We start from the raw sequence: 54,780 nt of genomic DNA, 5'->3' as shown, positions 1-54,780 counted from the left end.
GCGCGGGGCGTCGGATAGCGTCGGTCCGAGCCGAGCCGAGCCGACGGTGCCGGACGCGATCCGAAAGGACACCCATGCCCCTCGAAGGTGAGTACGAGCCCAGCCCGACGCAGTGGGTCCGGGAACAGGTCGAGCTCTACGAGTCGTCCGGGGGCACGCAGGGCACGACCATGCGCGGCATGCCGGTGGTGCTGGTGACGACCCGCGGCGCGAAGAGCGGCAAGCTCCGCAAGACCCCGCTGATGCGGGTGGAGCACGACGGGGCGTACGCGCTCGTCGCGTCGAACGGCGGCGCCGTGGAGCACCCCGTCTGGTACCACAACGTCGTCGCCTCGCCGCTGATCGAGCTGCGGGACGGCACCGAGGCGTGGGACATGAGGGCCCGGATCGTCACCGGCGAGGAGCGCCGCGCGTGGTGGGACCGGGCCGTCGCCGCCTTCCCCGACTACGCGGACTACCAGGTCAGGACCGACCGGGAGATCCCCGTCTTCGTGGCGGAGCGGGTCGGCTAGTAGTGCTTCCTTACGTCGGGTGCTCTTGTCTGGTGGTGGGCGTCTTCTTGTCGTGAGGCGTGGGGAGGTGGAACGGCTCCGGCCGGGTTGGCGGAGTTCGTCGCCGGCGTGTTCGCCTCGCTTCCGCGACGGGATCAGCGGCGGTGGGGCGGGTGTCGTCTGCGCGGCCTGATGCCGGACGGTCGGCGCGAGTCGGTCCATCCGGTGGACGAGCGGCTGCCGGACGGGAACACCCAGGGCCCTGCAACAGTTCGTGGACCAGTCGCCGTGGGATCCGCTGCCGGTGCGGCGGCGGATCGCCGAGCGGCTCCGCGAGGCGGTCCGTCCGAAGGTGTGGGTGATCGCCGACGTGTCGTTTCCCACGTGCGGCACCGCTTCGGCCGGGGTGGCCCGGCAGTACCGCTGAGCACCCGGGAAACGGGCGCACTGCCAGGTCGCGGTCAGTGTCCATGCCGCCACCGACACCGCCTCGTGCCCGCTGGAGTGGCAGTTGCATCTGCCGCGAGGACGGACGGACGAGCCGGACCGCTGCCGCAGGGCAAGGGGGCCGACGGATGTCGCCCACCGGGAAAACGGCGTCTGGCGCTCGGCCCGCCGGACACGCTCACCGGCTGGGAGCCGAAGGCACCGGTGGCGGCCGCCGATGCCGACTACGGCGTCAGCACCCCGTTCCGGACCGGCCCGGAGAAACGCGCACTGTCCTGCGTGCCCGCGCTGACCGGCGGGGAAGCCGCCCACGTCGAAGGGGCCGAGCCGCACCGGCCCCAAAACCCACACGCCGGCCTGACCCCCTACCAGGTCCTCGACACCCTTCAGGACCCGGTCGATGGCGGCGTGCCCGGCCGTGGAGGAGTGGACGAGGTAGACAGCTACCTGGAAGTTCTCGGTCCGGCCCGCAGTTCCGGTGTACTGGCACCGGACTCCAACGCTGTGGGTGCCCTTCTTGAGGTCGCCTGTCTCGTCCACGACGAGCACGGCATCCTCCCCCCGGAGGTGATCGACGACGAAGGCCCTTGTGTCGCCGCGTACTTGGTCCGCGCCCCGGGACGCGCGACTGAGCAGGCGCTGCATGCCGGCCGGACTCTCGTCCCCGGCGTGCTCGGTGATCGTCCAGCAGTCCTTCCTCGCTGTGGCCCACGGCCACTGGCCGATCTTCGTTTGTCCGCACAACCGACCATGATCAACGGTGGCCGTCTCCGCCCGTGGACCGGCCGCACCCAGTGACTGAGCGCTTCGGTTGGGCAGTTGAGCGTTGACCGGGCAGGTATGCCGTATCCCGTACGAGCGTCGTCCCCGTTCTACTCCACCGGCTCGCGCCAGGCGGCGACGAGATCGTGGAAGTGCGAGAACCGGGCGCCAGGAACAGTCTCGCCACTGAACGTCTCGCCGTTGAGCCAGCAGATGTCAAAGATGTCGGTCTCGGTGTCGAGCAGGCAGCACACACCACCGGTGGTGGCGGTGAGGTGGGTGAACACCTTCCTTACGCTCGCGGACCGCGCGAACATCCGGCTCATGCTCGAGGTAGCGGCCGTGAACTGCAGTGACGCGAAGTTTGGGCGCCATGCGGGGGAGAACCTGACAGTCAGGTAGACGTACCCGACCGGCACTCGTCCCCGCTCGTCGATCCTGCCGGAATCGCGGAGGAAGAACTCGCGCATCGCGTCGTCGACGTCGATGACGATCGAGGTGTCCAGTTCGAGCGTGCCGCCTGCTGAACAGTCGACCGGTTCGCTCTTGAAGTTCGAGGTGAACGGCAGGATCAACTGCTCTCCGCCCGGCAGGGTCACCCGAAGCGGCGGCACATCGCGGCCTTGGGGGGGGAGAGCGCGGCCAGTCGGGTCAGTGCCCTCCCCACGTTCCGAGGGGGCATGAAGATCTCGTAGCTGTAGTCCAGTCCCATGCCGCCCCGCTTCCCCTGCCCTGGAACAGGCGTCCTTCCATGATCTGGATCGGTCGCCCAGTTGATTCACACCGGGCGGGATCAGGATCTACAGCTGGAGCATCAGGAACAGACCAAGATCACTCCGCGGACCCATCGGACAGGTTCCGGCCGCTGTACGGCGGATCCGGCGGAGCCATCTCCTGAGCAGCCTCGACGCGCCCGTGTCCCGGGGGTGTGCCGGGGCAGGGCCTTCGGCCGGGAGGGAAGAGGGACAGCGGCTCGCATGAGGGCTGTGGCCCGGTGCGGGGCCTCCCCTCCGGCGATCACGCGTTCGTGTCCAAGCGCGTGCTTCGCGGGCAGCCGGTCGTGCGCGTGCACCTCGACGAGGACGAGGACTGGCAGGCGTTCTCGGGTGCCGAGCCCCGCTGGTCCGGACGCCCGCGGCTGATTCACGCGGCTCATCCGCCGGAACGCGATCCGTCGTCGGCCGGCCTGCCGGCCCTGGCGCTGGGCCACCTCGCGACGCGATGAGTCTTCCGGCCCGACCCGGCGAATCTTCCAGGGATGACGGCCGGGAACGGAGCCGAAGCCGGGCCACGGCCCAGGTGCCGTGGGAGACGCGGGCCAGGCCCTCTTGTCGTAGCGGGTGGTGGCGACCCGGGAGTTCTCGAGCCGGTCGGTCTCCGCTCGGCCTCGTTGCGGCGCTTGTGGATCTCGTCGTCGGAACCGGTGGGGCGGCGGCCGTTGCCGCCGCGCCGTTCGCGGTCGGCCCGCCGCTCCTTCGGCTCGGGAACGGGGTCCTCGATCCGCCGTCTTCGCGGGCGGCGGCGGTTGCGGCGTGAGCCGTGTGCCTTGTCGCCGCCGAGGCCCTGAAGCGCGTCCGTCCCCGTGCGGGCGGGGAACGCGGACGCGCTTCAGGGCCTCGGCCGTCTGCGGTGCGCCGCCCCGCCCGCGCCTCACCCTCCAGGGCCACTGGTGGCGACACCCGACTGTCGGGCGAACAGCTCCGGCATCACCCGATCAAGTCCAGTAGCCACCGCAACAGCCGCTTGATCATCTCCTGAAAGCGACAACAATCCCGCTTCGCACCCACTACCAGAACATCAACACCACCATCCCACTGACGCCTGCCCACTGCCATCCCACCACCCACTCACAGCCCACGGACAACGATTTAACGAGTGGCTTAATTTACGCTGGACGGACGCCCCGATCGAGGGAAAATAGAGATGTCCCCCGCAGGCGGCACGGCACACACTCCTTCCCCTCCCGCCGAACGCGGCGTTTTCACTGCGCAGACCAGAAAAACCAAGCGATGATTCAGTGAACTTCACGGACCTGTCGACTGCATGCACTATTGCCGTGTGCGCCGTCGAGAAAAGGAGTATTCGCGTGAAGCATCCGGGCGGCGAGTCCGCACCCCCATTTTACGCTTCCCGTCTGCTCGCCGGCCTCCGACTGCCCGCCGCACGGCTGGATCCGTACCCCCTACTGGAGCAGATGTCCGCGCCCGGCCCCGTCCTCGTCGGCGACGACAAGGTGGTCCTGATCACGGGCTACCGCGCTTGCGCCGAGGTCCTGAAGAGTCCGGAATGGGGTGTCATAGACGCGGCCTGGTCGGACACGGTTATTCCGAACTGGCGCGAGCACGGAAGCCGGATCGCTCTCATGAACACCGCTCTCGGCACCAACGGCGCGGAACACCAACGGCATCGAAAGTGCATGATCCCCGCCCTTTCCCGCCGGTCCCTTGAAAAGCAGCATACGGCTTTGCGGGAACTCACCGCCACCGAAATCCTAAATTTCCGTGACGGTTTCCCGGACGCCGATTTCGCTCCCACTGCCGACCGCATAACCATCCTGGCCACCTGTCGTGTCCTCGGCATGGTCCCCCACGACTTCGACACGCTGAGGAACCTTGTCGCGGATATCGCCGCCTGTCATGAGATATCCCCGGCCCCGGCTGTTCTGCAGCGCGCCGACGAGGCCGTCGACGCGCTGCGTTCGTACCTGCGGGTCGCCCGGGCCGTTCCCGGGGGCCTGCTCTCGGAATTGCGCGAAGCCGAGGCCCGTCACGGTGACGATCTCGGTTTCGCGATCCCGCTGGTGCTCCTCATCGCGGGATGGGAGACCACGTCGTTCCTCCTGCTCAACCTGCTGCTCCTGCTCCATCGGCATCCCGAGCAGGAAGCGCTGCTGCGCCAGGAACGCGCGCTCATCCCGAACGCCGTCGAAGAGGCCCTCCGGTTCGAGCCGCCCACGCTGCTGGACACCCGCGTGGCACTGCGCGACACGGTTGTGGAAGGCCGCTCCATCCCCGCCGGCCGACTGGCCTACGTCTTCCACGCCGCCGCCAACCGTGATCCCGCCGCATTCGCGGAACCGAACCGTTTCGACGTGCGGCGCGACACCGCCGGCCACCTCGCCTTCGGCCACGGGTCCCACCTCTGTGTCGGCGCGCAACTCGCCCGTGTCGAGGCCGCCCTGCTCCTGGCAGAAGTTCTCGACCTTTTTCCCGACGGCCTGGAAGTGACCGGTGTGGAGCATCGCCCCGGCCTCGGTTTCCGCGGCTTCCGAAGCCTGCGGGTCGCGCGGCCCTGAGCGACCGCGCGGGATTCCACCCGAGCCCTGGAAGGAGCATGATGCCCTCCGCGCCCTCCACTCCCCCCGCGGCCGAGCGACAGGCCCTGCTGAAGCTGTTGCACACGCTGGTGTCCAGCGAAGGCCGCAGCAACCCCTTGCCCGTCTATGAGGAGTTCCGCGGGCGGGGGGCGGCCGTCAAAGTTCCCTGGGGGGCCTTCGTCGTCACCTCCCACGCCCTGTGCCAGGAGGTGCTGGCCGGTCAGGACTGGCTGAGCCTCGATGCGCACTGGCGCAGCCAGCACCTGCGGGAGCCGAGCCGGCCGGTCTTCGAGTTCCTGGAGAACACCGTCCTGGCCGTCAACGCCCCCGAGCACCGGGCGGTACGCAAGAGCTTCAACGCGTTCTTGCCGGCGTCCGGTGTCCGGGCCGCCCGGCCCCTGGTCGCCGGACTCGTCGATCGCTGCCTGGACACCCTCGACACCCGCCTGCGCGCCGACGGCGTGGCCGACTTCGCCGGGACCGTCAGCTCGTGGCTGCCCATGGCTGTCGTCTCCGCCCTCTTGGGGCTGCCGTCGGCGGACAACGATCTTCTGCGGCAGATCAGTCACGACGTCGCCTACGCGCTGGACCTCACCCCGTCGGCGCGCAACCTTCGCCGCGCCGATCGCGCGGCCGTTTCGTGGGCGGCTTACTGGGCTCACCTGTGTGCCGAGCCCGCCACCCGCCTGGACGGGACCGCACCCCTGGCACAGTGGCTGCGGTCGCCGGACGCGGCCCGGCTGGGTGAGAAGCGGGTCTCGGCCATGGTCGGCGTCACGGTTGTCGGCGGGCACGAGACGACCGCGGGCCTGATCTCGCACGGTCTGACCGCCCTGTTGGAGCGGCCGGAGCAGGCCGCGTGGCTGAGGGCCCACCCCGAGCGCGCCCCGGAGGCGGTGGAGGAGCTGCTCAGGTTCGTCTCCCCGGCTCAGCTCCTGACCCGGTACGCCCCGCGCGACACGGAACTGGCGGGGTTACCGGTCAAGGCCGGTGAACTCGTCCACACCGTGCTCGCCGCCGCCAATCGCGATCCGGCCGTCATCGAGGACGGCGACCGGCTCGACGTGACCCGCCCCCCGATGCGGCATCTCGCGCTGGGGACCGGGGTGCACTACTGCGTCGGTGCGGCTCTGGCCCGCTTGGAGGCCGAGGTGCTGATCCCCGCCGTTCTCGACCGGTTCCCCCGACTCACCACCACGTCCACGGCCGTCGGCAACGACAACCTCGCCTATCGCTACCTGCTGTCGATGCCGGTGCGCGTCGCCGCGCCGTCCGGCCGCCGGTCCGGCACCGTGCGCTCCGACGCGGCAGCCGGGGAGGGGCGTGTCACCGCCGTCACCGACGGAGCCGTCCTCACCGTTGTCCTGGATCGCCCCGGTGCCGGCAACACCCTGGACACCGCGGCACTCTCCGCGCTCCTGGACGTCTTCGCCGGCCTCCCGTCGCGGCCCGGGATCCGGACGGTCGTCCTCGCGGGGGGCGGGGACACTTTCTGTGGCGGTCTCGACATCGACGAGCTGCGGCGACTCGCCGACAGCGGCCAGGACGGCCTCAGGCCCGTCCTGACGCTGGCCGACCGGTTGTGCGCGGCGATCCGCGCCGCGCCGCAGATCACCATCGCCCGGCTGCACGGCCCTGTGGTGGGCGCTGGAGTCGGCCTGGCCGTCTGCTGCGACCTGCGGATCTGTGCCGAGGACGCCACGTTCAGGCTGCCGGAGGCGACGTTCGGCCTCCCCTTGGCGTGGGGAGGGGTCCTGGCGCGGCTGGTGGCCGAGACAGGCGCCGCCCTGGTGCGGGAGATGGTCCTCACCGGCGACCGTATCGACGCCGCCACCGCACGCGGCCGCGGCCTCGTCCACCGGACGGTGCCCGCCGCCCGCCTGGCCGACGCCTCGTCCGGCTGGGCGCGGCGCCTGGCCCGCAAGGACCCTGCGGCGATCTCCACGACCAAGCGGCTCCTGGACGCCCTTACGCCTTCCCACACAGGCGTCGACGCGGACGTCCTCGCCGCCGCCCTGCTGCGTACTCGCTCCCCGCACGCGCACGGAGCCCCGATCCGCCCGCCCGTACCGGGCTGATCTCCGGCCGGCCGCACCGCATCCCGCCCCTCTGACGGAAGAAGGCGCCATGGCGACCCGCATCGACGATCAGAAGCAGCCGGTCACCGGCAAGCACGTCACCGTGGACGGCGTCCGCGTGCACTACTACGAAAGCGGCAGCGGCGACCCGGTCGTCTTCCTCCACGGCATCGGAGGCAGCGCTGACAACTGGTGGCGCGCTGTGGCGAAGGTGGGCCGCACCCACCACGCCATCGCCATCGACCTGCCCGGGTACGGCAGGTCCGACCCCTTGCCCGACGACGTCGGCGCGGAGCGGACGGCGGCCTTCCTGTGGCGAACGGTCGAGGAGATCGGGCTGTCGCACCCGGTCCTGGTGGGCCACTCGTTCGGGGGCCTGCTCTCGCTGATGATCTCCCTGGACCATCCCGGAGCCGTGCGCGGGATGGTCCTGATCAGCTCCGGAGGGCTCGGGCGGACCGGAAGTCCGAGTTCCCTCGCCCTGGCCTTCACCCCGCTGGGAATGGTCTACCCGTGGCTGGCGCGGCTGCCCTTCGGCCCGGAGGCGCTCGTGGCCTCACTGGCCGTGTCCGGTGCGTGCCGGCCCTGGCGGCTGCCACACCTGTGGTGGCGGACCGAGCGGAAGGCGGCCTCCTCCTACACCGCGCTGCGGACCACCGTGCGGGACCTGCGCAAGATGTCCGTGCCCTGGGGTCAGAAGTACGTCCTGCTGGACCGGCTGCGGGAACTGCCCATGCCCTGTCTGACGCTGTGGGGCACGCACGACCAGATGACCCCGTTCTGGCACGCGATCGCCGCGGACCGGCGGCTGCGCCACGGGACGCTGCGGTTCTTGCCCTTCACCGGCCATCTGCTGCCCAGCGAGGCCGAGGGCCGCTTCCTGCGTCACCTGCTCGACTTCCTCGGTGAGCTCCCGGCAGCACCGGCCCCCTCCGCCTAGCCCCGCGCACGGCAGGGCGACCGACGCAGCCGCACTCGCACCCTGACAGACCCGTCTGTCCCTCCGTGAAGGGAACCGTCCGTGCTCACCATCCCCGACCAACTGCGCACGCTCCTCACTTCCAGGTTCGACATGCTCGAGTCCCAGTTGGAGGACGACCGGCGCCTGGCCGAGCTCGACTTCGACTCGCTGGCGCTGCTCGAACTTTCCGTCGCCTGTTACGAGGACCTCGGCATCGAAGTCGGCGACACCGAGCTGAACGGGAACATGCGGCTCAGCGAGTTGAGCTCGCTCGTCTCCGCGCGGCTGGAGGCCCGTTGACGCCCCGGCCCGGCGGTCCGGTCGCCGTCACCGGGCTGGGACTGGTGAGCGCGGCCGGCACGGACGTCGACAGCAACTGGAAGACGGTTCTCGCAGGCGTCTCCACCGCCGCCGAGGACCCGCGCCTGGCGGACCTCCCCCACCGGGTGACCTGCCGTGTGCCGGAGATGGACCTGACGGGTTTGCTCGGCAGGGGCCGGGCCTGGCGTCTGGACCGCTTCGTGCAACTCGCCCTGGTCGCGGCCCGGCAGGCCGTCGCCGACGCCGGGCTCGACGGCGGGGCGTGGGACGGGGCCCGGGTGGCCGTTGTCCTCGGCGCAGCGCTGGGCGGGACGGCCACCTGGGAGGCGCAGCACAGCCGCTTCCACGATCACGGCCCCGCACGGATCTCCCCGCTGGTCCTGCCGATGTGCCTGCCCAACATGGCGTCCGGAGAGGTGGCCATTGATCTGGGCACCCGCGGTCCCAGCCTGTCCGTGAGCACCGCGTGCGCGTCCGGCACCACCGCGGTCGGCCTCGCCCGGGATCTCCTTCTGCAGGACCGCTGCGACGTCGCCCTGGCCGGTGCCACCGAAGCGTGCCTCTCTCCGTTCACGGTCACCGCGTTCGGGCGGATGAACGCGCTCGCCGACCCCGCCCAGCCCGCCGCCAGGGCCTCGCGGCCCTTCGACGCGGACCGCTCGGGCTTCGTGATGGGCGAGGGGGCGGGCGTTCTGGTGCTGGAGCGCCCGGACGATGCGCGCGGCCGGGGCGCCGCCGTGCGGGCACTGGTCACCGGCTTCGGATCCTCGTCCGACGCATACCACTCCACGGCGCCCGACCCGTCGGGGAAGAGCGCGGCCCTCGCCGTCCACGCGGCGCTGGCGGACGCCGGACTGGGCCCCGGGGACGTGCAGCACGTCAACGCCCACGGCACCTCGACCCGCCTCAACGACATCACGGAGGCCGGGCTCATCGCCCGTACCTATGACGCGTCCCCCTCCGTGACCGCCACCAAGGGCGTCACCGGGCACACCTTGTCGGCGGCGGGCGCTCTCGAGGCCGCCTACACGGTGCTCGCCATCCAGCATGGTGTGACGCCACCGGTGGCCAACCTCACCCGCGTGGACGACTGCGCGGGCATCGACCTGATCCACGGCGGCTCCCGCCGCGAAGCGGTACAGGTGGCTGTCAGTCACTCCTTCGGATTCGGCGGGCACAACGCCGTGCTCGTCGTCCAGCGCGCCTAGGCGACAGATGGGACGACAAGTGGATTACGACGACCTCGCCGGCCTCCTGGTCCGCATGTTTGACGTGGATCCGGCCGGCCTCTCCCCCACCGCGACGCTCCAGCAGCTCGACCTCGACTCACTCGCCTCGGTCGAACTCGCCGTCGCCTGCAACGAACGGTTCCACACCACGGTGGAGGAGACGTCCTTCACCCCCGAGCACCGCCTCGCGGACATCGTCGACCTTCTTCGGTCGCACTGACCCTCCCCCACCGGCCAAACCCGCGTGCAGCGGACAGGGGAGGGCGTGAAGTGGAGCAGAGACCGGGAAAGAGAGAGGAGCGGAAGGTGACCGAGTCCGGGCACCGAAGGACCGCGGTCGCGGAGAGCGGCTCACCGGCTACGGGTGCGCGCATCGCGGGCCTGGGAGCGTACCGGCCGCAGACGGTGGTGAGCAACGAGCAAGCCGCCGCGGACGCGGGGGTGGCCCCCGAGTGGATCGCCCAGCGCGTCGGCATCCATGAGCGCCGCCGTGCCACCGGGTCCGAGACCGTCGTCGGTATGGCCGTGGAAGCCGCCCGGGAGGCACTCGACGCCGCCGGGAAGGACGCGAACGATGTCGACGTGGTGATCCTGGCGACCTGCTCACTGCCCACCGCCATGCCCAACGGCGCCGCACGGGTGGCCGCCGGCCTGGGCTGCCGGGCCGCCGCGGGCTTTGACCTGAACGCCGCGTGCGCCGGGTTCAACCACGCTCTGGCCGTGGCCGACGGCCTGGTGAGGTCCGCGGTCGCCCGCAACGTCCTGGTGGTGGGCGCCGAGCGGATGACCGACTGGGTGTCCGCACACGACCGTGACACCGGCCCGATCTTCGCCGACGGTGCGGCAGCCGCCCTCGTGGTGCCCGCCATCCGACCCGGCATCTTTCCGGTCGCCTGGGGCGGGGACGGCGAACGCGCCGACCTGATCCGTATCCGTGCCGACACCGGCCGGATGGAGATGGCCGGCCGCGAGGTGTTCGCCTGGGCCGTCACCGCGCTCACCCCCGTGATCCGCGCCGCCTGTGAGCGGGCGGGCTTCGAACCCGGCGAGCTGAAGGGGTTCGTGCCGCACCAGGCGAACCTGCGCATCGTCAAAGCTCTCGGTGCCGCCGTCGGCGCCGCCGGCTCGGTCACCGCCACCGACGTGACGCACACGGGCAACACATGCGGCGCATCGGTCCCGCTCGCCCTCCACGCCCTGCGGCAAAGGGGAGAGCTGACGGCCGGGGACCCCGTGCTCCTCCTCGGCTTCGGCGCCGGACTCTCCTACGCCGCACAGGTCGTCCTCAGCCCGTGAACACCGTCCGGAGCCAAGGAGCCACCGATGCAACCACCCGACCCTGCCCCCGGACGTCCGCCCGCCGGCACGCCGGCCGACGCCCCCTGGGCACACATCGCCGCAACGCGCGCGCGAGACGTGCTCGCCTCCATGCTGGCGGTACCGCCCGTCGCCCGACCCTCGCCGGGCGCCCCACCGTTTCATGACCGGGCGTGGACGGAGCAGGCGCCGTGGGTACTACTGCGCCGACTGCACAGCGAGGCAGAGCGCACCCTGAAGTCGCTGGGCGACTCGGCCCTGCTGCCCGCCCACCGCAGACCGCTGGCGCAATTCCTCGCCCAGGCAGTCACCGACGCCACCGCCCCGACCAACTTCCTCCTCACCAACCCCGCGGCGATCCGCGCGGCCTGGCACACACGGGGTGCCAGCCTGACGCGCGGCATGCGCCACTTCGCCGAGGACGTACGTACACGGCAGGGCCGGCCCGCCCGGATGCCGCCCGGCTCGTTCCGGATCGGCTCGGACCTGGCGGCGAGCCCCGGCCGCGTCGTCCATCGCAACGAACTGCTCGAACTCCTCCAGTACAGCCCGTGCACCCCACGGGTGCACGAGGTGCCTCTACTACTCATCCCGCCATGGGTGAACAAGTACTACATCTACGATCTCGCACCGCGCCGGAGCCTGGTGGAGTGGGCGGTGCGACAGGGCTTCACGGTGTTCTGCATCAGTACCCGCGACCACAGCTCCAGCACCCTCGACGTGGACCTGGAGCAGTTCTTCACCGACGGGATCCTCCCCGCCCTCGACGTCGTCCTGCGCACCTGCGCGGAACAACGGGTCGGGCTGGTCGGGGCCTGCTCCGGCGGGCTGTTCGCCACCGCCCTCGCCGACTGGCTCACACAGACCGGAACAGCGGAAACGGCCTCCCTGACACTGCTGGCGACCGCGCTCACGCTGCCGGAACCGTTCGACGGGTCCCACACGCTCCACGACGCAGAGGTACGGGCCCTTTCCTGGCTGCTGGCGCGCAACCGCCGCTGCGTCGACGGCCGCAAACTCTCACTCGCCTTCGACCTGATACGCAGCCAGGCACAGCTGTGGGAACCGCTGATCGCAGGCTGGCTGCGCGGCGAACGCCCCCGCGCCTTCGACCTCACCGCCTGGAACGACGACAACCTGGACGTCCCCCGCAAGCTCTTCCTCGACTACTTCCGCGTACTGGCCCGCAGATCCGACGACCACGGGTGGTTGCGGATCGCCGGCCGGGACCTCCACCCGGGCCAGGTCACCGCCGACACCTTCGCCCTGGCCGCGCAGATCGACCACATCGTGCCCTGGGAAACCGCCTACAGCAGCACCCTGCTCCTCGGCGGCGAGAACACCTTCCGGCTCGTCCCCTCAGGCCACATGGGCACCGTGGTCAGCCCGCCGCGGCCGGGCACCCGGCACCTGACCGCGACCGGGATGCCCGCCACCGCCGCACAGTGGCGGGAGGCTGCCATCCCGGTCGCGGGATCGTGGTGGCACGGGTGGACCGACTGGCTCACCGAACGCTCGGGCAGACAGGTACCGGCCCGGCTACCGCAGGCACAGCCAGGACTCGTCCACGACCGCGCCCCCGGACTGTACGCACTCCACGGCTGGCCCGACCGGTTGATCCAACCCCCGGACGACGAAGCCCCGCGGCGGGACGGAAAGTGAACCGCCGCACTCGGGCGCCGACGAACCGGGCCGGCGCGTCCGCTCCGGCGGCGACACGGCGCGCTCCGGCATCCAGGAGCCTGCCGACACGAGTCGAGCGGGGCGGCGCCACTGAATTCGGCACGGCTTCGCCGGAGGTGCCGGGCCGGCACGACACGCTCGCGCAGATCGCCGCCGGCTTCGGCATATCCGCCGGCACCGCCCACGCCTACGCGTGGATCGAGATCCTGTCCCGCGGATCATGACGTCGTAGGCTGCGGCGCACGCACAACACGCTGACCGAGCACGCCCGGTGTCTTTACGGAAATGAGTACCGTCCGACACCGGCGTGCGGTCAGGAGCACCGCGAGCACTACTTCGTCGAGGAGTTGACGTTCGCCGACGCGGACGCGATCCTCTCGATGCTTCGGGAGCTGTGCCCGAACCCGGTCGACGGTCGGCTCCCGGTGTGGATCCGCAACCTCGTCCATCGCCTCGTGCTCCTGCAGAGGCCGGACGAGCCAGCTCTTCTGCGGGAGGCCGCGCGGAACCTGTGGCTGCACGGCCCGGACTGGGACGACATGGCGGCGTAACTTGTGCGGCAGGCCGAAGAACTGAAAGCTCGCTGACGGAATCCGGTCGTGTCGTCATCGGCGGACGGCTCATTGGATCAGGTCGGTGTGTGGATGCCGGGGAGAGGCCGGGCAGACGTAGATCTGCATGTTGTCGGTACTGCCCACTTCCACCCTGGTCGGCTGTGAGACGTCCTGGTGCGCGCAGTCAGAGCCGGCGGCGGCCTGGTCTTCCTGGGGCACCCAGCTGAGGCTTTCGTCGCCGTTCGACTCGAAGGAGGCGATCGTCAGCAGCGGGATCATCCGCGCCTCGCACACCGTGCAGTACCGGGGGGGGTGGGGTCGGTGCGGCCCCACGGGGGCCATCCGCCGACCTTCCAGCCGGGCGCCCGGCCCAGACGATTCATGTAGAACTCGTGCGGATCCTCCGCGTGGGAACCGTCCACGTCGGCACCAGCCGCCTGCCACCTGCTCCGGTCCCCCAGCACCGACTGCAGTTCCGGGCTCAGGTCCAGGAGGTTGGGGTAGTCGGTGATCGCTTCCGGTGCCAGCACGCACGGCTCCGGTACGTAGCCCGGATAGTCCGCCTCGTACGGTTCCGGTGGTGCGGTGAGGACGTCGCCGACCTCCGCGGCCGACCGCCAGAACAGAGCGGTCGCGGGCTTGTAGTGTGGATCGTGCTCGTACGGGCACCAGAGAACCTGAAGCAGATCGGCCTACCCGGGCGGCTGCAACAGGGGTACGTCGCGCAGGAACAACTGGGCCACGGGCAGCATCGGGACCGGGCATTCCGCCGGGCCGGGAGGGCCGGCTTCGAGCCGTTCGGCGAGCCACGCGGCATTGCGCTCCTCGAGCGCCTTCTCTTCGGAGGTGAGCGTGGGAGTCCGGCCCTCGGGGCACCACCGGGACAAACGTCTGCGGAGCCGCACTTCGGTCGGTGACCGGCGGAATCCGGTGTCCACGTGCAGGTGCGCGCCTTCGCAGTGCAACCACGTTTCTTCGGCCGGCCACAGCAACGGCCCGCCGACCGAGCTGTCTCCGACCGACGGCGCCCCCGGACGCGGATGCAGCCGCATCGCGGGGCGTGCCAGCGGAGCCAGCTCGGGGAAGACCGCCGTCACCTCGACAGGCCGCGGCGGAGTGGTTCGTACGAGACTCATGTCGGTGATCCTGCCACCAGCTACTGACAGCCCCCTGCCACCTCCACCCGCGGCCACGCTCGACCGAGGTGACTGCGATCGGATGGTGCCGAAGTCCCTGCGCAGTGACGGTCGTCGCTGCGAGGCACGGGACGACTGGCGGCCGCATCCCGGCCCACGGAATCCGACTGCGGCTGCTGTTGTCCCGTTCGTGGGTGTCGACGGTCGGCAGCGGTTCCCTCGGTGTCCCGCGGGCCGGGCGGTCCCGGGGAGCGGGGTCGGTGCATCCACCGAGTCGGTTCGTCCCGCTCCCGGGATGAGGGCCGGAGGTTCCTGCCCCGTTGCCGCCCGCCCGCGCCCCGGCCGTTCCGGGTCCGGTGGCGCGTCAGCACCAGCGCGTGCGGGGGCAGTTCCATCCCCCGCCGCCGCTGCCTCCGCCGCCCGACGGGCCGCTCGACGAGCCGCCCGACCCGCCCGGCAGGCCGTGCGGGAAGGCGCTGTTGCGGTGCCGGTCGCGGGGGAAGGGGTCGTGGTAGTCGGGGTCGCCGTCGTCGTCCCGGTCCGGCAGGCTCGGCCGGTCGCCGTCCGTCCGGCCGGGTTCGGGGCAGCCGTTGTCCGGGTGGGTCAGTTCGAGCGTCACCCCCGCGTCGGCGGTGACGTTCCCGCCCTTCGCCGGGTCGCTCGCGCACACCCGCCAGTCGTCGTACTCCCCCGTGTCGGGGAGCTGGTCGTTGACGTACGCCGCGGACGCCCTGACGCGGTCGGCCGGGACGGTCCCGAGGGCGGCGACCTCCTTGTGCGCCGTCCTCCACGTCTTCCACACCAGGTCCGGCATGGTCGGCCAGGGGATCGCGCCGCCGTCCTCCCGGGGGCAGGGGGCTCCCTTCTTCACCGCGCCGAAGTCGATCACCTTCGTGCCGGACGAGATCCAGCCGGTGCGCTGGAAACAGACGGTCCAGTTGAGCCGCATCATGATGCTCTTGTCCTCGTCCGACGCGTCGTGTTCGTCCACGCCGAACCCGGCGGCCTCCGCGGCCTCGCGCGCGTCGTCCAGGGACATGCCCCGGTAGTCCTTCGCCGTGGGGCGGGGCCTGGGGGTCGGCGACGGCGAGGGCGAGGGCGGCGTCGTCCGGACCGGGACGCGCACCGCGTCCGCGCCCACCGCGGTCTTCCCGTCCGCCCGCGCCGCGGTGGGCGGCGTTCCGTCCTCGGGCCGGTCCGGGGCGACCGAGCCGAGCAGCGCGAGCGCCACCACGGTGGCGGCCACCTTCACGCCCCTGCTCCAGGAACGGTCCTTCCAGACCAGGACGATCGCGACGACCATCATCACGCATCCCAGGTACGGGCTGATCAGCCCCAGTACGGGGACGGCGAGGAAGAAGCCGACGCGGGCGCGGACGGTCAGCCACCAACGGGGGCCGGGGGCCGCCGGGTCCGGCGACGGAGGGGAGGGAACGGGCGGGCGGCTCATGGGCGGTGTCTTTTCCGGGACTGGGGTGTGACGGCCCGTGAGGTTCCCCGGGACATCTGTCGAGCGACCGCATCGTACTGAACCCGTGAAGGACGTCCTCCCACGGGCCCGGCGCCCGCCGCCCGCCCGTTCGCGCGGGCCACGCCGGGTGCGGGCCCCGGGACGCGGGCGAGCCGGCCCCGGCCCCGCGCGGGGCATCCGGACCGCCGCCGTGACGGAGGCGGTCCGGGTGCGGTCGCCGGTGTCCCCGCCCGGGACGACGGGGCCGGGCGGGGCAGGCGTCAGACCGGGGACAGGACCGTCAGGAGGCGGGCGACCTCCCCGGCCACGGCCGCGCGGGCCGGGGCCAGGTAGTGACGGGGGTCGACCGTGTCGGGGTGGTCCGCGAGATGGGCGCGGACGGCCCCGGTGAACGCCTTGTTGAGGTGCGTGGAGACGTTCACCTTGGTCATGCCGGCCTGGACGGCGGCGGTGAGGTCCGCGTCCGAGACGCCCGAGGAGCCGTGCAGGACCAGCGGGACGTCGACCGTGGCGCGCAGGCGGGCGATGAGGTCGAAGTCGAGGACCGCGTCCCGCGTCAGCATCCGGTGGGAGCTGCCGACGGCGACCGCGAGGGCGTCGGCCCCGGTGGCGGCGACGAAGGCGCGGGCCTCCTCCGGGTCCGTGCGCACGCCCGGGGCGTGGGCGCCGCCCTTGCCGCCGACCTCGCCGAGCTCGGCCTCGACCCGGACGCCGTGGCGGTGGCACTCCTCCACGACCTCGCGGGTCGCGGCGACGTTCTCGTCGTAGGGGAGCTTCGAGGCGTCGAACATGACGGAACTCAGGCCGAGTCCGATCGCCTCGCGGACGAGGTCGGGGTTCTCGGCGTGGTCGAGGTGGACGGCGACCGGGACCTTGGCGGCGCGGGCGACGGCCAGGGAGGCGAGGGCCACCGGTTCCAGGGCGCCGTGGTAGCGGACGGTGTTCTCGCTGATCTGGAGGACGACCGGCCGGTCGGCGCTCTCCGCGCCGGCGACGATGGCCTGGGCGTGTTCGAGCTGGAGGACGTTGAACGCCCCCACTCCGGTGCCCGCCGCGCGGGCGCGGCGGGTGATCTCGTCGGTGGGCGTCAGCGGCATGGTTCCTCTTCTCCCGGGCTGTGGTCGGCGGTGGGGCGGGGCTCAGGCATGGACGCCGGAGAGGACCACGGAGCGGGTCAGGTTGCGGGGGGTGTCCGGGTTCAGGCCCCGTGCCTCGGCGACGGCGACGGCGAGCCGCTGGGCCCGGACGAGGTCCGCGAGCGGGTCGAGGTCGCTCTCGGAGAGGACGCCGCCGACCTTCCGCACGTCGTCCGCGAGCCCGGCGGGAAGGGTGCCGAAGCCCCAGGCGACCCGGCCGGGGCCGGTGATGCTGATCGGGCCGTGGCGGTACTCCATCGCCGGGTACGCCTCCGTCCACGCGCCCGCCGCCTCCCGCATCTTCAGGCCGGCCTCCAGGGCGAGTCCGTAGGTCCAGCCGGAACCGAGGAAGGTGAACTGCTCGGCCGTGCGGACGTTCTCGTCCAGCGGGGAGGCGAGCGCCCGTTCGGCGTCGCGGGCGGCCTCCTCGACGGTGGCCACCCCCTCGGGGAGGGCGTCCTCGGCCTCCAGGTGGGCGCGGAAGAGGGCGAGCGCGGTGGTGGCGAACCGGGTCTGGACGACCGACTCCTCGTCCGCGAAGTCCAGGACGGCGACCTCGTCGGCGAGGTCCATCACCGGGGTGGCGGGGTCCGCCGTGATCGCGCCCGTGGGCACGGTGCCGCGCAGCCGGGAGAGGACGGCGAGCACCTCGCTGGTGGTGCCGGACCGGGTGATCGCCACGACCCGGTCGTAGCGACGGCCGTGGGGGAACTCGGAGGCCGCGAAGGCGTCGGTCTCGCCGTGGCCGCCGGCCTCGCGCAGTTCGGCGTAGGCCAGGGCCATGAACCAGGAAGTGCCGCAGCCGATCACCGCGACCCGTTCGCCCCGCCGGGGAAGGGCGGCGGTGTGCTGGGGCAGGGTGCGGGCCGCCTGTCGCCAGGTCGCCGGCTGGGAGTCGATCTCCAGGGCGGTGCGGGTGGTGCTCATGCCGGTCTCCTTGCAGAAGTGCTGCGAGTTTTTGAAAGAAGATGCGCGAAGCTCTCGTCATTCAAGCAGAAGCGAGCACATTTCTTCCAGAACTTTCACGCCCCGGCGGCTAGAATCGGACGCTCGCACGACCGGGAGGGAGGGACCCATGTCCAAGCACGAGCGGTGGAACGCGCTCCTCGAACTACTGGCGGCCTCGGGGAAGGTCGAGGTGGAGGAGGCCGCGGCCGCCCTCGACGTCTCGGCGGCCACGATCCGCCGGGACCTCGACGAGCTGGCCGGGCAGCGACTCCTGGCACGGACACGGGGCGGCGCGGTCGCGCACGGCGTGTCGTACGAACTTCCCCTGCGGTACAAGTCGGCGCGCCGCGCACCGGAGAAGAAGCGGATCGCGGAGGCGGCGGCCGGCCTGGTCGCCCCCGGCGAGGTGGTCGGACTCAACGGCGGCACGACGACGACGGAGGTGGCGCGGGCGCTGGCACTGCGATTCGCGAGCGGACGCGACGAGGCCCCGGGATCCGCCGGACCGGCCCTGACCGTGGTCACCAACGCGCTCAACATCGCGGGCGAGCTGGCGGTGCGCCCCCAGATCAAGATCGTCGCCACGGGCGGTGTCGCACGCCCGCAGACCTACGAGCTGGTCGGCCCGCTGGCGGCCGGGGTGCTCGACGAGGTCGTGCTCGACGTGGTGGTCCTCGGCGTCGACGGGATCGGTGCCGAACTGGGCGCGATGGCGCACCACGAGGACGAGGCGAGCATCAGCAGGCTCTTCGTGGAGCGGGCCAGCCGGGTCGTCGTGGTCACCGACTCCTCGAAGCTGGGGCGCCGGGCGTTCGCGCGGATCTGCGGTCTGGAGCGGATCGACGTGCTGGTGACGGACACCGACATCGCCCCGGAGGCGGTCTCCCGGCTCGCCGAGGCCGGGGTGAAGGTCCTCACCGCCTGATCCCGCCGCACCCGCCGGCGCGCGGCGGGGCCGGCACCCGACCCGGAACCCCCGGGCTCCGGGGCCCGGCCCGGCCGCCGCCGCACGTCCGCACGTCCGCACCTCCAGGGGGCCCCTCCCCCGCCCCGCCGCTCCGGCGTCCGGACGGCAGCGTCAGCGGCCGGCGTGCGCGGCCCGCCGGATCGTGGCGTCGAGGAGGGCCACGGCGTCGGCGGCCGTACGGCCGGGGGCGCGGTTCCACGGGCCGATGAGGTCCCGCCATCCCCGCGACCGGAGTTCGGTCATGATCCAGGCGGCGGCCTCGTTCATGGTGTCCGCACCGCCGTAGCCGAGGCGGTGGGCGGCGAGGAGGGCCCCGCAGACGCACCGGGCCCCGCGCCTGTTCCGCAGTTTGTACGGGGCGTTCTGCCAGCCCCACTCCGTCAGGACGAGGCGCGCGTAGCCGAGGTGGACCGAGGGGCGCAGCTCGGCCTGGCCGATGCGGCGCCAGGCGTGCAGGCGGTCCGGCAGCACGGCCCCGAGCCGTCCGGGGAGACGGCGCTCGGCGGGGAGGGGTGCGGGCAGCGCGTCGAGCGCGTCGGCCACGAGCCGGTCCACCGGCACGCTGAGCAGGTCCCGCCAGCTCCGCTCCCGCGACGGAGCGGGCGCGGGCGGTTCCCCCGTCGTCCAGTCGGTGACGATCCGCTGCCAGACGGCGGTCTCGTAGAGGGCGGCCGCCTCGTGGTCGAGGGCGTCGGGGCAGGTCAGGGAGGCAGGGCCGAGCGGGGGGGCGGAGGGGGGCATCGGGGCGGCTCCTGGGTCGGGCCTTCCATCCTCCAGGAGAAATGTCCGCTTTGCCAGTTATGGTGGCACGTGTCATGGAATGCAGATAAAGCAGTAATTCGATGAACGAATGCCCCCTCGGGAACTTTCACCCTCTTTACGCCGAACAAGGGAAACACGGCACATATGGGACATAGCCGTTCGGGTGACGCGACTCACTCCCCGGGTCCCACGATCCGCCGCGCCCCTCCCCGGGCCCTTGCCGCACAAGGAAATTCGGCATCCCCGCCATCCGGTCGATCTTGACCGGGACGAATACGGAGATCCTTTACCGAAGAGCGTCGCATTGATCCTCTTGTTATTCGTCGCATTGCTGGCCTACGGTCACCTCCATTCGAGCGGAACGCCTAATCCTGCCGCCGCTCGGGAACCTTCCCTTTTCACCCGACGGCAGGAGCGGGGGACCCACGAATACGCCGGTCCGGAATCCGGAACGGCTCGGGGTGAAGCCGCGTGCTCGCGGCCGGACATCTCCCGTCCGAACCCGACAGCTCACCCCGCAGGCGCCGGAGAGGAATCCGTCATGCCCGCACACGGCAAGCACCGCCGCCCCCGCCGCATCCACATCTCCCGTGGTATGGCCCTGATCGGTACAGGTGGGGCCGCTCTGACCCTGCCGCTGATCGTGCCCGCCACGGCCGGCGCCACGCCCGCCGCCGGAACGCCGGGCATCGCGGCCACGGTGTTCACCGCCCCCGCCGCACCGGCCGCCGCCACCCCGGCCGCCCCGGCCGCCGCGCGCACCTACACCGTCACGAGCGGTGACTCGCTCTCCCTGATCGCCCGCAAGAAGGGAATTCAGGGGGGCTGGAAGAGCCTTTACCGCGCCAACCGGAGCGTTGTGGGTGACAATCCGTCACTCATTCACCCCGGCCTGGAACTGACGATTCATCGGAATTCCGCGAAGATCGCCCCCGGGCAGGCGGAGACCGCGAGCGGGACCGGGACGAAGGCCGCCCCGAAGGCGAAGAATTCCTCTTCGGCCGAACGGGCGAAGCCTTCCGAGCGCCGCACGGCCACCCCGGCCGTCGCCACCGGCACGGGCGCCTCCGGCGCCGCGGCCGCCCCCGCCGTCGCCCGCGCCGTCCCCGCCCAGGTTCAGGCGGCTGCTGCCACCGGCTACGCCGACAACCTCGACGGCTGGATCCGCGAGTCGCTGGACGTCATGGCCCGGCACGGCATCCCCGGCTCCTACGAGGGAATCCACCGCAACGTCATGCGGGAGTCCTCCGGAAACCCGATGGCCATCAACAACTGGGACATCAACGCCGTCAACGGCACCCCCTCGAAGGGCCTCCTCCAGGTCATCGAGCCGACCTTCCTCGCCTACCACGTGCCGGGCACGGCCATGGACCTGTACGACCCGGTCGCCAACATCACCGCCGCCTGCAACTACGCGGCCGACCGCTACGGCTCCATCGACAACGTCAACGGGGCGTACTGACCCCCCGTGCGCGGAAGTGCCCGGTGAACCAGGAGGCGGCGAGCTCCGCCACCTCCTCCAGGGCACCGGGCTCCTCGAAGAGGTGGGTGGCGCCCTCCACGACGGCCAGCCGGTTCTCGCAGCGCAGCAGGGACCGGGCCCGCCGGTTGAGGTCCAGGACCAGCGGGTCCTCGCCGCCCACCACCAGGAGGGTCGGGGCCCGCACCCGGCCCAGGTGGTCGGCGGCGAGGTCCGGCCGGCCGCCGCGCGAGACGACAGCGCCGACGGGCGACGCGGGGGCCGCCGCCGCCCGCAGCGCGGCCGCCGCTCCCGTACTCGCGCCGAAGTAGCCGATCGGGAACTCCGCGCCGAGCCGTCCGGCCAACCAGTCCGTGGCCCCGGTGAGCCGGCCGGCGAGGAGCGCGGTGTCGAAGACCCGCGCCCGGTCGGCCGACTCGTCCTCGGTGAGCAGGTCGAACAGGAGGGTTCCCAGACCGGCCCCGCCGAGCGCCTCGGCGACGGCCCCGTTCCGCGGGCTGTGGCGGCCGCTGCCGCTGCCGTGGGCGAACAGGACGACGCCGACGGTCCCTTCGGGTACGGCGAGACGACCGGCGAGAGCGGTTCCCCCGACCGGTATCCGCACCTCCGCCTCCCCCGGGGCGGGGGCGCGGACCTCCGCACCCCGGATGCCGTGCCCGTGCGCGGTCCGGCTCCGGTCCAGGCAGGCGAGCACCTCGGCGTCCGGCGTCTGCGGGAAGTCCCGGTAGAACTGGCCGACCGCCCGGAACCCCTCCGGCGCGTGGACGCAGACGGTCTCGTCGGCCTCACCGGCGAAGCGGGCCGTCCAGCCGGCCGGTGCGACCGGGACCGCGAGGACGATCCGGGCCGCGCCCCGCGCGCGGACCACCCGGCAGGCGGCCACGGCCGTGGCTCCGGTGGCCAGCCCGTCGTCGACGACCAGCACCGTCCGGCCGTCCAGGAGCACGGACGGACGGCTGCCCCGGTAGCGGCGGACCCGCTGCTCCAGTTCGGCGAGTTCGCGCTCCTCCACGGCGGCGAGGTCGCGGCCGTCCACGCCGGCCTCGCGGAGCACCCGTTCGTTGAGCACCCGTACGCCGCCCTCGCCGAGCGCGCCCATCGCCACCTCGGACCGCCGCGGCACGCCCAGCTTCCGGACGAGACAGATGTCGAGCGGCGCGTCGAGGGCGGCGGCGACCTCGGCCGCCACCGGCACGCCCCCGCGCGGGAGGCCGAGGACCACGACGTCGTCGCCCTCGAAACGGTCCAGCCGGGCGGCGAGCCGCCGTCCCGCGTCGCCGCGATCGACGAAGAACATGGGGCACCGCCCTTCCGCCCGGGCGGAACGGTCCCCACGGGGATCCGGAAGGAATCCGTTCCGCGCCGCTCGCCCGGACCGGGAAGGGACGGCGGTCCCGTCCCCTTCCGCCCTTCCAGGGTAGGACGCGCGACCCGCCGGGGCCGGGGCACCTCCTTTCGCGAGGCGGAGAGGCGGCGCCGTGACGGTGGGGGACCGGGGGTCGGCGCCCGGGGCGAGGACGCCCGGGGCGGAGACGGCGCGGGGTCCCGTCAGACGGCGAGGAAGGTCTCGATGGCCTCGGCGAGGGCCCGCGGGGCCTCCTCGGGGGCGTAGTGGCCCGCGTCCTCGATGACTTCGAGCCGCGCGTTGGGGTACCAGCGCAGCCAGGTGCCCTCCATCGCCTCCGCTCCGAGCGCGGGGTCGTGCGCGCCGACGACGAGGAGGACGGGCACCGGGTTGTCGCGGACGCGTTCGTGGAAGTCGGCGCGGGACCAGGAGTCCAGGTAGGCGCGGAAGGCCGTCGCGGAGGAACGGTCGAGGGAACGGTCCACGATCGCGCTCAGCCAGGCGTCGTCGTGCCGGCCGCCGGTGGTGTGGTCGACGATCGCGCGCCGGTTGGCCGGTTCCCCGGCCGCACCGGCGAAGAGCTCCCAGGACTCCCCGTCGAGCGGGAACCCGGCGGCGGAGACCGGGGAGACGCCGATGAGCGACCGGACGCGGCCGGGAGCGTCGAGGAGCACCAGCTGGGCGGCCTTGCCGCCCATCGAGTGCCCGATGACGGAGAAGGAGTCCCAGCCGAGGTCGTCGGCGACCGCCAGGGCGTCGGCGGCGACCTCCTCCATCGTGTAGGCGCCCTCGTGGCCGACGGCCTCGCCGTAGCCCCGGCAGTCGAGGAAGGCGTAGGTGCCGAGGGCCCCGTCCAGGTGGGCCCGGAGCGGGTCGAAGCCGGTGCGGTCGCCGAACCAGCCGTGGAGCACGAGGGCCCTCCCGGGGCCTTCGCCGTGTACGTCGTACGGAAGAACCCGGCCCGTCATCGTGCCCCCTGCTCGCGAGGTCGTGCCGTCGTACCGGACGGCGGCGTTCGATGGCCGAGTGTGACGGGACGAACGCCCCGGGTCAACATCCCGCCCGGTGCGAAGCCCCGGAGGGCGGGCGTGACCTCGCCCGGTCCGATCGGGTTGCCCACCCCCCTCCTCGCACCGGAGGACGGGTACGCGCCGGGGCGGCGGCCCGGCACGCGAGGGGCGCGGGCGGACGGCCCCTCGTGCGCGGGCACCGCCTGGGGGGTTCGGACGGCGGGCGGCACCTTCTGGAGGCGTCGCCGCTCCCCGGCGGTCCGGTCCCGCCTACGGGGCCGGGAGAACCGTTTCGGTACGACTGGGAGGGAAGGCGTCCGTCACCCGGTCGGGCCAGTGGCGCTGGTCGGCGGGCGTGCCGCCGGGGAGGCTGGGGCTGCCGTGCCGATCAGGCCGGACCAGTCAGGGCGGCAGCCCGAGGAGGACACGTGCAGCAGGACAAGCAGCCCGAGTACGGCCCCGTGGTCTTCCGCGACCGCTCGGCCGGGTACGCGTTTCTCACCCGTTCCACCGCGACCAGCGACCGGACCATCGAGTGGGACGACGGCAACACGTATCCCGTGATCGACGTCGAGATCTCCTCCGAGAGCCACCCGTTCTACACGGGCAGGGCCCGGACGGTGGACACGGAGGGCAGGATCGCCAGGTTCGAGCGGCGTTTCGGGGAGCGGGGTCCCTCCGGGGACTGAGCCCTCCGGGCGCTCCCGCCGACACGCGCGGCGGGGCGGGGACGCGTGTCCGCGTTCCCGCCCCGGCCGGATGGGCGAGCGGGGGCACGGGGCCCTCCGCTCGGCTCCGGAAGGCGATCAGACCTTCACGACGCCGGATTCGGAGACCTTGATGGTGGCGCTGGTGGCACCGGAACGGGAGCCGAGGCCCTCGATCTTCTTGACCAGGTCCTGGCCCTCGACGACCTCGCCGAAGACGACGTGCTTGCCGTCGAGCCAGTCGGTGACGATCGTGGTGATGAAGAACTGCGAGCCGTTGCTGTTCGGGCCGGCGTTGGCCATCGAGAGCAGGAACGGGCGGTCGTGCTTCAGCTGGAAGTTCTCGTCCGCGAACTTCTCGCCGTAGATGCTCTTGCCGCCGGTGCCGTTGCCCCGGGTGAAGTCGCCGCCCTGGAGCATGAACTGCGGGATGACGCGGTGGAACGGGGAGCCGGCGTAACCGAAGCCGTGCTCACCGGTGGCGAGCTCGCGGAAGTTCCGCGCCGTCTTCGGGACGACGTCGTCGAACAGCTTGAAGACGATGCGTCCCGCGGGCTCGTCGTTGATGGAGATGTCGAAGTACACGTTGTCGCTCATGGGGTCCATCCTGTCATTACTCGCGCGCCGGGCGCGCACGGGCCGCCCCTCCCGTGTCACGGCACGCCGGTGCCCCGCCGCCCGTGGGGCGCGGGGCACCGTTCGCGTCGTCGGACGCCGGGCGGACGGGGCGGGGTCAGAGCAGTCCGCCGGCCTCCGGGGCCGGGAGGGTGCCTTCGGCCCCCTGGACGGTGTCGTGGAGGACGCTCTCGACGCCCCGGTCCTCCTGGAGGAGGCCGGTGGCGCCCCCGAGCGGGCTCTCGACGGCGGCGTTCGCCTGCGGCGGGGGCGTGACGAGGGCGGTGACGACGCCCGCGGCGAGGGAGGCGATGGCGAGCATGCTGCGCTTCTTCATGGCCTGGTCAACTGTGGAGCGGCCGGGAGGGTTACGGGCGTGACCGGATCGGACGCGTGCCGGGGCCGGCCCGGCGCCGTGTCCAGGTGAGCAGCAGCAGGGAGGCCACCGCGGCGAGGGCGCACCAGGTGGAGACGAACTCGGTGGTCCAGAGGAGGGCGCAGACGGCCGCCCCGGCCCCGGTCAGGAGTCCGAGGAGCCGCAGGAGCCGGTCGCGGGCGAGGAGCAGGGCGCCGACGGTGGCGAGGAGGTACGCGGCGAGGACCGGGGGCGCGTACGGCAGGTCGACGGCGTAGCCGAGGGTGTGGCCGCGGATCTCGGCGGTGACGGGGCGGGTGGCGAGCCGGTGGGCGAGGTACCCCGAGGTCGCGAGGCCGAGGACGAGCGGCGCCAGGAGGCGCGACCGGTCGGCGGTGCGGGCCGCGGCCAGGACGCCGGCCGGTACCCAGAGGGGCAGCAGGGGCAGGGCGACGACGGCCCAGGCGAGGGTGGCGGGCCCGGCCCCGCCGCCGCCGTGCCAGACGGCGGCCTCCAGGAGCTGGTGGACGCCGAGGAGCAGGGGCAGGGCGGCGAGCGGCGCGTCCCCGGGACGGCGTACGGAGGCGAGGGAGGCCATGCCCGCGGCGCCGATCCCGAGGCCCGCCCAGAGGTCGGCCGTCGCGCTCCAGCACATGGCGCACTTCTACCGCACGCCGGGCGGCCGCGTACGGCCGCGGCCGGTGCCGCCCGGCGTGCGGTGCGGGGCGCGGCCGGGCCGCGCGGGCGGCCGGGCCGCCGTACCACCGGGGGTCAGCCCTGCTCGGGGCCGTCCTCCAGGTACACGGACGTGCCGGTCGCGCGGGCGCGGTCGACCGCCGCCAGGCGGGTGAATTCCACCGGCTCCATCTCCCGCTCCCACTCGTCGAGGGTGCGCAGGCGGTACTCGCTGTGCTCGTGCGGGTCGAGGACGACGGCGGCGATCTGCTCGTCCGTCAGCTCGCCGCCGTCGAAGACGAAGCCGATGTGGTTGGCGGGCCACTCGTCGCCCCGGTCGGTCGTGAAGTGGGTGACGAGGAGGCGGGGTTCTCCGGTGAAGGCGATCCCGGTCTCCTCGTGGCACTCGCGCACCGCCGTCTCCCAGGGGGTCTCCCCCGGGTCCATGTTGCCGCCGGGCCACTGCCACAGCCCGGCGTGGTAGGTGGAGCGCAGCTGGAAGGGGCGGCCCCGGGTGTCGGTGAAGTAGAGGCAGGCGTACGCCGTCGCTCTCGGCAGGGTCGCGACGTACTCGGCGGGCGGCAGCCAGGTGTGCGTCATGGGCGGCTCTCTCTCGGCGGAGCGGTGGGACGTCCCCATCCAAGCGGCCCGGAGGGGCCCGTCCGGCCGCTCGCGGGCGGATCACCGGATCGTGTGAGCGTGCTCCCGCGCGACCGGGCGGTGCCGGGGCCGGGTCACGCGCCGTTCGGCCGGCGGCGGCGCAGGCGGCGGCCGACGAGGTGTTCGTGGACGAGACGGCCGACGAGGGCGCTCCCGTACACGACGAAGCCGACGCCGACGAGCCAGGACTGGAGGACGAGGACGGTGCCGAACTCGCCGTACGTCACCGTGTTCGAGGCGATGAGGGGGGAGAAGACGATCTGGGAGAAGAGCCGCAGGCCGAGCAGGCCGAGCGCGGTGAGGACGGCCCCGGGGGCGAGCGCGCGCCAGCTGATGCGGCCGCAGAGGAGGAGGCGCTGGGACCACCAGAAGAAGACGAAGGTGCCGGCGAGGTCCCCGAGGGCGACGGCGGCGGTGACGGCGGCGGAGGCGTTCTCGGGGGCGGGGAAGGCGACGAAGAGGAGGAGGGCCGCGACGAGGACGGCGAGCCAGACGACGTGCCGCCACATGGTGTGCCAGCGGGCGGTGGGGAGGTCCCAGACCCGTTCGTACCCGGTCTGCACGGCGGAGCCGAAGGTGACGCCGAAGGCGGCGAGGGCGGCGAGGCCGAAGGCGGTGGTGCGCTGGAGGGCCTGTCCCGGCTGCCCGAAGAGCCGTTCGACCTCTTCCTGGGAGACCTCGGAGACGCCGAGGCCCTGGATGAGCCAGCGGGCGAAGCCCTGGCCGCTGGCGAGGTCGGCCGCCGCGACGACGATGAGGAGGGGGACGAGGGTGAGCAGGCTGAGCGCCGCGAAGCCCATGGCGCGGTGCATGAGCTCCATGGCGCGGCCCCGGTTCCACGCGACGGCGGCGGAGGAGGAGGCGACACGGGCGTGGAGCCGCGGGAACCAGTGGCCGTGTTCGGTGGGGGCACCGTCGTGCGGCGGACCGGGTGTGGGGGGCATGCCACGTGAGGTACCCGGCCGGGCGGCACGGCATCGCGGGATGCGGCCGAACGGGTGGGCGGGGGTGACGGGCGCCCGGGGGGGCGGGGGCGGTCCGGGCCGCCGGGAGGAACGACCCGGCCGGTTGTACGACGGGCGGTCCTTCGAACTAGCGTGGCACCCATGGAACTCTTGGGAGAGATCGCGGCCGACCGCCCCCTGCTGGTCCTCGCCGTCAAGGAGGAGGCGCAGTTCCTCGACACGGAGCTGCCGGTCCTGCTCACCGGCATGGGCAAGGTGAACGCCGCGACCGCCCTGGCGACCGTGCTCGGCCGGGGACCCCGGCCGTCCGGGATCGTGAACCTGGGGACGGCCGGGGCCCTGCGTCCCGGCCTGACCGGGACGCACGTCGTCGGCACCGTGGTGCAGCACGACTTCGACGGCCGGCTGCTCGCGATGCTCACGGGCGAGTCGTACGGGGCGCCGCTGACGCTGCCGGACGGCGGCGACACGGTCCTGGCGACCGGGGACACGTTCATCTCGGACGAGGCCGCCCGTGCCCGGCTCGCGGAGCGTGCGGCCCTCGTCGACATGGAGGGGTACGCCCTCGCGCACGTCGCCGCGACGGCCGGGGTGCCGCTGCGCCTGGTGAAGCACGTCAGCGACGAGGCCGGGGAGGGCGCCGCGCGCACCTGGCGCGATTCGGTCGCCGGGTGCGCGCGGGTGCTGGCCGACTGGGCACGGGCGAACATCCCGTACCGCCCCTGAGGGTCTCCCCGCTCCCGGGGCCCCAAGAGCCCGGCCGGGGGCTTCGCGTACGGACCCGGTGGCGCGGCACGGGGCCCGTCCGTCAGGCCCCGGCCGGCGCCCCGGGCGCGCCCCGGCCGGTGAGCACCGTGTCCCCGCCCGCGCCCGGCCCGGTCCCGGTCACGACTCCTCGCCCTCGACGGCCGGACGGCGGAAAACGGCCGGACCGGCGGGGCGCAGCCCGGCCGGGGTCTCGGGGGAGATCGCGGGACGCCAGGTGGCCGGGTCGATGCGGCCGTTGTAGAGGGGCAGCTCCAGGGGGGTGTCGCCGGGGGCGAAGTGGTCCCAGGGCCAGGAGTCGCCGCCGGTTCCGTGCTTCCTCGCGGCGGGGACGCGGTCGAGGTCGACGACGGCGAGCAGCGTGGTGTCCTCCGTGCCGACGGCGGCGGCCTGGACGTGTCCCTCGGGGTCGACCAGGAGGCTCCGGCCCTCGGCGGTCGGGGCGGCCCCGTTCACGCTGGCCACCCAGATCTGGTTGACGATGGCGTTCGCCCGGTTGACCGGGATCTCCTGCGCGCGGCCGGTCGTGGTGGTCTGCACGAGGTTGAGGACGAGTTCGGCGCCCATCCAGGCGAGGTGCCGGGTGACCTCCGGGTACCAGCTGTCGTAGCAGATCGACAGGCCGATCCTGCCGGTGCCGGGCATGTCGAAGACGACGAACTCCCGGCCCGTGCACATCGGCTCGTAGGGGCGCCAGGTGAAGATCTTCCGGTAGGTCGCGACGAGTTCGCCCCGCGGGTCGTAGACCACGGCCGTGTTGTAGACGTTCCCGTCCTCGTCCCGTTCCAGGACGGTGCCGGGGACGAGCCAGATCCCCAGCTCGCGGGCGAGGCCGGAGAGGGCCTTTCCGCGCGGGCCGTCGAGGGGCTGGGCGTGGGCCGCGTAGTACTCCTCGACGTCCGCGGCGGCTCCCGCCGGGCACAGGTGCAGCTCGGGGTAGACGACCAGCTCCGCCGCGTTGGGCGACTTCATGCGGGCCCGCAGCCCGTCGGCGAACTGGTCGAGGTTCTCCTCGGACGTCTGGACGAGGGCGACACGGAGGTACCTGCTCACGGGGTTCCTGATTCGTCGGGCGGAAGGAAACCGGACCGGAAGAGAGGGATCCGGGTCGGGCGCGGACCACGGAACCCGATGCGAAACACTGTTGTCAATGGTGTTGCCAACTTCTGGTTAACATCCGTTGTAGGGTCGTGGACCGGCGGCACCGGAGCGGCCCCGACCGAGGAGAGCGATGGCGAAGAGGACCGCGACCGGGGACTCCCGGAGCGCCGGGGAGGAAACCGGCGGGCCGCGCCGGCGGCGGGCGCGCAGGAGCCTGCGTCCGGAGGAGGCCGTGGAGGCCGCCTTCCGGGTCGCCGAGCGGGACGGCCCCACCGGCCTCACCATGCGTCGGCTCGCACAGGAGCTCGACGTCGACGTGACCGCGCTCTACCGGCTGTTCCGCGACAAGGACGAACTGCTGATCGCCCTGTGCGAGCGCACCATCGAGCTGGCGCTCGACGAGATCGGCGAGGTGCCCGGGACGGAGTCCTGGCAGGATGCGCTGCGCCGCGTCGCCGAGGTCACGTGGCGGGTCCAGACCCGCTACCCGGCGATCACCACCCTGACCTTCGCCCGTACCACCGGAGGACCCGCCGAGCACCGGATGGTGGAGCTGCTGCTCTCCGGCTTCGCCCGCTCGGGACTCGCTCCCGACCGGGTGGCGCTTTTCTACCGGACCTTCGTCGAGACGGTCCTCGGGCTCTGCGCCGGCTCCGCCGCGCTCCTCACGCTCCCCCCCGAGGACCGCGCCAAGGACGCCGCCACCTGGACCCGGTTCTACACCCGGCTGCCGGCTGCGGACTGTCCGGCGACCCGGGCACACGCCGAAGCGCTGGCCCTGGTCGACGAGAAGGCGGTCTACGACACGGCCGTCGAAGCCGTTCTGACCGCCGCCGAACAGGCGGCCCGCCACCGGGTGGGACCCGGCGGGCACCCGGGGAGCTCCGGGGGCCCGGAGGCGTAGGGCCGGCGGGCCCCGGCCTCCTCGCGGCCGTACGCCGGACCGCCGGACGGGGCCCTCGCCGCCGCCGTGCCCCTCGCGCCCCTCGCCGCCCTCGTCCACGGGCCCCGTCCCCCGGGACCGGGCAGACAGTGCCCGCTCCCCGCCGTGCCGCGGTCCGTTAGACTGGCGGCAGCGAAGGGGAGTAGCCCCGCGAACCGGTCGTCGACACACTGGAACCCCCGGGTTCCCGGTGGCCGGGTCCACGGACGACGTGGACGGGCGAGACCTTCGGCCAGGCATCAACCACGTCCGCGCTTCCGCGGGCGTGGTCCGTCATGCCGGGCCGAGTGGTCCTCCCGTCGCCCGCCGAGGCGTCGTACGGGGCCCGGGGCCCGGACCGAGCAGAGAGCCCCGGTATGCACCTCGACCCCTTGGCGATCCTCACCGCCTTCGGGCTGATCTTCCTCGCCGAACTTCCCGACAAGACGATGTTCGCGTCCCTCGCCATGGGAACGCGCATGCGTCCCCTGTACGTGTGGATCGGCACCTCCACCGCCTTCCTGGCCCACGTCGCCATCGCCGTCGGCGCCGGCAGCCTGCTCGGGCTGCTCCCGGGGTGGATCGTCGAACTCGTCTCGGCGCTGCTGTTCGGCTTCGGCGCCTTCATGCTGCTGCGCGGCGGGGACGACGACGAGGACGACGACACCGGCGGCCGGACGGTCACCGGCTTCTGGCCCGTCTTCTCGACCGCGTTCACCGCCGTCTTCATCAGCGAGTGGGGCGACCTGACCCAGATCACCACCGCCAACCTGGCCGCCACCAACGGCACCTGGTCCACGGCGCTCGGTTCGCTCGCCGCCCTGATGAGCGTCTCCGCCCTCGCCCTGGTCGCGGGGCGCTTCATCGCGAAGCGCGTCCCCCTCAAGACCGTCCAGCGCGTCGGCGGCGTGTGCATGGCGGGGCTCGCGATCTGGTCCCTGGTCGAGGTCTTCACCGGCTGACGCCTTCCGCCCGGAACGGGCCCGTACGGACTCCGGCCGGGGTCCGTACGGGCCCGTTCGGCGTCCCGGGACCGGGAGGGGGGCGGGGCCCGGCCCCCGGGGAATCCGCCTGCCGCCCGGCCGGGCACGTCCCGCCGGGCGCGCCGGGTCCGGCGGACGCACCCGGCGGCGAGCGCTCCGGAAACGGCGCCGTCCGGACCCTTGAGGAAGAACTGAATCACTGCTTCACTCCTTCCGTGCCCTACCGACGCACCCCCGCCGTCCAGGCCCGGCTCGACGCCCAGCGCGCCTCCGTCGTGGAGGCGGCGCTCGGACTGCTCGCCGAGCGGGGATACGCGGTCTGCACCGTGGCGGCCGTCGCCGCCCGGGCCGGGATCGCCACCGGCAGCGTGTACCGCCACTTCGACGGCAAGGCCGAACTCGCCGTCGAACTCTTCAGGACCGTGGTCCGCCGGGAGGTCGCGGCCGTCTCCGAGGCGGCCGGGCACCCCGCGCACCGCACGGCGGCCGAGCGGGTGGTCGCCGTGGTCGAGACCTTCGCCCGGCGCGCCCTGAAATCGCCGCGCCTCGCCTACGCGCTGCTCGCCGAGCCCGTCGACCCGGCCGTGGACGCGGAACGGCTCGTCTTCCGGCGCGCCTTCCGGGACGTGTTCGCCGCCCGGATCGCGGAGGGCGTCCGCGCGGGTGAGCTGCCGTCCCAGGACCCCGTCCTGACGGCCTCGGCGCTGGTCGGAGCGGGGGCCGAGGCGCTCGTCGGTCCGCTGGCGGAGGGGTCCGTCGGCCCCGGCACCGTACCCGCACTCGTCACCTTCACCCTGCGAGCACTGGGAGCCCCCGATGCCGACCACGCATGAGGTCACCAACCAGGTCCCCCCGCTGACCGGCCACGACGTCTCCGCCGACCCCGCGCTCCTGGAGTCGCTGCGCCGGGAAGGCGCCGGCTGGGCCGAGGCGGAGGTCCGCGCGCTGGGGGCGCGGGCCGGCGGCGCGGAGGCCCAGGAGTGGGGGCGACTCGCCGAGCGCCACTCCCCCGTCCTCCACACCCACGACCGGTACGGCCACCGGATCGACGAGGTCGAGTTCCACCCGTACTGGCACTCCCTGATGGACGTGGCCGTACGGCACGGCCTGGGCGCCGCGCCCTGGCGCGACGAGCGGCCCGGCGCCCACGTGGCGCGCGCGGCCAAGGTGTTCGTGTGGGGGCAGGCCGACGCCGGTCACCTGTGCCCGGTCTCGATGACGTACGCCGCCGTGCCCGCGCTGCGCGTCCAGCCGGACCTCGCCGAGGTGTACGAGCCGCTGCTCACCTCCCCGTCGTACGACTTCGGGCTGCGGGTGCCGACGGAGAAGCGCGGGATCGTCGCCGGGATGTCGATGACCGAGAAGCAGGGCGGCTCGGACGTCCGGGCGAACACGACCCGGGCCGTTCCGGCGGGCGAGCCCGGTCTGTACGCGCTGACCGGCCACAAGTGGTTCACCTCGGCCCCCATGTCCGACGTCTTCCTCACCCTCGCACAGGCGCCCGGCGGTCTCTCCTGCTTCCTGGTGCCGCGCGTCCTGCCGGACGGCACCCGCAACGCGATCCGCCTCCAGCGCCTCAAGGACAAGCTGGGGAACCGGTCGAACGCCTCGTCCGAGGTCGAGTACGAGGGCGCCCTCGGCCGGCTGGTCGGCGAGGAGGGGCGCGGTGTGGCCACCATCATCCGGATGGTCAACATGACGCGGCTCGACTGCGCGATCAGCTCGGCCTCCGGGATGCGCCTCGGGCTCGTGCACGCGGTCCACCACGCCACGCACCGCCGGGCGTTCGGGGCCCGGCTCGTCGACCAGCCGCTGATGCGGAACGTCCTGGCCGACCTGGCCGTGGAGGCGGAGGCGGCCACGCTCGCGGCGCTGCGGCTCGCCGGGGCGGTGGACCGGGCGGCGCGCGGCGACGCGGAGGAGGAGCAGCTGCGGCGGCTCGGCCTCGCGGCCACCAAGTACTGGGTGTGCAAGCGGGCGCCCGCGCACGCGGCCGAGGCCCTGGAGTGCCTGGGTGGCAACGGCTACGTCGAGGACTCCGGACTGCCGAGGCTCTACCGGGAGTCGCCGCTGCCCTCCGTCTGGGAGGGGTCGGGGAACGTGGCCGCGCTCGACGTGCTGAGGGCGATGACCCGTCAGCCGCAGGCGGTGGAGGCGTTCTTCGCGGAGGTCGACCGGGGCGCGGGCGCCGACCGGCGCCTGGACGCGGCGGTCGCCGGGCTCCGCAAGGAGCTCGCGGCGCTCGGCGACCCCGACGCGGCGGCGTACGGCGCGCGACGGCTCGTGGAGCGTCTCGCCCTCGTGTTCCAGGGTTCGCTGCTCGTGCGGCACGGGAACCCGGCGGTGGCGGACGCGTTCTGCGCCTCGCGGCTCGACGGCGACCGGGGCCTGGCCTTCGGCACGCTTCCGGCGGGCCCGGACACGGCGGCGATCATCGCGCGGAGCGGCCCGGGGGCGGACGCCTGAGGAACCGCCCCGTGGGGGGCGGCGCCCGGCGTGCGTCACTCCTGCCGTCGCGGCGGGCGGGCGCACCGTCGCGCCGGTGGCCGACAGCGCCTTCGGACCGCGCGGCGGACGCGTCGGGTACCCCTTCGGGAGCATCCGGCGGGTGGGGAGTCACGCCGAGGGCGCTCCCCGGATCGGGCGGCCCCGGCCCGGGGCCGCCCCGGGGTCCCGACTTGCGTCCCCCTCGTCGCGCGGGAGGCTGGGAACACCCGCCCGCGCCCCGCAGGGAGAGACACGATGCCGGACCTCGCCGCCCTCGCCGACGAACACCTGACCGCGGCCCACGCCGCGCCGCACGGGCGGAGCGCCCATCTGGTGGTGCACGACGGGGTGCTCCGCCAGACCGTCATCGCCCTGACGGCGGGCACGTCCCTGGACGAGCACAACGCGCCGCCCGCCGCGAGCCTCCAGGTGCTGCGGGGCCGGGTGAACCTCACGGCGGCCGGGCGGGCGGAGGAGATGAGGGCGGGAGGGCTCCGCATGATCCCCAAGGAACGGCACGGACTGACCGCCCTGGAGGACGCGGTGGTCCTCCTGACCGCCGTCAACGACTGACGCGCGCCTCCCGTACCGGCCCTCCCCACCGCCCGGAGGACCGGACGCCCTCCCCGTCCCGCGCGTCGCGGGACCGGGAGCGGCCTGCGGGTACCCACCGCCCCGGGTCACCCGGACGGACCAGCGGGCCCGGAGGCGGCGAGGGTCAGCGGGGCGGTTCCGGAAGCTCCTCGCCGGTCTCCAGGAGCGACTTGAGGCTGGAGACCAGCGCGGGCCATCCCTCGGCGACCAGGCGTCCGACGGTCCCGCCGGGTTCCAGGTCGCCGTGGGTGACCGTCAGCCGGACCGTGTCTCCGGACGGTTCGATCGCGAAGGCCACCCGGGACCGGCGCTCCCGGGCGAGGCGTTCGTACGCGTCGGGCCCGAGGCCGACGGCCTCCGCCCAGGCCGGGGTGAAGGCGTGCCAGGTGTACGAGAGGCGGCGGCCGGGCTCGGCCTCCAGGACCACCTGGCCGGGGTCGGCGGTCCTGCGGCCGCCCTCGTCCCAGACCATGGGCGCCCCGGGGGTCCACTCCGCCTCGAAGGCCACGCCCCAGTAGCGGCGGGTCAGATCCGGTTCGGTGAGCGCCTTCCAGAGCTCGTCGGGGGTGGTCCGGATGTAGGTGGTGTAGACGAACGTGTCGTTGTCCATCGCGCTGCCCTCGGATCTGCTCCCCCACGGCTGCCCCCTCCAGCCTAGGCAGGGGCCGGACGGACGTGCCAGTGAAGGGCCCGTCCGGCCCGCGGGACCTTCGCCGGTCCGATGATCCTTCTTCCGTTGAATAGGTGCGGAGGAAACTATTCAACGGACTGCTAGCGTGTCCGGATGTCCCTCAAGCACGCCGTCCTCGCCGCCCTCCTGGAGGGCGAGGCATCCGGATACGACCTGGCCAAGATCTTCGACGTGTCCGTCGCCAACTTCTGGGCCGCCACCCCGCAGCAGCTCTACCGCGAGCTGGAACGGCTCGCCGGGGCCGGTCTGATCACGGCCCGGATGGTGGAGCAGGAACGGCGCCCCAACAAGAGGATGTTCAGCCTGACGGAGTCCGGCAGGCGGGACCTGGCCCTCTACACGTCGGCGCCCCCGCGCCTGAGCGCCGTCCGCGACGAACTGATGGTCCAGGTCCAGGCGTGCGACGGGGGAGACACCGGGGCCGTCCGCGAGTCCGTGGCCCGGCGGATGGAGGTGGCCCGGGAGAAGCTGGGCCGCTACGACCGGCTGCGGGAGCGGATGCTCGACGGCCGGGACGAGGAGGCGTACCTGGGCGGGGCGGAGCGGATCGGGCCGTACCTCACGCTGATGCGCGGGCGGGCCTTCGAGGAGGAGAACCTGCGCTGGTGCGCCCGCGTCCTCGCCGTGCTGGACCGGCGCGCCGCCGCGGGAACCGGAACGGCGGGCAAGGCGGCGACCGGGGACGCGCGGCGGTCCCCCGAGAAGGCGACCGCCGCCCTTACCCTGCGGTAACGTCGCCGACCGGTCACCGGAGGCACCGGTGACGCATCGGGACGGATCGGGGACGGACCTCCATGAACGTCGGTGACCTCGTCGAGGACTTCAGCCTTCCGGACGAGACGGGCACCCCGCGCTCCCTGAGGGGACTGCTGGCCGAGGGCCCCGTCGTCCTCTTCTTCTACCCGGCGGCGCTCACCCCCGGCTGCACCGCCGAGGCATGCCACTTCCGCGACCTGGCGGCCGAGTTCCGGGCCGCCGGCGCGCTGCCCGTCGGCATCAGCTCCGACGGGGTGGAGCGGCAGCGGGAGTTCGCCGGGCGCCACTCCCTCGGCTACCCCCTGCTGTCCGATCCGGACGGCGCCGTACGGGAACGGTTCGGCGTCCGGCGCGGGTTCTCGCTCGCGCCGACCAAGCGGGTCACGTTCGTGATCGGGCAGGACCGGCGGGTGCGGGAGGTCGTACGCAGCGAGCTGCGGACGAGCGCGCACGCGGACCGCGCCCTGGCCGCCCTGCGTCGCGACTGAACCTTGCCCCCCTAATGCGTACATGAAATACCACTTTGATACGGTCGGGCCGTGAGGCTGACGAAGTTCACCGACCTGGCGCTCCGTGCCGTGATGCGCCTGGCGGTCACCCCCGGGGAGGAGTCCGTCACCACCCGCGAGGTGGCGGAGTCGATGGACGTGCCGCACGCCCACATGGCCAAGGTGGTCACCCGGCTCCAGCACCTCGGCGTGATCGAGGCGCGTCGCGGGCGCGGAGGCGGGCTCGTCCTGACGGAGCTGGGCCGGCGCTCGTCGGTCGGGTGGCTGGCCCGGACCCTGGAGGGCGAGGAGGAGGTCGTCGCCTGCGAGGGCGATCCGCCGTGCCCGCTCCGGACCGCGTGCCGGCTGCGGGGGAAGCTCCGCGAGGCCCAGGAGGCGTTCTACCGCGTGCTCGACCCGCTGACCGTGGCGGAACTCGTGTCCTCGCCGACCGGTCCGCTGCTCCTCTCCCTCACCCCGCGCCCCCCTTCCTGATCGCACCCCTCGGGGACGCCCTCCCCTCCACCCTTAAACAGGTAGATGATCTACCAGATTGCGAGTTCTCATGCTGTCCGAGCAGGCCGTGCCGGTCGTCCGCGCCACCCTTCCCGCCGTCGGCGGCGCCCTGGACGAGATCACCGAGCGTTTCTACGGGCGCCTCTTCGCCGCCCACCCCGAGCTCCTGCGCGACCTGTTCAACCGGGGCAACCAGGCGAACGGCGAGCAGCGCAAGGCGCTCGCCGGCTCCATAGCCGCCTTCGCCGTCGCCCTGCTCGAGCACCCGGACCGGCGGCCCGACGCGATGCTGTCCCGGATCGCCCACAAGCACGCCTCGCTCGGGGTCACCTCCGAGCAGTACAAGATCGTGCACGAGCACCTCTTCGCCGCGATCGTGGAGGTCCTCGGCGCCGCGGTGACGCCCGACGTCGCCCGCGCCTGGGACGAGGTGTACTGGCTGATGGCCAACGCGCTCGTCGCCGTGGAGGCCCGGCTGTACCAGGAGTCCGGTGTCGCCGAGGGCCGGGTCTGGCGGACGATGGAGATCGCCGAGCGGCGGGAGGAGACGGCCGACACCGTCTCGTTCACGCTGCGCCACGCCGACGGGAGCCCCGCGACCGCGTTCCGGCCGGGCCAGTACGTGAGCGTCCGGGTCGCCCTGCCCGACGGCGCCCGGCAGATCCGCCAGTACAGCCTCTCCTCCGCCCCCGGGCGTCCGCAGTGGCGGATCACCGTGAAGCGGGCCGACGGCGACCCGGCGGGCGAGGTCTCGTCCTGGCTGCACGCCCACGCGCGCGCGGGGGACGCCGTGGAGGTCTCGGCACCGTTCGGCGACCTGGTCCTGCCCGGGGGCGACGGCCCGCTGCTGCTCGCCTCCGCCGGAATCGGCAGCACCCCGATGCTGGCGATGCTCGACCACCTCGTGAGCACCGGGTCGACCCGCCCCGTCACGGTCGTGCACGCCGACCGCGCCCCCGGGCACCACGCGCACGCCGCCGAACTGCGACGCCTCGTGGACGCCCTGCCGCAGGGGACGCTGCACCTCTGGTACGAGGAGCCGGGCGACTCCGGGGCCCGGCCGGGGCGCGCGGACGTCACGACGCTCGACCTGCCGGAGGGCGTGACCGCCTACCTCTGCGGGCCGCTGCCCTTCCTCCGCGCGGTGCGCGGCGATCTCCTCGGCCTGGGCGTCCCCGCCGCCGACGTCCACTACGAGGTGTTCGGGCCCGACCTGTGGCTGGATGCCGAGGGCTGATCCGCACCGGCGGCTTCCCTTCGATCCAAAGAAGCATGGCGCTGTTGTTGCGGATACTGCATAGTGATGTGCCATGTCGGCCTCGCATTCAGCGGGTCCGCGACGAGCAGACGGAAGCGACGGAGACGATGGGTGCGTTCGGGTCAGCAGGGGGCGTCCGGGGTGCCGGGCAGCCGGTGCGCGGAATCGCGCTCGACATCGGCAGCTCCCGGACCCGTGCCTGGACACCCGGAGCCGGGGTCTACGCGGACGTGCCGAGCGGGCCGGTGCGGCGCGGTCGCGTGACCGACACGGATTCGCAGCTCCACCTGCTGCGGCGCCTGACGGCCGCGGCCCCGGGCCACGGGCACGACACCGTGGTGATGCTGACCCACCCGGTGCTCGTCGGCCGGGAGGAGCGGGAGGCCGTGAAGCGGGTGGTGGACGGTCTCGGCGCGGTCCGGGTCTTCGCCGTGGACAGCGCCCGCGCCGCGGCGGCCTACGCGGCCCCGGCCGGCGAGGGGCCGCTGCTGGTGGTCGATCTCGGCGCGCAGCTGACCGAGGTCACGCTCGTGGTGGACGGCCTCGTCCAGGACGCGCGGCTCGCCGAGACAGGCGTCGACGACCTCCCGGAGACGGGAAGCGCCCCGGACGCGGTCGCCGGAACGGCCACCGACATGGTGAGCGACCTGTGGCGGCACGACCGCACCGGTGCCGTCCGCGGGGCGTTGCGCCGGGGGGTCCTGGTGACCGGCGGCGGAGCCTTCCGCCTCGACGTGACCGCCCGGCTGGCCCACCTCCTGCGGGCCCGCCTCCGTCTGGCGAACGATCCGTCGACCAGCGTCGTCCGGGGGGCGGGGCTGATGCTCGCCTCCGCCCTCCGCCACCCGACCGCCGCTCCCGCCCGGGTCTGACGCCGGGCGGGTCCGACGCCGGGCGAAAAACGGGCCGGGAACGACAGAGCCCCGGTTGGACGGGGGGTTCCAACCGGGGCCGTTCGCCGTGACGGACGAAGGGCGGTCGCCTCCGGCGGGGGGACCTGGGGGACCGGGCCCCTTCGCCGTCACACAGAGGACAACGACGGGTCCCTCCCGAATGTTCCGAGAGTTCCCCCGTGGGGCATGTGAGGCACCTCACCCGTTTTCGGCGGACCTTGTCAGTCCTTCTCGGGACGGTAGACGGTGCCCGGCTCGGCCTTCCCCGGAGCGAGGAGTTCCGGCACCGTCACGAAGGTGAAGCCCCGCCGCTTGAGCTCGTCGACGATCGGGGGGACCGCCGGGACCGTGCCGTCGTAGATGTCGTGGAGCAGGATGATCCCGTCGCCGTGCGCCTGTTCGAGCACGCGCTTCTCTATGAGGGCCGAGTCGGTGGTGGAGTAGTCCTTGGCCGTGATGCTCCACAGGATCTGGGCGAGGCCGAGTTCCCGGCTGACGTCGGACACCGTGTCGTCGGTGCGGCCCTGGGGCGGGCGCATCAGGGTGGGCTTCCGGCCGGTGATCTTCTCGACGGCGTCCTGGGTGCGCGACAGCTCCTCGCGGACCTCGGCGGCGTCGAGGTCCGTCAGGATCCGGTGCGTCCAGGTGTGGTTGGCGACCTCGTGGCCCTCGTCGGCGATGCGCTTGACCACCTGGGGGTAGCGGTCGACGTGCTTGCTGCCGAGCAGGAAGAAGGTGGCGGGAACCCCCTTCTCCTTGAGGACGTCGAGGAGCCTGGGGGTGTCCTTGCCCGGCCCCGCGTCGAAGGTCAGCGCGATGCACTTGGCCCTGGCGCAGTCGGTGCGGCGGGCCGGGCCGCCCGCCTTGCCGTCCGTTCCGGCCTCCTCCCGCGCCTCCTGCGGGGTGAGGGGATCGACTCCGCAGCCGCTCAGCGTCACCATCAGTGACGCGGCGGCGAGCAGGGCGACGACCGCTCCCCCACGTCGGCGCGGCCTGGATCGGAACATGCTGGAACCCGCTTTCCCCGGTGACGTCTTCGACAGGGCCGCCATCGCCTGGTCAGAGCGGGACGCGCGGCCGAACACGCACTCTACACAGGGTGTATAGCGGGACGGGGCGCGGGGTCACCGGCCGCGCGCGGGCGCGCGGGCGCGCGGGCGCACTCCGAGCGGTTACGAGAACGGTCGGAAGGGGTGCGGGAGCACTTCGAGGGGCCGCGGGAGCGGTTCGAAGGGCTGCGGGAGCACTTCGAGGGGCCGCGGGGTTCGAGGGGCCACCGGCCGGGGGCCGCTCGCCGGGTGCGGGCACGCGAGGGCCCGGGGCGTCCGGCCGCGCCCCCGGGCGGCCCCGGCATCCGCCCGCCGGCCTCAGCGGGAGGCGAGCAGCAGGCGCGCCTCGGTCTCCTGGTCGCCGGAGACGGCGCGCAGGGACCGGACCTCGAAACCTGTGGCCAGCGTCTTCTCCACCTCGCCGACGGCGCGGTAGCCGCCGGTGAGCGTGACGCCGACCGGGGCGGACAGACGGGCGGGGCGCACGTCCCGGTGCGGCCCTCCGGCCGTGTCGAAGGTGGCCGTCCAGACCGTGGGGGCCGGGGCCGTCTCCGCCGACGAGTCCGGTGCCGCCATGTCCTCCAGCCGGTAGACCCCGTCGAGGACCCCGAAGACGGCCCGGGCATCCTCCCGGTCGCAGTCGCTCAGCTGGACGGTGACGTCGGTGTCGATGTGCAGGTCGTACACGTCGCTCATCTCCTCGTGGTCCGCCGGTCACGCGTGGCGCCGCCCGCTCCTCGCGCCGGGCACCCGTGACGCCACTCCTCCAGCATCCCTCCCGGGGCGCCGCACCGCGAGGGCCGCCGCCACGTCCTCGGTGGCGGCCGGTCGCCCCTCCTCTCCGGCCCCGCCGTCCTCGCACGCCGGTGGCCCGGCGCCCCGTCCCGCAGGGGAACGGGACCGCTCTCAGGGCCACTCCGCCGGACGCCTCCGCCGCCGGGTGCGTGCCGCGCGCCCCGGCCTCCCCCGCCGGAACCGGTCGAGGAGTCGGGTGCGGGCCGGACGGGAGGGCGGACGGCCGGGCCTCGCCATCGGCCGCCCGGACGGCTCCGGAACCGAGGCTTCCGGGCCCGGGGCTTCCGGGGCCGTCCGGACGGAGGCGTCCGGGACCGGGAACACCGGGGCCGCCGGGGCGACAGCCATCGGGAATTCCGGCAACGGGCCCGGGGGCCGCTGCGGTACCGGACCCACGGGCGGCACCGGCGGCGCCGACAGCGCTCGCGGTCCGCCCCGCACCGCCACCGGCAGGGCCCACGGGTCCGCCGCCCCGGGTCGCGCGGCAGGCCCCGCCCCCGGCGGGGCGGCGGGCGGGGCGCCGGTCCAGGCGGAGGACACCGGGCCGGTCCCCCCTCCGGCCGGGAGCGGCGGCGCGGTCACGCCCTCCCCCGGATGCGGGGCCGGATACGCGGCCCGCGCCTCGTCGAGGGCGAGCGCCAGGTTCAACCGGTGCCAGAGGATCTCGTCCGGATCGTCCGCCCGCATCAGCCGCTCGGCGATCTCGCGCGCCGCCGCGGACACCGGCAGCCCGGTCGGCGGGGGCGGGCGCAGCCGGTCGAGGTGGGCGCGCTCGTACGGATCGTCCACGATCTCGGCCACCTGGACCGGGTCGAGCAGGGAGGCGACGGCGGAGGCCCGCGTCCACGGCTCGCCGGTGGCGCGCAGCAGCAGGGCGAGCCGTCGCGCACGCCAGTTCCTCGGCCGCAGGTCCTCGTGCGCGGCCAGGCGCTCCCTCAGGTCCGGCGGCAGCCGCCCCGCGAGGAGCGCCGGACACCTCCGGCCGAACTCGGCCACTTCCTCCGCCGGATACGTCCACACCACCGCCCGATAGCGGTTCAGCGAGAACCGCACCGGGCTGAGGTGCCCCGTCCGGGCCAGTCCGGTGAACCGGCCCGGGGCGATCCCGAGCAGCGCAGCGGCCTCCCCCGTACCGACCGCGCGCACCCGGTCGCGCAGCCCCGCGGGGAAGTCCGGCGCGGCTCTGAGACGGTCGAGCTCGCGCCGCTCGACACGCCATCGCCCGCCCCCGCCGGCCGGCACCGTCCTCACCAGTCCGAGCTGGACGCCGAGCCCGAGTTCGTCGCGCCCCAGCTCCAGCTCCCGCGCGGCCCGCGCCGGCGTCACCGTGTGGGCCCGGTCGCCCACCGCCCCGCCGTCCACCACCCCGTCGCCCGCCGCCCCGCCGTGACCGTCCGCCGTCATCCCGCGGCCCTCCCCGTACGTCCGTACTCTCTCCGTGTCGCGAACCCGCACGTCCCGCGTGGCCCGCCGAACAGAAAGTAACGCAGAGTGACGAACCGTGGGCGCCCTGTGGACAACCGCCTGTGGACAACCGGGGCGGAGGTCAGAACAGGCCGTCGCCCGGGTACCCGGACTGACGCGCCGCCACGGCGAGGTGTTCGCCGACTCGGTTGACCAGGAGCGTCATCTCGTACGCCACCTGACCGACGTCGGCCTCCGCCGCGCTCAGGACGCACAGGCAGCTGCCCTCGCCCGCCGCCGTCACGAAGAGCAGCGCCTCGTCGAACTCCACCATCGTCTGCCGCGCCCGGCCCGCGCCGAAGTGCCGGCCCGAGCCCCGGGCGAGACTGTGCAGGCCCGAGGAGACGGCGGCCAGGTGCTCGGCGTCCTCGCGCGCCAGCCCGCTGCTCGCGCCCGTCACCAGACCGTCGTTCGAGAGCACCAGCGCGTGCCGTATGTGTCCGACCCGCCGGGTCAGGTCGTCCAGGAGCCAGTCCAGTCCCTTGTCCAACGCCATCGGTGGTCCTCCCCCTAGGTGGTGCGCCCCCGCCGACCGGGTTCCCGTGCTCCCCGTGTCACCGAGGCCCGCGTGTCGCCGCAAGCCTTACGCACTGTCGTGGACAGGGCAAGCACTGCATCACATCCGCGCGTGCCGCAGGATGGGGAACATGACGAAGATGACCGAGGAACAGTGGCGGGCCTTCGTGTCCGCGGGGACCCGCACCGGCAAGCTCGCGACCGTGCGCGACGACGGCAGTCCCCATGTCGTACCGGTCTGGTTCGTGCTCGACGGCGACGACCTCGTGTTCAACACCGGCAGGGGCACGGTGAAGGGCCGCAACCTCGCCCGCGACGGACGGGTGGCCCTGTGCGTCGATGACGACACCCCGCCCTTCTCCTTCGTCTCCCTGTTCGGGCGCGCCGAACTCAGCGAGGACACCGAGGAGTTGCGTCACTGGGCCACCCGCATCGGCGCCCGCTACATGGGGGAGGAGCGGGCGGAGGAGTTCGGCGAGCGCAACGCCGTCCCCGGTGAACTCGTGGTCCGGGTGCGGATCGAGAAGGTGATCGCCGAGGCCGGTCTCGCCGACTGAGCCCCGGCCGGCCCCCGCCCTCACGGGCGACGAGCACGCGCTCCCCCGCCCCCGGATGCGGAACCATGGACGCATGAGCGACGACCCCATGCGCGTCCGGGAGTTCTTCGGCGTCCGCGCCGCCGACTGGGACGGCAGGTTCCCCGACGACGGTCCCGCGTACGCCGCCGCCGTGGCCGAGCTGGGACTGCGTCCGGGCGACGCGGTCCTCGACGCGGGCTGCGGAACCGGCCGCGCGCTCCCGGCGCTCCGGGCCGCCGTGGGTCCCTCCCGCACCGTCGTCGGGGCGGACCTCACTCCCGAGATGCTCGAACAGGCCCTGGGAGCCGGGCGCGGCGGCGAAGGCGGTGGAGCGCTGCTGCTCGCGGACGTGGGCCGGTTGCCCCTGCGCGGGGGCGCGCTCGACGCCGTCTTCGCCGCGGGGCTCGTCTCGCACCTCGCGGACGCCGCCGCCGGCCTGCGGGAACTCGCCCGCGTCGTGCGGCCCGGCGGCCGGCTCGCCCTGTTCCACCCGGTCGGACGAGCCGCCCTCGCGGCACGGCACGGTCGCCGGCCGACGTCCGACGACGTGCGCGCCGAACCCCGGCTGCGGGCCCTGCTCACCGGGTCCGGCTGGCGTCCGGCCGGTTACACCGACGAGGACACGCGCTTCCTGGCCCTGGCCGTCCGCGAGGACCGGACCGGCGGCGGCGTCCGGACGGCCCCCGCGTGACGGACCGGCTCCGAAGCGGGCGGCGGGCCCGGAGACGGTGCCGGGTCCCGGCGCGTACGAGGACCCCGATGCGCGTCGGGCCCTCGACGCGCGGGTTACTCACTGGTTAAGGTGCGCCGACGACCGGATGGGGAGGCTGCCGTGGCCGGGACGGACCCGATCGCCGAGACCGACGCCGACGCGCTGTTCGTGCTGACCGCCGCGCTGCTGACGCCCGCGAGCTTCCCCTGCGTGCTCGGCGACGACTACCCGGCGGCCTGCGCGGCCCTGGGGCTGGGGCCCCGCCCGGAGGGGTACGGCCTCGTCTTCGGCCAGGACGGCCGCGGGGCGCGGTGGACGGTGGTCGTCGACGACGTGGCGCTGGTCGCCGTGGCCATCTCCTCCTGGGACTGCGGCATGGCCTACGACCTGTCCCCGGACGAGCGTTCGGTGGTCACCGGGCTCCCGGGCTGGCCGCTGGCCCTGGCGACCTCCGTCCCGGGCATCCCGGCGCCGCACGACCCGGAGCCGGAGGAGGACGATCCCGCTCCCCTGGTCCCGCCGTCGGGCGACGTGTGGGGCCCGGCCCAGCGCCGTCTGGGCGCCGACGAGGTGGCGCTCCACTGGGCCGCCTGGCGGTCCCGGATGAACGACGACGGCACGTACGCGGAGGACAGCCCCTCGGACGTAGGGGACGCCACGGACACAGGAGACGCCAGGGACACGGCGGCCGCAGCGACCGGGGGCGACCCCTACGACGGGGTGCGCAAGGCCCTGGACGAGCTGCGCGGCTATCTGGAGGAGCCGCCGCCGGTGGGACGGGTGCGGACGGTCTCCGGCACGACGGGCGACGGGCGGTTGCTGCGCGCGGACGGTCCCGGCTGGTCGCTCGTGGCCGGGGTCGGCGACATGGCGTTCGTCCTCCTCGACGAGGCGCCGCGCACGGTGCTGCCGGTGGCACGGGGGCCGAGGCTCCCCGCGCTCCTCGAAGCCCTCGACGCGATGGCCGTGCGCCCGTCCTGAGGACGGCCGTACGCCCGCCACCGGGATCGCCGTACGCCCGCCCCGAAGGCGTCCCGGGGCCCGGCCCGGCCGCCGGGACGGCGTCCCTCACGTCAGGGCGTGCCCGTACGCGGCGACCGGACCGTCGAGTTCCGGATCGCCGAACTCCGCGCGCAGCGCGCCGAACGCCGCCACCTTGTCCGGACCGAACCGGCTCACGGACACCGCGTAGGTGTCCGGGGTCAGGAACCTCGGCGGCGTGCTCTTGCTGTGGAACTTGTCCGCGTACATGACCAGGCGTTCCTCCGGGGTGACCGCCACGTAGTCGGCGGGCGGCAGCGGCAGCCCCTGGGCCAGGACGTCCTCCCGGGTGAGCCCGACCCCCGTGTGGTGCGAACAGAACCGGCACACCGCCTCCGGCAGTCCTTCGGCCGCCAGGATCTCGTGCCCCAGGAGCCCGTGCCGGATGTAGTTCCGGCCGTCGAGGCGTCCTCCGGTGTCGTAGAGGCGGTAGACCCCGATGTCGTGCAGCAGGCACCCCGCGCGCACGAGTTCGGGGTCCACGCCGCCGTCCAGGCGCGACATCAGGCTCTCGGCGATCCGCCACACGATCTCGCAGTGCGTGAAGACGCGGTGGAACGCCGCCTCGTGCGGAGCGTGCTTCCTGTGCAACGCGCGTATCTCGTCGACCGAGGGAATGTCCATCCCCGCAGCGTAGTGAGTCGGGGACCCGCATCCGGGGCGCGCCCCACAGGACGGGGGCCCGTGGTGTGGTCCCGGACCATGGTCCGGCGGGGGGCGCGCGCCGCAGGATGTGCCGCCGCACCCCTTTCCGCCGTCCCACCGGAGGTCCGTCATGCGCCTGTTCCCGGGCGTCTCCCTGCTCACCGCGCTCCTGGCCGGGGCCACCCTCCTCACCCCCGCGAGCTCCGCCGGGGCGGAGGCCGTCGCGCACTGCGCCCGCCAGGACCGGGTCCACGTGCCGGGCGCCGCGTACCAACGGTCCGCCTGTCTGGGCGACCTGACGACGGCGGGGCTCGCCGGCACGCCGTACACCGACATGGCGGACCAGGCCGGGCTCGCCGCGAAGGGGACCCGCAACCCCTCGGGGGTGCCGGGCGTCCAGATCGACGGCTACTTCCCCGACGACTCCCGGCTCAACGCCACGCACGGCTGGGCCCACGACGCGCAGTTCGTCGTCCGGCTGCCCGACCACTGGAACGGCGGGCTCGTCGTCACCGGCGCCCCCGGCACCCGTCGCCAGTACTCCACGGACGCCCTCGTCTCGGACCGGGTGCTCGCCCGGGGCTTCGCCTACGCCGCCACCGACAAGGGCAACACCGGCCCGGACTTCTTCACCGACGGGCGGAAGCCGGGCGACGCGGTGGCCGAGTGGAACCGCCGGGTGACCGAGCTGACGGTCGCCGCCCAACAGGCCGTACGGCAGCGGTACGGCCGCCGTCCGGCGCGCACGTACATGACCGGCATCTCGAACGCCGGCTACCTGACGCGCTGGCAACTGGAGAACCGGCCCGAGCTGTACGACGGCGGAGTCGACTGGGAGGGCGTGCTGTGGACCGCGCACGGCCCCAACCTCCTGACGAGCCTGCCCGTCACCGTGGCCCGCTCCCTGGGCCGGGCCACGGACGAGGACCTGATCGGGGCCGGTTTCGCACCGGACTCGCGCTTCCTCTGGCCGTACCACGAGCAGGTGTACTGGGGGCTGACGCAGAAGATCTTCCGGGCCGAGTTCGACCCCTCGTACGATCCGGCCTGCCCCGGCTCCACCGCGGGCGGGACCGCGCGGGAGATCTTCGCGCCGTGCGCCTCGGACGCCTCGTACGACTACGCCTCCCGGCCCGCGTCCGTCCACCGCGCCGTCGCGAGGGTCGCGCTCACCGGGCGGATCGGCAAGCCCCTGATCACCCTCCACGGCGACCTGGACGCCCTGCTGCCCCTCGCGACGGATTCCGACGTCTACGCGCGGATGGTCGACGCGCGGGGCCGGGACCGGCTGCACCGCTTCTACACGGTGCGGGGCGGGACGCACGCCGACGGCCTGTACGACACCCACCCGGACCGGCTGCGGCCGATCCTGCCGTGCTACCGGTCGGCGTTCGACGCCCTGACGCGCTGGGTCGAGGAGGGCGTGGTTCCGCCGCCGGACCGTACGATCGCACGGCCGGCGGACGGTGACGTGGTCAACTCCTGCGCCCTGGAGCGCTGACGCCGCCGGGCGTCAGACCCGCTCCAGCGGGCGGTGCGGTCCCTCCGGCAGCTCGACCCCGATCGGGTCGCCGGGCCGCACCTCCCCGCCGGTCAGCACGATGCCCATGATCCCCGCCCTGCGCACGATCCCGCCGTTCTCGTCGCGGCCGACCAGCCGCTTGAGCAGGCCGTGCCGGAAGGCGTCGATCTGGGCGCAGGGGTTGCGCAGGCCGGTGACCTCGACCACGGCCTCGGCGCCGAGGCGCAGGAGGGTGCCGGTGGGCAGGCCCAGGAGGTCGATCCCCCGGGTCGTGACGTTCTCGCCGAGGGCGCCGGGGGCGACCTCGAAACCGGCCTCCGCGACCTCGTCGAGGAGTTCGGCGTGGATGAGGTGGACCTGGCGCAGATTGGGCCGGGTCGGGTCCTGCGCGATACGGGACCGGTGCTTCACCGTCACGCCCGCGTGGACGTCGCCCTCCACGCCGAGTCCGGCGAGGAGGGTGATCTCGTCCCTGTTGGGCTTGGTGAACGCGTACGTGCCGTTGCTGCTGACCGCGGTGACGGTACCGCTGCTCATCACGGGGACTCCCCTTCCCTGCGACCCGGGGACCGGCGGACCGGCCCCGCGAGTCGGTGATCACTTCACGTGTGGACGCGTCCGACCCTACTCGGCGGCCCCGGAGCGCAGGGGTGCGCCCACCTCGCGCAGATGACCGAGGGCCTGGCGGTACGAGTCCACGAAGCCGGTCTCCGTGTACGGCACGCCCAGGGCGGCGCAGTGGGCCCGGACGGCGGGCCGGGCGAGCGGGAGGTTCGGCCGCGGCATGCTCGGGAAGAGGTGGTGCTCGACCTGGTGGTTGAGCCCGCCGAGGAACCAGTCGGTCAGGGCGCCGCCGCGGATGTTGCGCGAGGTGAGCACCTGGCGGCGCAGATGGCCCCAGCTGTCGCCGTCCGCGTGCTCGTCCGGCCGCTCCATGCCCTTGTGGTTGGGGGCGAAGGCCATGCCGAGGTGGACGCCGAGGAGCATCTGGTGGAGCAGGGCGAAGACCAGGGCCTGGAGCGGGGTGAGGAGGGCGAGGAGGAGGGTCGCGTACCCGGCGAAGTGGGCGAGGAGCAGTCCGCCTTCGACGAGCCGTTCGCGCCGGGTGCGGCAGGGGCCGTCCTGCGCGAGGAGCGCCCGGACCCCGTACACCTTGAGCGCGATGCCCTCCAGGCTCGTCAGCGGGAAGAAGAGCGCGGCCTGGTGGCGGGTGAGGAAGCCGCGCAGGCCCGTCCGGCCCGCCGCCTGGTGCTCGGCGAAGACGAGGACGTCGGCCGCGACGTCCGGGTCCTTGTCGAGGTGGTTGGGGTGCGCGTGGTGGCGGTTGTGCTTGTCGTTCCACCATTCCCTGCTCATGCCGAGGAGGAGGTTGGCGTGGACGAGCTGGATGATCCGGCTCGTCCTGCGGTCGGCGGTGATCTGGGCGTGTCCGGCGTCGTGGCCGACGAAGGCGGCGCGGGCGGAGAGCAGCGCGAGGGGGACGGCGAGCGGAAGGGCCCACCAGGAGGGGCCGACGAGGGCGAGCCCGGCCACCACGGCGGCCAGGGCGAGGAGGTTGAGGGCGATGCGGCGGGCGTACCAGCCGGGGCGGTGTTCGAGGAGGCCCTGCTCCCTGACCGACCGCAGGAGCGGCGCGAAGTCGCTGCCGCCCCTGTGGCGGGCGGGCGCGGCGGGGGGCGCGGCGGCCGGCGGGAGGACGGTGGCCTGGGACATGGCGGCTCCGGTTTCTTCGGGGCGGTGTGCGCGGACGGGAGGCGGAAGGGGGGCCGGTGGGCGCCTGTCAGGAGGGAGGGGCCGGGAAGCCCGGCCGGGTGGGGCCCTTGTCGGGAGGGAGGGGCTGGAGACCGGCCCGTGGGTGCCTGTGAAGAACGTACGGACCCGCTCCCGTCCGGGGCCATGGCGGCACCACCCGCCCGCGGCGGGGGGCGCGCCGGGGGGCCGGGGTGGGGAGGACCCCCCTCCCGGGCGGGGGGCGCGGGTGTGGCGCGGAACACTGCGGACCGGTGCGCTCCGACGGGGTTCGTGGAGTATCCTCGGCCGTTCGAACCCCCAGTAGTCAAATTTGAGGAATGCGTTGTCGCTGTCGCACGGACCCGATGATTCGGCTCGCGAACCCGTCCAGGAACCCGCCCCCGCGACCTCACCCGAAGCCCTTCGCCGCCTCCCCCGGCACTCCGCCGTCTTCCTCCCCGCCGACCCGCCCCGCGCCGGGCGGATCGCCTTCTGGTCGCCCGGCGGCGATCCGTTGCCCGACCCCTCCGGCACCCCGGCGTCCGGTGCCGGGATCACGGTCGTGGACGGCGACACCCTCCGGCCCGTGACCGTCCCCGCCCTCACCCTCTCCGTGGGGGACGCCCTGCCGCTGCTCGCCCGCGCCCGGTTCGCGGACGCCGCCTCCCCCGCCACCGCCTTCTGGGGCGCCGCCGCGCTGCTCGCCCTCGACCTGGTGGCGCGCGGCCTGCTCCTGCCCGGCCTCACGCCCGGCGACCACGACGCGTGGCGGGCGGGACCGCTCGGCCCCGGAGAGCTGGCGGACCTGCGCACGCTCGCCGCGTCGATGCCGCCCGCGGCCCACGCCGTGCCCCTTCCCCCTCCCTTTCCCTCCCCTTCCGTCCGCCCCGGCGCCCCGGCCCCTTCCGGCGAGCCGCTGCTGCCCGAACCCGAGGCGCTGCTCCGGGCCTTCGCCGACGCCGTGGCGGACACCCTGCCCCGTTCCCCGGCGGCACCGCTCGCGGCCGGCGGCTCCGCCTTCGCGGCCCGCGAGCCCCGGCCCGCCCCCGAACAACGGGCGTGGACGGCCGACGTGGCGGCCGTCCACGACGCGGGCGTCCGGCTGTCGCTCCGGATCGAACTGCCCGGCTTCACCGCCGAATCGCGGGAGGCGCCCGCCTTCCGGGCGGTGCTCCGGCTGCGCGGTGCCGCCGATCCGGACCTGGTCGCGGACGCGGCCGAGGTGTGGTCGGGCTCCGGACCGGCCGGAGCCGCGTTCGGCCCCCGGGCCCCCATGGACGCCCTGCTCGCCCTGCGGCGCGCCGCCCGCGTCTGGCCCCCGCTCTCCCCGCTCCTGTCGGCCGCCGTGCCGGACGCCGTCGAACTCGCCGACGAGGAGGTCGCGGAGCTCCTGGGCCCGGCGGCCGACGCCCTCGCGGCGCTGGGCGTCCGGATCCACTGGCCGCGTGAACTCACCGACCGGCTGACCGCCCGGGCCGTGATCGGACCGGCGGACGGGGACGCGCCCGGAACGGCGGGCGCGGCGCGGGCCCCCCACGCGCACGACCCGCACGACCCGTACGGCCCCGACGCCGCCACCGGCGGCTCCACGGGGTCCTCCGCCGGGCCCTCCCTCCTCGGTGCCGACTCCCTGCTCGCCTTCAACTGGCGCTTCGCCGTCGGCGACCACGAGCTGACCCGGACCGAACTCGACCGGCTCGCCGAAGCGGGTCGCCCCCTCGTACGGCTGCGCGACCGGTGGGTCCTGGTCGATCCCGCCGAGGTCCGCCGCGCGAGGACCCACCAGGACCGCGAGGTCACGCCCGTGGAGGCGCTCTCGGCCGTCCTCACCGGCACGACCGAGGTCGACGGACGGCCCGTCGAGGTGGCGGCGACGGGGTGGCTGGAGCGGCTGCGGGAACGGCTCGCCGAGCCCGAGGGCGGGCGGCCCGAAGTGCCGCAGCCCGCCGCGCTCGCCGCGACCCTGCGCGACTACCAGCTGCGCGGACTCGACTGGCTGCACCGGATGACCTCGCTCGGTCTCGGCGGCTGCCTCGCCGACGACATGGGACTCGGCAAGACGATCACGGTCATCGCCCTGCACCTGCACCGGCAGACCGACCCGGCCTCGGCGGGCCCCACCCTCGTGGTCTGTCCGGCCTCGCTCCTGGGCAACTGGCAGCGGGAGGTCGAGAAGTTCGCGCCCGGCACGCCGGTGCGCCGCTTCCACGGCGCGGCCCGCGACCTGGAGGGGCTCGCCGACGGCGGTTTCGTCCTGACCACGTACGGCACCATGCGGCTCGACGCCGAGCGGCTCGCCGCGCGGGACTGGGGGCTCGTCGTCGCGGACGAGGCACAGCACGTCAAGAACCCCTACTCGGCGACGGCGCGCCGGCTGCGGACCATCGGGGCACGCGCGCGCGTGGCGCTGTCCGGCACACCGGTGGAGAACAACCTCTCCGAGCTGTGGGCGATCCTCGACTGGACCACCCCGGGACTCCTGGGCGGCCTGGGCGCCTTCCGCACCCGGTTCGCCGCCGCCGTCGAAGGAGGCAGGGACCCCGCCGCCGCCGAGCGGCTGGCCGCGCTCGTCCGGCCGTTCCTGCTGCGCCGCCGCAAGTCGGACCCCGGCATCGCGCCCGAACTGCCGCCGAAGACGGAGACCGACCGGTCCGTCCCGCTGACGCCCGAGCAGACCGGGCTGTACGAGGCGGTGGTGCGGGAGACGCTGGCGGCGATCTCCGAGGCGGACGGCATGGCGCGCCGGGGGCTCGTCGTGAAGCTCCTGACGGCGCTCAAGCAGATCTGCAACCACCCCGCGCAGTACCTCAAGGAGAAGGACCCGAGGATCGCGGGCCGTTCGGGCAAGCTGGAACTGCTCGACGAACTCCTCGACACGATCCTCGCGGAGGGCGCCCGCACCCTGGTCTTCACCCAGTACGTGGGAATGGCCCGGCTCCTGGAGAGCCATCTCGCGGCGCGGGGCGTACGGACGCAGTTCCTGCACGGCGGCACACCGGTCGCGGAGCGGGAGGCGATGGTCGCCCGCTTCCAGGACGGCGGGGTCCCGGTCTTCCTGCTCTCCCTGAAGGCCGCCGGCACGGGGCTCAACCTCACCCGTGCCGAACACGTCGTGCACTACGACCGCTGGTGGAACCCGGCGGTGGAGGCCCAGGCCACCGACCGCGCGTACCGGATCGGGCAGGACCGTCCGGTACAGGTCCACCGGCTGATCGCCGAGGGCACGATCGAGGACCGGATCGCCGTGATGCTCGACCGCAAGCGGGAGCTGGCGGACTCCGTCCTCGGCACCGGCGGGGACATGCCGCCGGAGCTGACCGAACTGACCGATGCCGAACTGGCGGAGCTGGTGCGACTGCGGGGAGACGGACGATGAGCGGGTACGGACACCGGGACGACGAGCGGACGTTCGCGGCGCTGCCGCCGGCGCGGGGCGCGGGCTTCACCCGGACCTGGTGGGGCCGGGCGTGGCTCAAGGCCCTGGAGGACACCGCGCTCGACAACGCGCAGCTCAAGGCGGGGCGCCGCCACGCGCGCGCGGGCGCGGTGGGCGCCGTGTCGGTGCGGCCCGGCCGGATCACGGCGGTGGTCAAGGACCGCGACGGCACGGCCTGCCGGAGCGACGTGCTGGTGCGGGAGTTCTCCGAGGAGGAGTGGGAACGGCTCCTCGGCCTCGCCGCGGACAGCGCGGGGCACATCGCGGCGCTCCTCGACCGCGAGATGCCGCCGCACCTGGTGGAGGACGCGGCGGCGGCCGGGCTCGATCTGCTGCCGGGCATCGGCGACCTCGTTCCGGAGTGCGACTGCGACGCCTGGGACCACTGCTCGCACACGACGGCCCTCTGCTACCAGGTGGCCCGCCTGCTCGACGAGGACCCCTTCGTCCTGCTCCTGATGCGGGGACGCGGCGAACGGACCCTGCTGGACCAGCTGCAGGCGCGCAGCGCCTCGCGCGCCGCTCCCCCGGCGTGCGACGGGGACGGCGCGGGGAGCGGCGCGTCCGGGGGCACCGACGGGATGCCCGGCGTGCCGGCCGGGGAGGCGTACGGGTCGGCCTTCCTGCTGCCGCCGCTGCCGGATCCTCCGGTCGTCCCGGCCGCGCCGGGCCGGCCGCCGTCCCTGGACACGGACACCGAACCGGGACCCGGGGTGGACCCGGCGGCCCTCGAGTTCCTGGCGGCGGACGCGGCGGCCCGCGCGCACCGGCTGCTGACCCGGCTGTCGGAGGCGGAGGCGGGCGGCCCGGCGGCCGGGGACGCGCCGCCGACGGTCGCCCAGGACGCGGTACGGCTCGCCGCCGGCTCCCCCGCTCCCCGGATCGCGGCGCGGCTCGCCTCCGGTTCGGGGCGGACGCGGACCGACATGGACCTCGCCGCGCGCGCGTGGCGGTTCGGGGGCGCCGCCGCCCTCGCCGTCCTGGAGGAGGAGTGGGCCCCGGACGCCGGTGCGCTGGACCGCGCCGGGGCACGGCTCTCGGCGGCCTGGGAGGACGACGAGCGGCCGGCCCTCCGCCGGGCGGGCGGCGCGCGGTGGACGGCGGTGGGCACGGCGGCGCAGCTCCGGCTCGGCGAGGACGGCCGCTGGTGGCCGTACCTCAGGTCCGGCGGGCGGTGGTCCCCGGCGGGGCCGCCGGACCGGGACCCGGCGACGGCCCTGGCGACGGCCCTCGCGGCGGACGCTACCTGAGGCGGTGGCCGATCCTTCCGCCGCCGGCGGCGGGGGCGGCCAGGCTGCAGGCCACGGCGTCCGAGCCGAGGAGGTAGCTCGTCCGGTACGGGTACTGGACGAAGGTCGTCCAGCGCGTGCCGAGCGGCTGCCGGGCCGCCTTGACGCGCAGGGGCCCCCGGCAGAGGACCGCGGCCGCCTCGCGCACCGCCCGGTCCGTGGCGTAACGACCGGTCAGGCGGGGCCGGGCGACGAGTTCGGCGGAGTGCGGCGTGTCGCAGGGGCGCCGGACGGCGGTGCCGGGCGCGGCGCGGTCGATGTCGAAGCAGTCGCCCACGCGCAGCGCCTCGAAGGAGACGGGCCGGGCGGGCGGCGGAGTGCTCGCCGGTCTGCCGGAAGGGGTCCGTCCGGTCGCGGGGGCGGTTGCCGGGGAGGCGGTCCTCCCGCGCCGGGGCGGTTCCGGCGCCGCGCTCGTGAGGAGGGACCTCCCTCCGGGCGTCGTACGCGTCGGCGTGCCGCCGGGCGTCGGCGCGCCGGTGGTCCCGGCGTCCGCCGTGCCGGACGTCCGGGCGCCGGTCGTGGGAGGGGGGACGGCCGGGCCGGGGTCCCCGGTGACGACGGGGGACGGCGGAGCGGCCGCGTCCCGGCCGACGGTCCCGCCGTCCCCGGCGCCGGCTCCGACGAGCAGGAAGGCGGTCACCACGAGGGCCGCCGTGAGCAGCGGGACGAGGGGGGTGCCGAACCAGCGCGCGGGGCGCGCCGTCCGGCCCGGCCGGGACACGCCGGACCGGAAGGGCCTCGGGAATCCCGGCCCGGCCGCGAGGAGTTCGGCGGGGCGGCGGGAGGAGGGGCGCGCCTCCGACGGGCCGGACGGGCCGACCGCGCCGGCCACGCCGGGCTCTTCGCGTGGACCGGCCGTACGGGGCGTCGCGGGCGCGTCGCGAGGAGCGGGCACGCGGGGCGCTTCGGACGCGCGCGGCTCTTCGCGGGAACCGGGTTCGCCCGGTCGGCGGTCCGGCGGCGGGGCGGGGAGGGACGGGTGGGGCACGTGGTCCAGGTTCGCCGGTCGGCGGCCGTGGGGCCAGTCTTCCGTGCCCGCCGGGGACCGTGCGTACAGAATCGTGACCATTCCCGGACGCACGGCCCTCCTCCGCGCCGCCGCGCTTCCCGGCGGTGAGTCGCCCCCGGCGCCGGTCACGGTCCGGGCGCCACTCCAC

At 74.0% G+C, this 54,780-nt stretch carries 55 protein-coding genes, 2 pseudogenes and 1 riboswitch; of the genes and pseudogenes, 32 read left to right on the top strand and 25 right to left on the bottom strand.

The annotated features are described in order from the left end of the window. The first annotated feature begins 74 nt into the window (after window positions 1-74). Window positions 75-512, top strand: coding sequence for a nitroreductase family deazaflavin-dependent oxidoreductase (locus ACFYZY_RS19545; protein ID WP_388695525.1), 438 nt, complete (start codon window positions 75-77; stop codon window positions 510-512). A 253-nt stretch (window positions 513-765) separates the two neighbouring features. Continuing rightward, window positions 766-1,230: pseudogene (locus ACFYZY_RS19540) on the top strand (transposase). Window positions 1,231-1,325: 95 nt separating this feature from the next. Here the strand turns inward: ACFYZY_RS19540 and ACFYZY_RS19535 are convergent. Together ACFYZY_RS19535 and ACFYZY_RS19530 are read right to left on the bottom strand one after the other, a co-directional pair. Continuing rightward, a pseudogene (locus ACFYZY_RS19535) lies at window positions 1,326-1,637 on the bottom strand (transposase); the annotation flags it as partial. 173 nt (window positions 1,638-1,810) lie between these two features. Continuing rightward, complete coding sequence (locus ACFYZY_RS19530; RefSeq protein WP_388695522.1) at window positions 1,811-2,299, bottom strand: hypothetical protein; 489 nt, start codon at window positions 2,297-2,299, stop codon at window positions 1,811-1,813. 428 nt (window positions 2,300-2,727) lie between these two features. Between ACFYZY_RS19530 and ACFYZY_RS19525 the strand changes: the two genes are divergently transcribed. The 10 genes from ACFYZY_RS19525 to ACFYZY_RS19480 all read left to right on the top strand — a co-directional run bounded on the left by ACFYZY_RS19525 (window position 2,728) and on the right by ACFYZY_RS19480 (window position 13,156). Next, the gene (locus ACFYZY_RS19525; protein WP_388695519.1) at window positions 2,728-2,925 is read left to right on the top strand and encodes a hypothetical protein; all 198 of its coding nucleotides are present in this window, start codon (window positions 2,728-2,730) and stop codon (window positions 2,923-2,925) included. Between the two features lie 861 nt (window positions 2,926-3,786). Next, window positions 3,787-4,995, top strand: coding sequence for a cytochrome P450 (locus ACFYZY_RS19520; protein ID WP_388695517.1), 1,209 nt, complete (start codon window positions 3,787-3,789; stop codon window positions 4,993-4,995). 41 nt (window positions 4,996-5,036) lie between these two features. Then, on the top strand, window positions 5,037-7,094 hold the full coding sequence (locus ACFYZY_RS19515; protein WP_388695514.1) for a cytochrome P450: 2,058 nt from the start codon (window positions 5,037-5,039) through the stop codon (window positions 7,092-7,094). Window positions 7,095-7,143: 49 nt separating this feature from the next. Next, on the top strand, window positions 7,144-8,034 hold the full coding sequence (locus ACFYZY_RS19510; protein WP_388695512.1) for an alpha/beta fold hydrolase: 891 nt from the start codon (window positions 7,144-7,146) through the stop codon (window positions 8,032-8,034). 81 nt (window positions 8,035-8,115) lie between these two features. Next, complete coding sequence (locus ACFYZY_RS19505) at window positions 8,116-8,355, top strand: acyl carrier protein (protein WP_388695509.1); 240 nt, start codon at window positions 8,116-8,118, stop codon at window positions 8,353-8,355. Further along, complete coding sequence (locus tag ACFYZY_RS19500; protein WP_388695506.1) at window positions 8,352-9,584, top strand: beta-ketoacyl-[acyl-carrier-protein] synthase family protein; 1,233 nt, start codon at window positions 8,352-8,354, stop codon at window positions 9,582-9,584. The genes ACFYZY_RS19505 and ACFYZY_RS19500 overlap by 4 nt, the downstream gene beginning before the upstream one ends. Before the next feature lie 19 nt (window positions 9,585-9,603). Next, on the top strand, window positions 9,604-9,825 hold the full coding sequence (locus tag ACFYZY_RS19495; RefSeq protein ID WP_388695504.1) for an acyl carrier protein: 222 nt from the start codon (window positions 9,604-9,606) through the stop codon (window positions 9,823-9,825). A gap of 50 nt (window positions 9,826-9,875) precedes the next feature. Continuing rightward, window positions 9,876-10,901, top strand: a complete 1,026-nt coding sequence (locus tag ACFYZY_RS19490; protein WP_388695502.1) for a beta-ketoacyl-ACP synthase 3 — start codon at window positions 9,876-9,878, stop codon at window positions 10,899-10,901. A gap of 27 nt (window positions 10,902-10,928) precedes the next feature. Further along, window positions 10,929-12,584, top strand: coding sequence for a PHA/PHB synthase family protein (locus ACFYZY_RS19485; protein ID WP_388695500.1), 1,656 nt, complete (start codon window positions 10,929-10,931; stop codon window positions 12,582-12,584). Window positions 12,585-12,838: 254 nt separating this feature from the next. Then, entirely contained in the window at window positions 12,839-13,156 is a 318-nt protein-coding gene (locus ACFYZY_RS19480; protein ID WP_388695573.1) for a hypothetical protein, read from the top strand. Window positions 13,157-13,225: 69 nt separating this feature from the next. On the opposite strand, the gene ACFYZY_RS19475 is transcribed toward ACFYZY_RS19480, so the two are convergent. From ACFYZY_RS19475 to ACFYZY_RS19455, 5 genes are all read right to left on the bottom strand, one after another. Next, complete coding sequence (locus ACFYZY_RS19475) at window positions 13,226-13,492, bottom strand: hypothetical protein (protein ID WP_388695497.1); 267 nt, start codon at window positions 13,490-13,492, stop codon at window positions 13,226-13,228. Window positions 13,493-13,851: 359 nt separating this feature from the next. Beyond that, window positions 13,852-14,295 carry a hypothetical protein gene (locus ACFYZY_RS19470; protein WP_388695495.1) on the bottom strand — a complete coding sequence of 148 codons (444 nt, stop codon included), beginning with the start codon at window positions 14,293-14,295 and terminating at the stop codon, window positions 13,852-13,854. Between the two features lie 364 nt (window positions 14,296-14,659). Further along, complete coding sequence (locus ACFYZY_RS19465; protein WP_388695493.1) at window positions 14,660-15,745, bottom strand: hypothetical protein; 1,086 nt, start codon at window positions 15,743-15,745, stop codon at window positions 14,660-14,662. A gap of 281 nt (window positions 15,746-16,026) precedes the next feature. Then, window positions 16,027-16,863: a ketose-bisphosphate aldolase gene (locus ACFYZY_RS19460; protein WP_388695491.1), complete on the bottom strand. Its 837-nt coding sequence runs from the start codon at window positions 16,861-16,863 to the stop codon at window positions 16,027-16,029. Between the two features lie 42 nt (window positions 16,864-16,905). Then, window positions 16,906-17,829, bottom strand: a complete 924-nt coding sequence (locus ACFYZY_RS19455; protein WP_388695489.1) for an SIS domain-containing protein — start codon at window positions 17,827-17,829, stop codon at window positions 16,906-16,908. 148 nt (window positions 17,830-17,977) lie between these two features. On the opposite strand from ACFYZY_RS19455, the gene ACFYZY_RS19450 reads away from it, so the two are divergent. Continuing rightward, window positions 17,978-18,775: a DeoR/GlpR family DNA-binding transcription regulator gene (locus tag ACFYZY_RS19450; protein WP_388695487.1), complete on the top strand. Its 798-nt coding sequence runs from the start codon at window positions 17,978-17,980 to the stop codon at window positions 18,773-18,775. A 153-nt stretch (window positions 18,776-18,928) separates the two neighbouring features. Here ACFYZY_RS19450 and ACFYZY_RS19445 read toward each other — a convergent pair whose 3' ends face one another. After that, entirely contained in the window at window positions 18,929-19,558 is a 630-nt protein-coding gene (locus tag ACFYZY_RS19445) for a hypothetical protein (RefSeq protein WP_388695485.1), read from the bottom strand. A gap of 373 nt (window positions 19,559-19,931) precedes the next feature. Continuing rightward, a riboswitch (cyclic di-AMP (ydaO/yuaA leader) is annotated at window positions 19,932-20,116 on the top strand. Between the two features lie 4 nt (window positions 20,117-20,120). Here ACFYZY_RS19445 and ACFYZY_RS19440 point away from each other — a divergent pair. Further along, window positions 20,121-21,041 carry a transglycosylase SLT domain-containing protein gene (locus ACFYZY_RS19440; protein ID WP_388695482.1) on the top strand — a complete coding sequence of 307 codons (921 nt, stop codon included), beginning with the start codon at window positions 20,121-20,123 and terminating at the stop codon, window positions 21,039-21,041. Here the strand turns inward: ACFYZY_RS19440 and ACFYZY_RS19435 are convergent. Next, window positions 21,025-22,356, bottom strand: a complete 1,332-nt coding sequence (locus ACFYZY_RS19435) for a phosphoribosyltransferase family protein (RefSeq protein ID WP_388695479.1) — start codon at window positions 22,354-22,356, stop codon at window positions 21,025-21,027. The two genes, ACFYZY_RS19440 and ACFYZY_RS19435, sit on opposite strands and share 17 nt — an antisense overlap. A 251-nt stretch (window positions 22,357-22,607) precedes the next feature. Continuing rightward, window positions 22,608-23,372 carry an alpha/beta fold hydrolase gene (locus tag ACFYZY_RS19430; protein WP_388695476.1) on the bottom strand — a complete coding sequence of 255 codons (765 nt, stop codon included), beginning with the start codon at window positions 23,370-23,372 and terminating at the stop codon, window positions 22,608-22,610. A 470-nt stretch (window positions 23,373-23,842) separates the two neighbouring features. On the opposite strand from ACFYZY_RS19430, the gene ACFYZY_RS19425 reads away from it, so the two are divergent. Further along, window positions 23,843-24,103 (top strand): type B 50S ribosomal protein L31, encoded by a 261-nt coding sequence (locus ACFYZY_RS19425; RefSeq protein ID WP_388695475.1) that lies wholly within the window; start codon window positions 23,843-23,845, stop codon window positions 24,101-24,103. Window positions 24,104-24,220: 117 nt separating this feature from the next. Here ACFYZY_RS19425 and ACFYZY_RS19420 read toward each other — a convergent pair whose 3' ends face one another. From ACFYZY_RS19420 to ACFYZY_RS19400, 5 genes are all read right to left on the bottom strand, one after another. Further along, window positions 24,221-24,718, bottom strand: a complete 498-nt coding sequence (locus ACFYZY_RS19420) for a peptidylprolyl isomerase (protein ID WP_388695472.1) — start codon at window positions 24,716-24,718, stop codon at window positions 24,221-24,223. Between the two features lie 136 nt (window positions 24,719-24,854). Then, window positions 24,855-25,073, bottom strand: coding sequence for a hypothetical protein (locus ACFYZY_RS19415; RefSeq protein ID WP_388695470.1), 219 nt, complete (start codon window positions 25,071-25,073; stop codon window positions 24,855-24,857). Window positions 25,074-25,104: 31 nt separating this feature from the next. Further along, window positions 25,105-25,746, bottom strand: coding sequence for a DUF6629 family protein (locus ACFYZY_RS19410; RefSeq protein WP_388695468.1), 642 nt, complete (start codon window positions 25,744-25,746; stop codon window positions 25,105-25,107). 116 nt (window positions 25,747-25,862) lie between these two features. Further along, the gene (locus ACFYZY_RS19405; protein ID WP_388695466.1) at window positions 25,863-26,366 is read right to left on the bottom strand and encodes an NUDIX domain-containing protein; all 504 of its coding nucleotides are present in this window, start codon (window positions 26,364-26,366) and stop codon (window positions 25,863-25,865) included. A 134-nt stretch (window positions 26,367-26,500) separates the two neighbouring features. After that, on the bottom strand, window positions 26,501-27,370 hold the full coding sequence (locus ACFYZY_RS19400) for a YhjD/YihY/BrkB family envelope integrity protein (protein ID WP_388695463.1): 870 nt from the start codon (window positions 27,368-27,370) through the stop codon (window positions 26,501-26,503). Between the two features lie 162 nt (window positions 27,371-27,532). Between ACFYZY_RS19400 and ACFYZY_RS19395 the strand changes: the two genes are divergently transcribed. Then, a complete protein-coding gene (locus tag ACFYZY_RS19395; protein ID WP_388695460.1) occupies window positions 27,533-28,117 on the top strand; it encodes a nucleosidase in 585 nt (194 codons plus the stop codon). Window positions 28,118-28,276: 159 nt separating this feature from the next. Here the strand turns inward: ACFYZY_RS19395 and ACFYZY_RS19390 are convergent, their stop codons facing one another. Then, window positions 28,277-29,209, bottom strand: coding sequence for a carbon-nitrogen hydrolase family protein (locus ACFYZY_RS19390; RefSeq protein WP_388695457.1), 933 nt, complete (start codon window positions 29,207-29,209; stop codon window positions 28,277-28,279). Window positions 29,210-29,387: 178 nt separating this feature from the next. On the opposite strand from ACFYZY_RS19390, the gene ACFYZY_RS19385 reads away from it, so the two are divergent. The 5 genes from ACFYZY_RS19385 (at window position 29,388) to ACFYZY_RS19365 (ending at window position 34,222) form a co-directional block, all read left to right on the top strand. Continuing rightward, the gene (locus ACFYZY_RS19385) at window positions 29,388-30,161 is read left to right on the top strand and encodes a TetR/AcrR family transcriptional regulator (protein WP_388695454.1); all 774 of its coding nucleotides are present in this window, start codon (window positions 29,388-29,390) and stop codon (window positions 30,159-30,161) included. Between the two features lie 395 nt (window positions 30,162-30,556). Beyond that, on the top strand, window positions 30,557-31,141 hold the full coding sequence (locus ACFYZY_RS19380) for a TMEM165/GDT1 family protein (protein WP_388695451.1): 585 nt from the start codon (window positions 30,557-30,559) through the stop codon (window positions 31,139-31,141). Between the two features lie 236 nt (window positions 31,142-31,377). After that, on the top strand, window positions 31,378-31,995 hold the full coding sequence (locus ACFYZY_RS19375; RefSeq protein ID WP_388695449.1) for a TetR family transcriptional regulator: 618 nt from the start codon (window positions 31,378-31,380) through the stop codon (window positions 31,993-31,995). Next, complete coding sequence (locus tag ACFYZY_RS19370) at window positions 31,979-33,628, top strand: acyl-CoA dehydrogenase family protein (RefSeq protein WP_388695447.1); 1,650 nt, start codon at window positions 31,979-31,981, stop codon at window positions 33,626-33,628. Before ACFYZY_RS19375 ends, ACFYZY_RS19370 begins: the two co-directional genes overlap by 17 nt. Window positions 33,629-33,904: 276 nt before the next feature. Further along, a complete protein-coding gene (locus ACFYZY_RS19365; protein ID WP_388695445.1) occupies window positions 33,905-34,222 on the top strand; it encodes a cupin in 318 nt (105 codons plus the stop codon). A gap of 145 nt (window positions 34,223-34,367) precedes the next feature. Here the strand turns inward: ACFYZY_RS19365 and ACFYZY_RS19360 are convergent, their stop codons facing one another. Continuing rightward, window positions 34,368-34,853, bottom strand: coding sequence for an SRPBCC family protein (locus ACFYZY_RS19360; RefSeq protein ID WP_388695444.1), 486 nt, complete (start codon window positions 34,851-34,853; stop codon window positions 34,368-34,370). A 174-nt stretch (window positions 34,854-35,027) separates the two neighbouring features. On the opposite strand from ACFYZY_RS19360, the gene ACFYZY_RS19355 reads away from it, so the two are divergent. From ACFYZY_RS19355 to ACFYZY_RS19335, 5 genes are all read left to right on the top strand, one after another. After that, the gene (locus tag ACFYZY_RS19355) at window positions 35,028-35,666 is read left to right on the top strand and encodes a PadR family transcriptional regulator (protein ID WP_388695442.1); all 639 of its coding nucleotides are present in this window, start codon (window positions 35,028-35,030) and stop codon (window positions 35,664-35,666) included. Between the two features lie 62 nt (window positions 35,667-35,728). Continuing rightward, on the top strand, window positions 35,729-36,178 hold the full coding sequence (locus tag ACFYZY_RS19350) for a peroxiredoxin (protein ID WP_388695440.1): 450 nt from the start codon (window positions 35,729-35,731) through the stop codon (window positions 36,176-36,178). Between the two features lie 51 nt (window positions 36,179-36,229). Beyond that, entirely contained in the window at window positions 36,230-36,673 is a 444-nt protein-coding gene (locus ACFYZY_RS19345) for an RrF2 family transcriptional regulator (RefSeq protein WP_388695437.1), read from the top strand. 70 nt (window positions 36,674-36,743) lie between these two features. Next, a complete protein-coding gene (locus ACFYZY_RS19340; RefSeq protein ID WP_388695436.1) occupies window positions 36,744-37,931 on the top strand; it encodes a globin domain-containing protein in 1,188 nt (395 codons plus the stop codon). 128 nt (window positions 37,932-38,059) lie between these two features. Beyond that, window positions 38,060-38,824: a rod shape-determining protein gene (locus tag ACFYZY_RS19335; RefSeq protein ID WP_388695433.1), complete on the top strand. Its 765-nt coding sequence runs from the start codon at window positions 38,060-38,062 to the stop codon at window positions 38,822-38,824. 242 nt (window positions 38,825-39,066) lie between these two features. Here the strand turns inward: ACFYZY_RS19335 and ACFYZY_RS19330 are convergent, their stop codons facing one another. From ACFYZY_RS19330 to ACFYZY_RS19315, 4 genes are all read right to left on the bottom strand, one after another. After that, entirely contained in the window at window positions 39,067-39,852 is a 786-nt protein-coding gene (locus ACFYZY_RS19330; RefSeq protein WP_388695431.1) for a polysaccharide deacetylase family protein, read from the bottom strand. A gap of 360 nt (window positions 39,853-40,212) precedes the next feature. After that, window positions 40,213-40,590: a hypothetical protein gene (locus tag ACFYZY_RS19325; RefSeq protein ID WP_388695429.1), complete on the bottom strand. Its 378-nt coding sequence runs from the start codon at window positions 40,588-40,590 to the stop codon at window positions 40,213-40,215. A gap of 210 nt (window positions 40,591-40,800) precedes the next feature. Beyond that, window positions 40,801-42,093: a DUF6397 family protein gene (locus ACFYZY_RS19320; RefSeq protein ID WP_388695426.1), complete on the bottom strand. Its 1,293-nt coding sequence runs from the start codon at window positions 42,091-42,093 to the stop codon at window positions 40,801-40,803. A 142-nt stretch (window positions 42,094-42,235) separates the two neighbouring features. Then, window positions 42,236-42,649, bottom strand: a complete 414-nt coding sequence (locus ACFYZY_RS19315) for a roadblock/LC7 domain-containing protein (RefSeq protein WP_388695423.1) — start codon at window positions 42,647-42,649, stop codon at window positions 42,236-42,238. Between the two features lie 151 nt (window positions 42,650-42,800). Between ACFYZY_RS19315 and ACFYZY_RS19310 the strand changes: the two genes are divergently transcribed. From ACFYZY_RS19310 to ACFYZY_RS19300, 3 genes are all read left to right on the top strand, one after another. Beyond that, window positions 42,801-43,226, top strand: coding sequence for a PPOX class F420-dependent oxidoreductase (locus tag ACFYZY_RS19310; RefSeq protein ID WP_388695421.1), 426 nt, complete (start codon window positions 42,801-42,803; stop codon window positions 43,224-43,226). Between the two features lie 73 nt (window positions 43,227-43,299). Next, entirely contained in the window at window positions 43,300-43,938 is a 639-nt protein-coding gene (locus ACFYZY_RS19305) for a class I SAM-dependent methyltransferase (protein ID WP_388695419.1), read from the top strand. Between the two features lie 141 nt (window positions 43,939-44,079). Beyond that, window positions 44,080-44,940 (top strand): hypothetical protein, encoded by an 861-nt coding sequence (locus ACFYZY_RS19300; protein WP_388695417.1) that lies wholly within the window; start codon window positions 44,080-44,082, stop codon window positions 44,938-44,940. An 87-nt stretch (window positions 44,941-45,027) separates the two neighbouring features. Here the strand turns inward: ACFYZY_RS19300 and ACFYZY_RS19295 are convergent, their stop codons facing one another. After that, window positions 45,028-45,624, bottom strand: coding sequence for an HD domain-containing protein (locus ACFYZY_RS19295; protein ID WP_388695416.1), 597 nt, complete (start codon window positions 45,622-45,624; stop codon window positions 45,028-45,030). A 151-nt stretch (window positions 45,625-45,775) separates the two neighbouring features. Here ACFYZY_RS19295 and ACFYZY_RS19290 point away from each other — a divergent pair, with 151 nt between their 5' ends. Continuing rightward, complete coding sequence (locus ACFYZY_RS19290; RefSeq protein WP_388695414.1) at window positions 45,776-47,146, top strand: tannase/feruloyl esterase family alpha/beta hydrolase; 1,371 nt, start codon at window positions 45,776-45,778, stop codon at window positions 47,144-47,146. Between the two features lie 12 nt (window positions 47,147-47,158). On the opposite strand, the gene ACFYZY_RS19285 is transcribed toward ACFYZY_RS19290, so the two are convergent. Beyond that, on the bottom strand, window positions 47,159-47,704 hold the full coding sequence (locus ACFYZY_RS19285; protein WP_388695411.1) for an MOSC domain-containing protein: 546 nt from the start codon (window positions 47,702-47,704) through the stop codon (window positions 47,159-47,161). 87 nt (window positions 47,705-47,791) lie between these two features. Next, window positions 47,792-48,880 carry an acyl-CoA desaturase gene (locus ACFYZY_RS19280; RefSeq protein ID WP_388695409.1) on the bottom strand — a complete coding sequence of 363 codons (1,089 nt, stop codon included), beginning with the start codon at window positions 48,878-48,880 and terminating at the stop codon, window positions 47,792-47,794. Window positions 48,881-49,241: 361 nt separating this feature from the next. On the opposite strand from ACFYZY_RS19280, the gene ACFYZY_RS19275 reads away from it, so the two are divergent. Next, window positions 49,242-52,274 carry an SNF2-related protein gene (locus ACFYZY_RS19275; RefSeq protein WP_388695407.1) on the top strand — a complete coding sequence of 1,011 codons (3,033 nt, stop codon included), beginning with the start codon at window positions 49,242-49,244 and terminating at the stop codon, window positions 52,272-52,274. Continuing rightward, window positions 52,271-53,584, top strand: coding sequence for an SWF or SNF family helicase (locus ACFYZY_RS19270; protein WP_388695405.1), 1,314 nt, complete (start codon window positions 52,271-52,273; stop codon window positions 53,582-53,584). Before ACFYZY_RS19275 ends, ACFYZY_RS19270 begins: the two co-directional genes overlap by 4 nt. Here the strand turns inward: ACFYZY_RS19270 and ACFYZY_RS19265 are convergent. Next, a complete protein-coding gene (locus ACFYZY_RS19265) occupies window positions 53,577-54,455 on the bottom strand; it encodes a hypothetical protein (protein ID WP_388695404.1) in 879 nt (292 codons plus the stop codon). The genes ACFYZY_RS19270 and ACFYZY_RS19265 overlap by 8 nt on opposite strands. Between the last annotated feature and the right edge of the window lie 325 nt (window positions 54,456-54,780).

The sequence above is a fragment of the Streptomyces sp. NPDC001744 genome (assembly GCF_042892575.1).
Taxonomy (GTDB): Bacteria; Actinomycetota; Actinomycetes; order Streptomycetales; family Streptomycetaceae; genus Streptomyces.
This window is presented reverse-complemented; position numbering and strand designations above follow the sequence as displayed.

Coding starts and splice junctions, on each gene's coding strand:
- ACFYZY_RS19370 (WP_388695447.1), top strand. CDS start 31,979: ATGCCGACCACGCATGAGGTCACCAACCAGGTCCCCCCGCTGACCGGC.
- ACFYZY_RS19340 (WP_388695436.1), top strand. CDS start 36,744: ATGCTGTCCGAGCAGGCCGTGCCGGTCGTCCGCGCCACCCTTCCCGCC.
- ACFYZY_RS19360 (WP_388695444.1), bottom strand. CDS start 34,853: ATGGACAACGACACGTTCGTCTACACCACCTACATCCGGACCACCCCC.
- ACFYZY_RS19485 (WP_388695500.1), top strand. CDS start 10,929: ATGCAACCACCCGACCCTGCCCCCGGACGTCCGCCCGCCGGCACGCCG.
- ACFYZY_RS19465 (WP_388695493.1), bottom strand. CDS start 15,745: ATGAGCCGCCCGCCCGTTCCCTCCCCTCCGTCGCCGGACCCGGCGGCC.
- ACFYZY_RS19385 (WP_388695454.1), top strand. CDS start 29,388: ATGGCGAAGAGGACCGCGACCGGGGACTCCCGGAGCGCCGGGGAGGAA.
- ACFYZY_RS19415 (WP_388695470.1), bottom strand. CDS start 25,073: ATGAAGAAGCGCAGCATGCTCGCCATCGCCTCCCTCGCCGCGGGCGTC.
- ACFYZY_RS19395 (WP_388695460.1), top strand. CDS start 27,533: ATGGAACTCTTGGGAGAGATCGCGGCCGACCGCCCCCTGCTGGTCCTC.
- ACFYZY_RS19320 (WP_388695426.1), bottom strand. CDS start 42,093: ATGACGGCGGACGGTCACGGCGGGGCGGCGGGCGACGGGGTGGTGGAC.
- ACFYZY_RS19270 (WP_388695405.1), top strand. CDS start 52,271: ATGAGCGGGTACGGACACCGGGACGACGAGCGGACGTTCGCGGCGCTG.
- ACFYZY_RS19330 (WP_388695431.1), bottom strand. CDS start 39,852: ATGTTCCGATCCAGGCCGCGCCGACGTGGGGGAGCGGTCGTCGCCCTG.
- ACFYZY_RS19295 (WP_388695416.1), bottom strand. CDS start 45,624: ATGGACATTCCCTCGGTCGACGAGATACGCGCGTTGCACAGGAAGCAC.
- ACFYZY_RS19430 (WP_388695476.1), bottom strand. CDS start 23,372: ATGACGGGCCGGGTTCTTCCGTACGACGTACACGGCGAAGGCCCCGGG.
- ACFYZY_RS19405 (WP_388695466.1), bottom strand. CDS start 26,366: ATGACGCACACCTGGCTGCCGCCCGCCGAGTACGTCGCGACCCTGCCG.
- ACFYZY_RS19450 (WP_388695487.1), top strand. CDS start 17,978: ATGTCCAAGCACGAGCGGTGGAACGCGCTCCTCGAACTACTGGCGGCC.
- ACFYZY_RS19455 (WP_388695489.1), bottom strand. CDS start 17,829: ATGAGCACCACCCGCACCGCCCTGGAGATCGACTCCCAGCCGGCGACC.
- ACFYZY_RS19470 (WP_388695495.1), bottom strand. CDS start 14,295: ATGAGTCTCGTACGAACCACTCCGCCGCGGCCTGTCGAGGTGACGGCG.
- ACFYZY_RS19445 (WP_388695485.1), bottom strand. CDS start 19,558: ATGCCCCCCTCCGCCCCCCCGCTCGGCCCTGCCTCCCTGACCTGCCCC.
- ACFYZY_RS19280 (WP_388695409.1), bottom strand. CDS start 48,880: ATGTCCCAGGCCACCGTCCTCCCGCCGGCCGCCGCGCCCCCCGCCGCG.
- ACFYZY_RS19400 (WP_388695463.1), bottom strand. CDS start 27,370: ATGCCCCCCACACCCGGTCCGCCGCACGACGGTGCCCCCACCGAACAC.
- ACFYZY_RS19355 (WP_388695442.1), top strand. CDS start 35,028: ATGTCCCTCAAGCACGCCGTCCTCGCCGCCCTCCTGGAGGGCGAGGCA.
- ACFYZY_RS19310 (WP_388695421.1), top strand. CDS start 42,801: ATGACGAAGATGACCGAGGAACAGTGGCGGGCCTTCGTGTCCGCGGGG.
- ACFYZY_RS19435 (WP_388695479.1), bottom strand. CDS start 22,356: ATGTTCTTCGTCGATCGCGGCGACGCGGGACGGCGGCTCGCCGCCCGG.
- ACFYZY_RS19420 (WP_388695472.1), bottom strand. CDS start 24,718: ATGAGCGACAACGTGTACTTCGACATCTCCATCAACGACGAGCCCGCG.
- ACFYZY_RS19410 (WP_388695468.1), bottom strand. CDS start 25,746: ATGTGCTGGAGCGCGACGGCCGACCTCTGGGCGGGCCTCGGGATCGGC.
- ACFYZY_RS19545 (WP_388695525.1), top strand. CDS start 75: ATGCCCCTCGAAGGTGAGTACGAGCCCAGCCCGACGCAGTGGGTCCGG.
- ACFYZY_RS19335 (WP_388695433.1), top strand. CDS start 38,060: ATGGGTGCGTTCGGGTCAGCAGGGGGCGTCCGGGGTGCCGGGCAGCCG.
- ACFYZY_RS19285 (WP_388695411.1), bottom strand. CDS start 47,704: ATGAGCAGCGGTACCGTCACCGCGGTCAGCAGCAACGGCACGTACGCG.
- ACFYZY_RS19380 (WP_388695451.1), top strand. CDS start 30,557: ATGCACCTCGACCCCTTGGCGATCCTCACCGCCTTCGGGCTGATCTTC.
- ACFYZY_RS19515 (WP_388695514.1), top strand. CDS start 5,037: ATGCCCTCCGCGCCCTCCACTCCCCCCGCGGCCGAGCGACAGGCCCTG.
- ACFYZY_RS19315 (WP_388695423.1), bottom strand. CDS start 42,649: ATGGCGTTGGACAAGGGACTGGACTGGCTCCTGGACGACCTGACCCGG.
- ACFYZY_RS19510 (WP_388695512.1), top strand. CDS start 7,144: ATGGCGACCCGCATCGACGATCAGAAGCAGCCGGTCACCGGCAAGCAC.
- ACFYZY_RS19460 (WP_388695491.1), bottom strand. CDS start 16,863: ATGCCGCTGACGCCCACCGACGAGATCACCCGCCGCGCCCGCGCGGCG.
- ACFYZY_RS19365 (WP_388695445.1), top strand. CDS start 33,905: ATGCCGGACCTCGCCGCCCTCGCCGACGAACACCTGACCGCGGCCCAC.
- ACFYZY_RS19350 (WP_388695440.1), top strand. CDS start 35,729: ATGAACGTCGGTGACCTCGTCGAGGACTTCAGCCTTCCGGACGAGACG.
- ACFYZY_RS19290 (WP_388695414.1), top strand. CDS start 45,776: ATGCGCCTGTTCCCGGGCGTCTCCCTGCTCACCGCGCTCCTGGCCGGG.
- ACFYZY_RS19440 (WP_388695482.1), top strand. CDS start 20,121: ATGCCCGCACACGGCAAGCACCGCCGCCCCCGCCGCATCCACATCTCC.
- ACFYZY_RS19305 (WP_388695419.1), top strand. CDS start 43,300: ATGAGCGACGACCCCATGCGCGTCCGGGAGTTCTTCGGCGTCCGCGCC.
- ACFYZY_RS19325 (WP_388695429.1), bottom strand. CDS start 40,590: ATGAGCGACGTGTACGACCTGCACATCGACACCGACGTCACCGTCCAG.